Source organism: Candidatus Hydrogenedentota bacterium (assembly GCA_012730045.1).
GTDB lineage: Bacteria > Hydrogenedentota > Hydrogenedentia > Hydrogenedentales > CAITNO01 > JAAYBR01.
Genome location: JAAYBR010000062.1, coordinates 57,672 through 115,342 on the forward strand (window position 1 = coordinate 57,672; position 57,671 = coordinate 115,342).

43 protein-coding genes and 1 tRNA gene (2 of these 44 cut by a window edge) are annotated in these 57,671 nt (G+C 68.3%); 21 read left to right on the forward strand and 23 right to left on the reverse strand.

The window, feature by feature from the left end:
• Window positions 1-358 carry the 3' end of an MFS transporter gene (locus GXY15_06425; protein ID NLV40848.1) on the forward strand. The gene continues 863 nt to the left of window position 1, outside the view, so the window shows 358 of its 1,221 coding nt (coding positions 864-1,221); the start codon falls outside the window, past its left edge; the stop codon is at window positions 356-358.
• 127 nt (window positions 359-485) lie between these two features.
• Here the strand turns inward: GXY15_06425 and GXY15_06430 are convergent, their stop codons facing one another.
• From GXY15_06430 to truA, 3 genes are all read right to left on the reverse strand, one after another.
• Entirely contained in the window at window positions 486-1,400 is a 915-nt protein-coding gene (locus GXY15_06430; GenBank protein ID NLV40849.1) for a TIGR01777 family protein, read from the reverse strand.
• Between the two features lie 108 nt (window positions 1,401-1,508).
• Window positions 1,509-2,615: an RtcB family protein gene (locus tag GXY15_06435; protein ID NLV40850.1), complete on the reverse strand. Its 1,107-nt coding sequence runs from the start codon at window positions 2,613-2,615 to the stop codon at window positions 1,509-1,511.
• Between the two features lie 95 nt (window positions 2,616-2,710).
• The gene (gene truA / locus GXY15_06440) at window positions 2,711-3,502 is read right to left on the reverse strand and encodes a tRNA pseudouridine(38-40) synthase TruA (GenBank protein NLV40851.1); all 792 of its coding nucleotides are present in this window, start codon (window positions 3,500-3,502) and stop codon (window positions 2,711-2,713) included.
• Between the two features lie 72 nt (window positions 3,503-3,574).
• On the opposite strand from truA, the gene pgsA reads away from it, so the two are divergent.
• Genes pgsA through GXY15_06455 form a run of 3 tightly spaced genes read left to right on the forward strand, consistent with a single transcriptional unit; the run spans window position 3,575 to window position 5,891 of the window.
• Window positions 3,575-4,174 (forward strand): CDP-diacylglycerol--glycerol-3-phosphate 3-phosphatidyltransferase, encoded by a 600-nt coding sequence (gene pgsA, locus GXY15_06445; protein ID NLV40852.1) that lies wholly within the window; start codon window positions 3,575-3,577, stop codon window positions 4,172-4,174.
• Between the two features lie 18 nt (window positions 4,175-4,192).
• Entirely contained in the window at window positions 4,193-5,344 is a 1,152-nt protein-coding gene (gene alr / locus GXY15_06450; protein NLV40853.1) for an alanine racemase, read from the forward strand.
• Window positions 5,337-5,891 (forward strand): hypothetical protein, encoded by a 555-nt coding sequence (locus tag GXY15_06455; protein ID NLV40854.1) that lies wholly within the window; start codon window positions 5,337-5,339, stop codon window positions 5,889-5,891. The genes alr and GXY15_06455 overlap by 8 nt, the downstream gene beginning before the upstream one ends.
• 37 nt (window positions 5,892-5,928) lie before the next feature.
• On the opposite strand, the gene GXY15_06460 is transcribed toward GXY15_06455, so the two are convergent.
• Complete coding sequence (locus GXY15_06460; protein NLV40855.1) at window positions 5,929-6,687, reverse strand: glucose 1-dehydrogenase; 759 nt, start codon at window positions 6,685-6,687, stop codon at window positions 5,929-5,931.
• Between the two features lie 310 nt (window positions 6,688-6,997).
• On the opposite strand from GXY15_06460, the gene ppk1 reads away from it, so the two are divergent.
• A complete protein-coding gene (ppk1, locus tag GXY15_06465; GenBank protein ID NLV40856.1) occupies window positions 6,998-9,034 on the forward strand; it encodes a polyphosphate kinase 1 in 2,037 nt (678 codons plus the stop codon).
• Window positions 9,035-9,202: 168 nt separating this feature from the next.
• Here the strand turns inward: ppk1 and GXY15_06470 are convergent, their stop codons facing one another.
• The 4 genes from GXY15_06470 to GXY15_06485 all read right to left on the reverse strand — a co-directional run bounded on the left by GXY15_06470 (window position 9,203) and on the right by GXY15_06485 (window position 11,557).
• Window positions 9,203-9,592 carry an Hsp20/alpha crystallin family protein gene (locus tag GXY15_06470; GenBank protein ID NLV40857.1) on the reverse strand — a complete coding sequence of 130 codons (390 nt, stop codon included), beginning with the start codon at window positions 9,590-9,592 and terminating at the stop codon, window positions 9,203-9,205.
• Between the two features lie 55 nt (window positions 9,593-9,647).
• A complete protein-coding gene (locus tag GXY15_06475; GenBank protein NLV40858.1) occupies window positions 9,648-10,106 on the reverse strand; it encodes an Hsp20/alpha crystallin family protein in 459 nt (152 codons plus the stop codon).
• A 203-nt stretch (window positions 10,107-10,309) separates the two neighbouring features.
• Window positions 10,310-10,528, reverse strand: a complete 219-nt coding sequence (locus GXY15_06480; protein NLV40859.1) for a hypothetical protein — start codon at window positions 10,526-10,528, stop codon at window positions 10,310-10,312.
• A gap of 93 nt (window positions 10,529-10,621) precedes the next feature.
• The gene (locus GXY15_06485; protein NLV40860.1) at window positions 10,622-11,557 is read right to left on the reverse strand and encodes a nucleoside hydrolase; all 936 of its coding nucleotides are present in this window, start codon (window positions 11,555-11,557) and stop codon (window positions 10,622-10,624) included.
• A gap of 145 nt (window positions 11,558-11,702) precedes the next feature.
• On the opposite strand from GXY15_06485, the gene rpoN reads away from it, so the two are divergent.
• Together rpoN and GXY15_06495 are read left to right on the forward strand one after the other, a co-directional pair.
• On the forward strand, window positions 11,703-13,145 hold the full coding sequence (rpoN, locus tag GXY15_06490; protein NLV40861.1) for an RNA polymerase factor sigma-54: 1,443 nt from the start codon (window positions 11,703-11,705) through the stop codon (window positions 13,143-13,145).
• Window positions 13,146-13,174: 29 nt separating this feature from the next.
• The gene (locus GXY15_06495) at window positions 13,175-13,486 is read left to right on the forward strand and encodes a Dabb family protein (protein NLV40862.1); all 312 of its coding nucleotides are present in this window, start codon (window positions 13,175-13,177) and stop codon (window positions 13,484-13,486) included.
• Here GXY15_06495 and GXY15_06500 read toward each other — a convergent pair.
• Genes GXY15_06500 through GXY15_06515 form a run of 4 tightly spaced genes read right to left on the reverse strand, consistent with a single transcriptional unit; the run spans window position 13,453 to window position 16,262 of the window.
• On the reverse strand, window positions 13,453-14,325 hold the full coding sequence (locus GXY15_06500) for an alpha/beta hydrolase (GenBank protein NLV40863.1): 873 nt from the start codon (window positions 14,323-14,325) through the stop codon (window positions 13,453-13,455). The two genes, GXY15_06495 and GXY15_06500, sit on opposite strands and share 34 nt — an antisense overlap.
• The gene (locus GXY15_06505) at window positions 14,322-14,708 is read right to left on the reverse strand and encodes a response regulator (GenBank protein ID NLV40864.1); all 387 of its coding nucleotides are present in this window, start codon (window positions 14,706-14,708) and stop codon (window positions 14,322-14,324) included. Before GXY15_06505 ends, GXY15_06500 begins: the two co-directional genes overlap by 4 nt.
• An 18-nt stretch (window positions 14,709-14,726) precedes the next feature.
• Window positions 14,727-15,656 (reverse strand): ribosomal RNA small subunit methyltransferase A, encoded by a 930-nt coding sequence (rsmA, locus tag GXY15_06510; protein NLV40865.1) that lies wholly within the window; start codon window positions 15,654-15,656, stop codon window positions 14,727-14,729.
• A gap of 15 nt (window positions 15,657-15,671) precedes the next feature.
• The gene (locus tag GXY15_06515) at window positions 15,672-16,262 is read right to left on the reverse strand and encodes a hypothetical protein (protein ID NLV40866.1); all 591 of its coding nucleotides are present in this window, start codon (window positions 16,260-16,262) and stop codon (window positions 15,672-15,674) included.
• A gap of 157 nt (window positions 16,263-16,419) precedes the next feature.
• On the opposite strand from GXY15_06515, the gene GXY15_06520 reads away from it, so the two are divergent.
• Both GXY15_06520 and GXY15_06525 read left to right on the forward strand, forming a co-directional pair.
• Window positions 16,420-18,057, forward strand: coding sequence for an FHA domain-containing protein (locus GXY15_06520; protein NLV40867.1), 1,638 nt, complete (start codon window positions 16,420-16,422; stop codon window positions 18,055-18,057).
• A 70-nt stretch (window positions 18,058-18,127) separates the two neighbouring features.
• Window positions 18,128-21,925 (forward strand): hypothetical protein, encoded by a 3,798-nt coding sequence (locus GXY15_06525; protein NLV40868.1) that lies wholly within the window; start codon window positions 18,128-18,130, stop codon window positions 21,923-21,925.
• A gap of 172 nt (window positions 21,926-22,097) precedes the next feature.
• Here GXY15_06525 and GXY15_06530 read toward each other — a convergent pair whose 3' ends face one another.
• Entirely contained in the window at window positions 22,098-24,893 is a 2,796-nt protein-coding gene (locus GXY15_06530; GenBank protein NLV40869.1) for a pyruvate, phosphate dikinase, read from the reverse strand.
• Window positions 24,894-25,152: 259 nt separating this feature from the next.
• Here GXY15_06530 and GXY15_06535 point away from each other — a divergent pair.
• Window positions 25,153-25,229, forward strand: a tRNA-Arg gene (locus GXY15_06535).
• Window positions 25,230-25,266: 37 nt separating this feature from the next.
• Here the strand turns inward: GXY15_06535 and GXY15_06540 are convergent.
• A complete protein-coding gene (locus GXY15_06540; protein ID NLV40870.1) occupies window positions 25,267-26,589 on the reverse strand; it encodes an ArsB/NhaD family transporter in 1,323 nt (440 codons plus the stop codon).
• An 11-nt stretch (window positions 26,590-26,600) separates the two neighbouring features.
• Complete coding sequence (locus GXY15_06545) at window positions 26,601-27,515, reverse strand: PTS transporter subunit EIIA (GenBank protein ID NLV40871.1); 915 nt, start codon at window positions 27,513-27,515, stop codon at window positions 26,601-26,603.
• Between the two features lie 411 nt (window positions 27,516-27,926).
• Here GXY15_06545 and GXY15_06550 point away from each other — a divergent pair, with 411 nt between their 5' ends.
• Window positions 27,927-29,516: a hypothetical protein gene (locus GXY15_06550; protein NLV40872.1), complete on the forward strand. Its 1,590-nt coding sequence runs from the start codon at window positions 27,927-27,929 to the stop codon at window positions 29,514-29,516.
• Window positions 29,517-29,873: 357 nt separating this feature from the next.
• Here GXY15_06550 and gltA read toward each other — a convergent pair whose 3' ends face one another.
• From gltA to GXY15_06570, 4 genes are read right to left on the reverse strand one after another with little or no spacing between them, the layout of a single operon-like run.
• Window positions 29,874-31,289 carry an NADPH-dependent glutamate synthase gene (gene gltA, locus GXY15_06555; GenBank protein ID NLV40873.1) on the reverse strand — a complete coding sequence of 472 codons (1,416 nt, stop codon included), beginning with the start codon at window positions 31,287-31,289 and terminating at the stop codon, window positions 29,874-29,876.
• Between the two features lie 49 nt (window positions 31,290-31,338).
• Window positions 31,339-33,864 carry a sulfide/dihydroorotate dehydrogenase-like FAD/NAD-binding protein gene (locus GXY15_06560; protein NLV40874.1) on the reverse strand — a complete coding sequence of 842 codons (2,526 nt, stop codon included), beginning with the start codon at window positions 33,862-33,864 and terminating at the stop codon, window positions 31,339-31,341.
• Between the two features lie 12 nt (window positions 33,865-33,876).
• Window positions 33,877-35,811 carry an NADH-quinone oxidoreductase subunit NuoF gene (locus tag GXY15_06565; protein NLV40875.1) on the reverse strand — a complete coding sequence of 645 codons (1,935 nt, stop codon included), beginning with the start codon at window positions 35,809-35,811 and terminating at the stop codon, window positions 33,877-33,879.
• The gene (locus tag GXY15_06570) at window positions 35,808-36,302 is read right to left on the reverse strand and encodes an NAD(P)H-dependent oxidoreductase subunit E (protein NLV40876.1); all 495 of its coding nucleotides are present in this window, start codon (window positions 36,300-36,302) and stop codon (window positions 35,808-35,810) included. Before GXY15_06570 ends, GXY15_06565 begins: the two co-directional genes overlap by 4 nt.
• Before the next feature lie 241 nt (window positions 36,303-36,543).
• On the opposite strand from GXY15_06570, the gene GXY15_06575 reads away from it, so the two are divergent.
• From GXY15_06575 to GXY15_06600, 6 genes are all read left to right on the forward strand, one after another.
• Window positions 36,544-37,254, forward strand: coding sequence for an efflux RND transporter permease subunit (locus tag GXY15_06575; protein NLV40877.1), 711 nt, complete (start codon window positions 36,544-36,546; stop codon window positions 37,252-37,254).
• Window positions 37,251-39,410, forward strand: a complete 2,160-nt coding sequence (locus GXY15_06580) for a hypothetical protein (GenBank protein ID NLV40878.1) — start codon at window positions 37,251-37,253, stop codon at window positions 39,408-39,410. Before GXY15_06575 ends, GXY15_06580 begins: the two co-directional genes overlap by 4 nt.
• Window positions 39,411-39,917: 507 nt before the next feature.
• Complete coding sequence (locus tag GXY15_06585) at window positions 39,918-44,075, forward strand: glycosyltransferase (GenBank protein NLV40879.1); 4,158 nt, start codon at window positions 39,918-39,920, stop codon at window positions 44,073-44,075.
• Window positions 44,076-44,141: 66 nt separating this feature from the next.
• On the forward strand, window positions 44,142-45,068 hold the full coding sequence (locus GXY15_06590) for a class I SAM-dependent methyltransferase (protein ID NLV40880.1): 927 nt from the start codon (window positions 44,142-44,144) through the stop codon (window positions 45,066-45,068).
• A 30-nt stretch (window positions 45,069-45,098) separates the two neighbouring features.
• Window positions 45,099-46,091, forward strand: coding sequence for an SDR family oxidoreductase (locus tag GXY15_06595; GenBank protein ID NLV40881.1), 993 nt, complete (start codon window positions 45,099-45,101; stop codon window positions 46,089-46,091).
• Window positions 46,092-46,137: 46 nt separating this feature from the next.
• The gene (locus GXY15_06600) at window positions 46,138-47,715 is read left to right on the forward strand and encodes a hypothetical protein (GenBank protein NLV40882.1); all 1,578 of its coding nucleotides are present in this window, start codon (window positions 46,138-46,140) and stop codon (window positions 47,713-47,715) included.
• 150 nt (window positions 47,716-47,865) lie between these two features.
• On the opposite strand, the gene GXY15_06605 is transcribed toward GXY15_06600, so the two are convergent.
• Together GXY15_06605 and GXY15_06610 are read right to left on the reverse strand one after the other, a co-directional pair.
• On the reverse strand, window positions 47,866-48,597 hold the full coding sequence (locus GXY15_06605) for a 4'-phosphopantetheinyl transferase superfamily protein (GenBank protein ID NLV40883.1): 732 nt from the start codon (window positions 48,595-48,597) through the stop codon (window positions 47,866-47,868).
• On the reverse strand, window positions 48,597-49,196 hold the full coding sequence (locus GXY15_06610; protein ID NLV40884.1) for a bifunctional nuclease family protein: 600 nt from the start codon (window positions 49,194-49,196) through the stop codon (window positions 48,597-48,599). The genes GXY15_06605 and GXY15_06610 overlap by 1 nt, the downstream gene beginning before the upstream one ends.
• Before the next feature lie 242 nt (window positions 49,197-49,438).
• On the opposite strand from GXY15_06610, the gene GXY15_06615 reads away from it, so the two are divergent.
• From GXY15_06615 to hydE, 4 genes are all read left to right on the forward strand, one after another.
• Window positions 49,439-49,699, forward strand: a complete 261-nt coding sequence (locus GXY15_06615; GenBank protein ID NLV40885.1) for a hypothetical protein — start codon at window positions 49,439-49,441, stop codon at window positions 49,697-49,699.
• 13 nt (window positions 49,700-49,712) lie between these two features.
• Window positions 49,713-51,191, forward strand: a complete 1,479-nt coding sequence (locus GXY15_06620) for an aspartate ammonia-lyase (GenBank protein ID NLV40886.1) — start codon at window positions 49,713-49,715, stop codon at window positions 51,189-51,191.
• A complete protein-coding gene (gene hydF, locus GXY15_06625; GenBank protein ID NLV40887.1) occupies window positions 51,175-52,422 on the forward strand; it encodes a [FeFe] hydrogenase H-cluster maturation GTPase HydF in 1,248 nt (415 codons plus the stop codon). Before GXY15_06620 ends, hydF begins: the two co-directional genes overlap by 17 nt.
• A 179-nt stretch (window positions 52,423-52,601) precedes the next feature.
• Complete coding sequence (gene hydE / locus GXY15_06630; protein NLV40888.1) at window positions 52,602-53,687, forward strand: [FeFe] hydrogenase H-cluster radical SAM maturase HydE; 1,086 nt, start codon at window positions 52,602-52,604, stop codon at window positions 53,685-53,687.
• Window positions 53,688-53,728: 41 nt separating this feature from the next.
• On the opposite strand, the gene GXY15_06635 is transcribed toward hydE, so the two are convergent.
• Both GXY15_06635 and GXY15_06640 read right to left on the reverse strand, forming a co-directional pair.
• On the reverse strand, window positions 53,729-55,048 hold the full coding sequence (locus tag GXY15_06635) for a Gfo/Idh/MocA family oxidoreductase (protein NLV40889.1): 1,320 nt from the start codon (window positions 55,046-55,048) through the stop codon (window positions 53,729-53,731).
• A 242-nt stretch (window positions 55,049-55,290) separates the two neighbouring features.
• Window positions 55,291-57,671, reverse strand: the 3' portion of a protein-coding gene (locus tag GXY15_06640) for a hypothetical protein (protein NLV40890.1). It continues 22 nt past the right edge of the window; the window shows 2,381 of its 2,403 coding nt (coding positions 23-2,403); the start codon falls outside the window, past its right edge; it ends in the stop codon at window positions 55,291-55,293.

Consider the following 57,671-nt stretch of genomic DNA (forward strand, 5'->3'; position numbering starts at 1 on the left):
CTACCGCGCGTCGTGGCTGATTGTGCCGCAACTGGCGGCGGCGGCGGGATTCATCTGGATGGGCGTGACGCACAGTCTCGCGGCCATGCTGTTCGGGTCGCTGCTGGTGGGGATGAACCTGGGGGTCGCGTTCTTCGCCGCGGTGTACTACTGCGTGGCCGATCCGGCGCACAAGCACCGCCGTGCGGCGATCAACGAGGCGGCCGTCGGTTTTGGCGGCATGCTGGGCTCGTTCCTCTTCGGCGCGCTTTCCGGGCGTTACGGGCTGGAGTTCCCCTTTGTGTGGTTTCCGGTCTTCTACGCGCCCGCCTTCGCGCTTCAACTGTGGCTGCTGCGCCCGCGGCGGAGCATGGCATAGGCCGACGGGAGGGGGGGCCGTAGCGCCGCCGTCCCGGCGGCCTCGTCTTTGGGTCTTGCGCCGAATGGCGGCGTGGCGGGAAGACAAGGCAGGCGGGACGCCTGCGCTGCGGATTTCGGCACCCTTCTCAGCTGCTGAGGAGCTCCCGCAGGGCGGCGGTGATCTCCGGGTGTTTGAAGGGGTGGCCCGCCCGGGTGAGTTTGGCGGGCAGGCAGCGCTGGCTGGCCAGCAGCAGGGTCGTGCCCATTTCCCCGAAGAGCAGGCGCACGGCGGCGGCGGGCAGGGGGAGCACGGCGGGCCGCCGCAGCGTTGCCGCCAGGGCCCGTGCGAACTCCCGGTTGGTCACCGGTTCGGGGGCCACGGTGTTCACAGGTCCGGAGAGGCGGTCTTTCAGGAGGGCCGCCGTCAGCACCCCCACCGCGTCCTCCAGGGTGATCCAGCTCAGCCAGGCCGTCCCGTCCGCGATGGGTCCGCCCAGTCCCAGGCGGAACGGGGGGAGCAGGCGCGCGAGCATGCCGCCGCCGGGGTCGAGCACGGCGCCGAACCGGGGATGCACCACCCGCACGCCCGCCTTGGCGGCGGGGGCGGCGGCGGCCTCCCAGTCGCGGCACACGGCGGCGAGAAAGTCCGATCCGGGTGTCTCCCCCTCCTCCAGGGGCAGGTCGCCCCGGCTGCCGTAGTAGCCGACGGCGGAGGCGGACACGAAGACCGACGGCGGCCGCGCCATTTCGGCCATGCGCGCGGCGAGGAGCCGGGTTCCCGTGATGCGGCTGTCGCGGATCCGCGCCTTTTCCGCGGCGCTCCATCGGTGTCCGGCGACGGGCCGGCCGGCGAGGTTGACCACGGCGTCCAGGCCCTCCAGGGCCTTCGCGTCGAGATAACCCTTGCCGGGGTTCCACCAGGCGGCGTCGCCGCCCGGATCGCCGACCTCCTCCGCGCGCCCCGTGCGCAGCATCCTCCGCACGCGGTGCCCAGAGGCCTCCAGCCGGGCGGCGAGGGCCGCGCCGATCAGTCCCGAGGAGCCGGTGATGGCGATGCGCATGGGGTTGGCCTCCTGGGGCACCGTGGTTTTTGCGGGGACCCTTATGGACGTGATGGACTGCATGGACGATATGGACAACAAGGAGGGGCGGTGGGTACGGGTGCTCTTTCAGTCCTCCGGTTTTTCGCCCGGCGGGGCCATTTTGACCAGGCGCGGGTGGAAGACCGCGACGGTTTCCACGAGGTCCGCCTGGGCCGCCATGACGGCGTGGATGTCCTTGTACACCAGGGGGACTTCGTCGAGCCCCGCCGAGATCACCGTGACGCCGCGCTCCCGGAGCAGGGGCTCGACGTCGCGCCAGTGGAACCGCTTGACGGCCTGGCTGCGGCTGACGCTGCGGCCCGCGCCGTGGGCGGCGCTTTCCAGGCTTTCGCGGCATCCCTTTCCCCGCACGACGCAGCAGGGGGACGCCATGGAGCCGGGGATGATGCCGAGGGCGCCCCTGCCGGCCGGGGTGGCCCCTTTGCGGTGGACAACGACCCGCTCCCCGCCGTGTGTTTCGAGCCAGGCGAAGTTGTGGTGGTTCTCGATGTCCAGCAGCACCTCCGCGCCGAGACGCGCGGCGAGGCTGCGGTGGATCAGCTCGTGGTTGGCCGCGGCATAGGCGCCCATGAGCTGCATGGCGTCCCAGTATTCGCGGCCCTCCTGCGAGTCCAGGTCCAGCCACGCGAGGCGTTCCGTGTCCTCCGTCAGCCCCCGCCGCAGTTTCTTGGCCAGGGCGCTGTAGTGGGCGCACACCTGCGCCCCCGTGCCCCGGCTGCCGCTGTGGGACAGCAGGGCCAGCCGTTTTCCTGATTCCAGGCCGTTCAGGGGCGCGTCCAGCTCCAGCACGCCGAACTCCACAAAGTGGTTGCCGCTGCCGCTGGTGCCGAGCTGCGCCCAGGCCTTGTCCTTGAGCGCGCGGGTCACGGGCGATGCGGACCAGTCGCGGTCCATGACGGGGTGCTGCCGCCGCTCCTTGAACGTGGCGCCCACGCCGAAGCGCGTCTCCGCGGCGATGGCCTCCCTCAGGCGCGCCGGGTCGTCCTCCAGCAGGGAGAGCGGCAGGTCAAAGGCCGTGAGCTTCATGCGGCAGGCGATGTCCACGCCGACGGCGTAGGGAATGACGGCGTTGCGGGCGGCGAGGACGCCGCCGATGGGCAGTCCGTAGCCCACGTGGGCGTCGGGCATGAGCGCGCCCCGCACGGCCACGGGGAGGCGGCAGGCGGCTTCCATCTGGGCGACGGCGTTGGGGTCAATGTCCGTCCCCCACTGCCGCCAGGGGGCGGGCTTTCCCTCCGGGGCGGTTCGGTTCTGGCGCTTCTTCCCGCTCACGGGGCGTCCTCCCCGGCGGGGTAGTGGACCTCAGCCAGGGCGAGCCCCTGGGGCGGGGCGCAGTGCCCGAGGAAGGGCCCGCCCGCGGCGAGCTGGTCGGCGATGAAGGACACCGGGAAGCGCCCGCGCGCGATCTCGATGAGCGTGCCGCAGAGGTTGCGCACCATTTTGTAGAGGAACCCGTCGCCGTGAAAGGCGATCCGCATGAGGTTTGGGCAGTCCGCGGGGCCGCTCCATCCGCCGGGCAGCAGCTCCGCCGAATACAGGGTGCGGACGGTGCTCTTCATCTGGCTGCCCGTGCTCTGGAAGCCCGCGAAGTCCCGCATGCCGGGAAGCCCGGCGAGGCCCTCCCGGACCTTGTCCAGGTCCACCCGGTAGGGCACATGCCACGCGTAACGGGCGGAGAAGGGGTCGGGGTCGCGGCTGAAGTCGAAGGCGTATTCGTAGCGTTTGGACTTGGCCGAGAAGCGCGCGTTGAACCCCGGCGGCGCGGGCCCGACGCTTTCGATGCGGATGCGCGGGGCGAGCATGCGCGAGACGGCCCGGCGCAGCCGGACCGGCGGCGGCCCCGGCCACACGCAGGAGAAGACCTGCCCGAGGGCGTGCACCCCCGCGTCGGTGCGGCCCGCGCCCTGGATGGGCACCGGTCGGCACGCAATGGTCCCCAGGGCCTCCTCAATGGCCTGCTGGACCGAGGGGCCGTTGTCCTGGCGCTGCCAGCCGACAAAGTCCGTGCCGTCGTAGCGGACGACGCATTTCAGGGGTTGCCCATTCTCCAAAGGTTCCATGGGCCGTATTCTATCGCAGGGCGGGGCGGCGTTGCCTTCGCGCCCCGGGGCGCTTTCTGCTAGAATATCCGCATGAACCTTCCCAACCAGCTGACCCTTGCCCGCTGCTTTCTGGCGGCGGTCTTTGTGGTCCTGATGTCGTTCCCGCACACGGCCACCTATGCCGTGGCCTATGTGGTGTTCACCGTGGCGGCGATCACGGACTATTATGACGGCAAGATCGCGCGGCGCGACAACCTGATCACGAATTTCGGCAAGCTCATGGACCCCGTGGCCGACAAGATTCTGATGGTCTCGGCGTTTGTGATGCTGATGAACGTGCATGAGCTGAACGTGCCCGGGTGGACTGTGGTGGCGATTCTGGCGCGGGAGTTTCTGGTGACGGGCGCGCGGTCGCTGGCGGCGGCGGACGGGGTGGTGCTGTCGGCGAACAACTACGGGAAGGCGAAGACGGTCACGCAGATGGTGTATGTCTTCGTGTTTCTCGCCCTGGCCATCCTGGTTCGTCTTTTCCTGCCGCTGTTCTCGGAGGCCACGGCGCTCGGTTTGGTGGTGAGCCTGCGGATACTGTCCCATACGGGCATGGTGCTGGTGGCCGTGCTGACGATCTACTCGGGGGTTCAGTTTGGCTGGGTCAACTGGAAGGCCCTGAAACTCCACGACCTCGCCTAACGAAAGGAACGCGCCGCGATGCCGCCGTTCACCGGCCCCTCCCGGGCCCTCATAGACCTGGACGCCTACACCCACAACCTGGAGGTGGTGCGCCGTTTCGCCGGGCGGAAGCCCCGGCTGGTTGCCGTGGTCAAGGCGGACGCCTACGGCCACGGGGCGGTGCCCGTTGCCCGGGCGGCGCTGGCCGCGGGCGCGTTCATGCTGGGCGTGGCCACGGTGGCGGAGGGCGCGCGCCTGCGGGCCGCGGGGATCACCGCGCCGGTGCTGCTGATGATCAACCCAACCGTGGACGGGCTGGACGAGGTGGTGGAGCACGGGCTCACGCTGGCGGTGTCCGACATGACGGCCGCGTTCCGCCTGGGCGAGCTGGCCCGGGAGCGGGAACAGGTTGTGCGGGTGCATGTGAAGGTGGACACGGGCATGGGCCGGCAGGGCTTCCTGCCGGACGAGCTCCCCGCGGCGCTGGACCAGATCTCCCGGATCACGCATGTGGACATTGAGGGCATCTCCACGCATTTCCCGTGCGCGGACATCGTGGACGACCCCGGAACGGTGTCCCAGATCAAACTGTTCCGCCAGCTGGTGAAGCAGGCGGAGCGGGCCGGTGTGCCCTTCGAGATGGCCCACGCGGCCAACAGCGCCGCCGTGGTGAACTATCCCGACAGCCTTTTCGACGCCGTGCGCCCGGGGCTCATGACCTACGGGGTGTGGCCCGCCGAGAAGGCGCCCTTCGGATCGCCGCTGCGCCGCGCGCTGCGCTGGGAGACCCGCGTGGTGCAGGTGCGCGACCTGCCCCGCGGCGCCACCGTCGGCTATGGGCGCACCCACACCGCCGAGGGCCCGATCCGGACGGCCGTGCTGCCCGTCGGCTACGCCGATGGCTACCGGACCGCCTTCTCCAACAATGCCGACGTGCTGATCCGGGGCCGCCGCTGCCCCGTGCTGGGCCGCGTGTCCATGGACCAGGTGGTCGTGGACGTGTCCGCGGTGCCCAACGCGGCCTACGGCGACCCGGCGGTGCTGATCGGCGCGGACGGCGCGGAGGAGATCACGGTGGAGGAGCTGGCCCGCCGCGCGGGGACCATTCCCTATGACATTCTCACAGGGATCGGCCCGCGGGTGGTCCGGGAGTACCGCGGCGCCGCCGCCGAAGAGGCGGAACATGGCTGAGCACTACCTGGTGGACGGGTACAACGTGCTGCACTCCTCCTCGGTGCTGCGCCCCCTGGCGCTGCGGGACTTCGAGGCGGCCCGCGAAAGCCTCATCGAAAAGCTGGTGCGCTTCTGTTCGGCGGCAAACCGCGCCGTCACCGTCGTCTTTGACGGGCGCAACGCGGACGGCACCCGGCGGGCGCAGGGGGAGACGCGCAGTGTGCCGGGGCTGGTCATCCAGTACGCGCCTTCGCAGTTGTCGGCGGACACGATGATCGAGCGGATCGTCTACACGACGCGCCAGCGGCTGGACTGCGTGGTGGTGAGCAGCGACCGCGGCCTGCGGGACCTCTGCCGGGGCATGGGCGCGCTGACCATGGACGCGGACAGCTTTATCAGGACGGTGCGCGAGTTTCAGGGGGGCGTGAAGGAGGAGATCGGCCGGACCGCCCGCGCGGCGTCCAAGCCCGCGCTGCTGGAGGACCGCCTGAGCGGGGACTCGGTCCGGCTGCTGGAGGAGATGCGCGCGCGCCTGGACCAGAAGAAGCGCGGCCCCTCGTCCTGAGAGGCCGCGCCCAAAGCCGTTCCGCGCGCCGGAGGCGTCACATCGCGTAGAAGCCGCCGTCCACCACCAGCTCCGACCCGTTGCAGAAGGTGGACTCGTCCGAGGCGAGATAGAGCGCCGCGTAGGCGATGTCCGAGGCCACGCCCAGCCGCTGCATGGGGATGCAGCCCGCGATGGACTTCTTCTTCTCGTCGTTCAGGTAGGGCGCCTGGAGGGGCGTGTCAATCATGCCGGGGTGGATGATGTTCGTGCGGATGACCTTCGGGCCGAACTGCACCGCCAGCGACTTGGTCAGCGAGATGAGCGCGCCCTTGGCGCAGGTGTAGGAGTCCTGCGCCAGCTCGAAGCCCGCCAGCGCCGAGATGGACCCCACCAGGATCACCGATCCGCCGCCGTTCTCGATCAGCTTCGGGATGCCGTGCTTCGTCAGGAAGAACGGCCCCTTCAGGTTGATCGCCTGCACGATGTCCCAGTTCTCCTCGGTGGTCTCGATGACCGAGCGGTCGCGGTCCTTCCAGAGGACGCCCGCGTTTGCGTAGAGGATGTCGAGTTTGCCGAAGCGCGCGGCCGCCTCGTCCACCGCCCGCTTCACGTCGGCCTCCTTGCTGACGTTGCCGACCACCAGCGCGGCCTCGCCGCCCGCGGCTTTGATCATCTCAACGGTCTCGCTGCCCGCGGCCTCGTTGAGGTCGAAGACCAGCACCTTCGCCCCCTCCTTTGCGAAAAGCGCCGCGGCCTCGCGTCCCATGCCCATTCCGGCCCCGGTGATGACGGCCACTTTGTCCTTCAATCGCATGTCTGAAACCTCCGACAGGTTGTGTGGGTTGCTGACTCTTCAAAAAACGGAAAGACAATTATAGCAGGAAGAGCGGGAGAGGTGCGCACCCGACTCGGGGTGCGCGCGCAAATGGACGGCATGGACGGCATGGACAGGGTGGGCGGAAAGCCGGAGCGCCGGCTCTTTGTCTTGTCCATGACGTTCGTGCCAGCCCCGGCGGCGTTCCCGTTCCATGCAAGGTGCGCATATTGTAAAACTCGTTCGGAATTGGATACCATGCCCCGGTGTTTTCCGTGTGCCGGACCCCGCCGGCGGAACCCGAGAATCCATGAAGAACATCGCCCAAATCCGAGAAATCTCCACGCTGTCCTTCAACGAGCGCGTGCTTCAGGAGGCGGAGGACCCGCGCAACCCGCTCATGGAGCGCCTGAAGTTTCTGGGGATTTTCTCGTCCAACATGGACGAGTTCTTCAAGGTGCGGGGGGCGAGCGTGAAGCGTCGCATCGAGCTGGGCAAGAAGGGGATGGAGGTGCTGCTGAAGAAGGTGACGGAGAAGGCGCGCGAGATGGACGACCGGTTTCTGGGGGCCTACGATGAGATCATGGGCGCGCTGGCGGCGGAGGGCATCCGGATTGTGGACGAGTTCGACCTGCGCTCCGAGCCGCCGGAGGTCCAGTCATGGGTCGCAGAATACTTCGACGAGGAGGTGCTGCCGGGCCTGGTGCCCATCATCCTGCGGGACGGGCACCCGATCCCCCCGCTGACGGACGGGGCGCTCTACTTCGGCATCAAAATGTGGGGGGCTTCTGTGATGTACGCCCTGCTGGAGATCCCGCCGGTGCTGCCGCGCTTTGTGGCCCTGCCGAACGGCCGGATCATGTACCTGGACGACATCATCCGCCACTCGCTGCACAAGGTGTTCTACATTTTCCGGGCGGAGCGCATCGAGGCCTTTGAGTTCAAGATTTCCCGCGATGCCGAGCTGGACATGGACAACGACTTCTCGGAGGGGTATGTGCGCAAGATGCAGAAGGTGCTCCGCCAGCGCAGGGGCGGCACGCCGACGCGCTTCGTCTATGATGCGGACATGCCTCCGGGGCTCCTCCAGCGGCTGAAGCGCGAGCTGCGCCTGGGCGACGCGGACACGACGATCGCCGGGGGGCGCTACCACAACATGCGCGACCTGATGCGTTTTCCCGCCAGGCGGCCCGACCTCCGCTTCGAGCCCCTCGACCCGAGCCCGCACCCGGTGCTGGACGCCGTGGAGGGGCCGCTGATGGACATCATCCGGACGCGCGACACGCTGGTCACCTATCCGTACCAGTCTTTCGACCACCTGGTGCGCCTGCTGCGGGAGGCGGCGATAGACCCGGAGGTCAGGGATATCCGGATGACCCTGTACCGGGTGGCCAGCCACTCGCAGGTGGTGAACTCCCTCATCAACGCGGCGCGCAACGGGAAGAAGGTGTTTGTCTCCGTGGAGCTGCAGGCGCGCTTCGACGAGCAGCACAACATCAGCGTGTCGGAGAAGCTCGCCGAGGTCGGGGCGAAGGTCGTCTACGGCGTGCCGCCGATGAAGGTGCACGCGAAACTGCTGATGATCCGGCGGAAAGACGAGACCGTCTGCGCGCTGTCCACGGGGAACTTCAACGAGGCGACCGGGCGGCTGTATGTGGACAGCCTCCTGCTCACGGCGGACAAGCGGATCACGCGCGAGGTGGAGCGGGTGTTCGACTACCTGGCCGAGGCGGCCAACAGCCGGGCCGTTTTGCCGCCGTCGTTCAAGCATTTGGCGGTGTCCCCGTTCAACGCGCGCAAGGTGCTGTACCGGAACATCACGGCGGAGAAGGCGAAGGGGAAGAAGGGGCGCATCCTGATCAAGGTGAACCACCTGACGGACCCGATGATGATCCGGCGGCTGCGGGCGGCGGCGGACGCGGGCGTGCGGGTGGACCTGATCGTGCGGACCACCTATGCGATGCTGCCGCACAAGAACATCCGCGCCATCTCAATCCTCGACCGCTACCTGGAGCACCAGCGGGTGTTCGTTTTCGGCGAGGGGGACGACGCCCGCGTGTTCATGAGCTCGTCGGACCTCATGGAGCGCAACCTGGACTGGCGGATCGAGGCGGCCTTTCCCGTCTATGACCCGGAACTGCGGGCGCAGGTGTGCGAGATGATGGCGATCCAGACGCGCGACGACGTGAAGGCGCGGCTGCTGGACCGAAAGCAGTGCAACGCCTACGCCGGCGACGGCGCGGGGACCCGCCGCGCGCAGTATGAGACGCACGCGTACTTCGCCGCGTTGGCTTCCTCCACGAAAGATGCCGGGGCGGCCCGGGGGGGCGCCGAATCCGCGTCATAGGTCTTCCATCCGCCCGGTGATCGCCAGGGGGCGCCAAACCGGGGACTGTCCCACACGCGGGCACCGGGAGAACCGGCCCGTCTGCCTCTGCTTGGCAATGAGGGAGGCCCCGGTCGGATCCGGGGCCTCGTGGGGAGAGGGTCAGGGAGGGTGTTTGTCTGCGCGGGCCTATTCGGCCACGCTTACCGTGATCTTGCGCGGCTGCTTCGCCTTCACCTTGGGAAGATGGATGGTGAGCACGCCGTACTTCATCTCGGCCTGAATGTTCTCCTGGTCCACTTCCTCGCTGAGCTGGAACTGGCGGAAGTAGGGAACGAGGCGGAACTCGCTGAGAAGGGTTCCCTCGCGGGACTCGCCGGCCGGGGCGCCCTTCAGGGTGAGAACGTTCTTGTCCACCCCGATCTCCACGTTGTCGCGGCCGACGCCGGGAAGGTCCGCCACCACCACGAGCCCGTTTTCCGTCTCAAAGATGTCCACGGGCGGGACGATCGTCCGGGATTCCTCCCGGGTGTCCGGGGCCTTCTGCTCAACCTTGGCGGGAATCGTCGTCTCTTTCATGGTTCTATCCTCCTTTTCAGGGGTTGCTGTTGCTTTTGTCGCCTGCGGTCTGCCGTCACTTCACGCTCACGGCGATCTTTTTCGGCTTGGCCGCCTCGTGCTTCGGGAGCGTGAGGCGCACAATGCCGTTGACGTACTCCGCCGTGACCTTGTCGCCGTCCACCTCCACGGGAAGCGTCAGGGCGCGCGTGAAACGGCCCGCGCCGCGCTCGTTGCGGTGGTAGGCCTCCGGTTTGACGTCCGGGTTGACGGCGCTCTTCACGCCGCTGATCCGTAGCTGGTCGCGGAGCACCGACACCTCGATGCTCTCCGGGTCGAGCCCGGGGGTAAGCATCTCGACGCGCACACTCTCCGCATCCTCAGACACGTTCATGAGGGGGAGTCGCCCCGGTCCGGCCGGTCCGGTCTGCCGCCCGAAGACGCGGCCGCCCGGATCGCCCTGCGCGAAAATGCGCTCCACTTCCCTGCGGACGGCGTCCAGTCCTGTGAAGGGGTCCCAGTAGTAGGTTGCCATGGTCTGTTCCTCCTGTTGTTTCGACCTGTCGGCCGGTGTTTTCCGTTTTCTGCCGCTTTTTCCGGCGCACACCACCAGGGGCAAGAGCTGTGCCAGTGTCTTCTTCCGTCGCGGGGATGTGCCATAAGCCCAAGATGCGCGGGGAGTTGTGATGGAGAAGGGCGGAAGGAGGGGCGGGTGCGGGAAGGGGCGGGGTGTTTCGATCAGAAACAGGCTGTTTTGAAATCGCACAGCGGGATGTTCAGCGCCGCGACGGCCTCGGCGGCCTGGCCCATGTTGAAGCGTTCGGCCATGGCGTCCACCAGGGCGGCGGCGAGAAAGCCCACCCCCAGCGGCGGGAGAATCCCGTTCCGGGCGCGCCGGTAGGGGCTGCCGATGGACCAGGCGTAGTCGAAGGGTGGTATGACGAAGACGACCTTCATGGGCGACCGTTCACGGTTGCGAATAATGCGTATGAACAAAAGTTCACCACGGTGAACGCCGGGGGTCAAGGCGCGAAAATGTCCGGCCGCGCCTCACGGTTTGGTGAGGAACCCTATGAGGGCCTGCTTGAACGCCTTCTCGTCCTTCCACCCCATGGCGCAGCGGACGGGCCGTCCCTTTGCGTCGTCCACAACGGTCACGCCCTTGTCGTCCACGACGAGGTTGAGCGTTTCCACGGCCATGAGGCTGTCCGCAACAAGCAGCTCAACGGCTGTCGTGTCAAACAGGATGCTTGACGAGTCCTCGGCGTACTGTCCCCGGTTCTTCCAGGCGTCGTAGTTCTCGATGACGGCCCGGGCGCGGGAGGCGTCGCTGTTCTTGACCTTCAAGTAGTCCTCCCCCTCCAGGCGCAGGGTGCCGCAGACGTCCAGGGGGGCGATGGTGATCTTCCATGGCGCGGCGAAGACGGCCTTCGCGGCGGGGATGTTGCAGACGACGTTCCACTCGGGGTCGGGGGTGGGCTTTCCATTGTAGCCGATCCGCACGCTGCCCGCCATGAGGGTCACGTCGGTCTTGTCGGCAATGTCCGGGGCGCGCTTGAGGGCCTCCTCCAGATTGGGCAGGGGACCGATGGCGCAGAGTTTGAAATGTCCGGCGGGCTGGCTGCGGATCAGGTCAATCATGGCGCCGACCCCGTCCTCATGGACCTTTCCGGGGTACTTGTCGAGGGTGTAGTCCCCGAGCCAGGCGGCCTGGTTGATGGAGGCCTCCTCGGTCTTCTTTCCGATGCCGAGGGGGATGTCGGTGCGCCCGATTTTCTCCAGAATCTTTCCCACGAGCCGCGCCTTGAGCGGCGTGTTGTGCGACGCGGTGACGATGAGTTTGACGTCCATGCGCGGGTCGCCCAGGGCCTGGCACAGCGCCCAGGTGTCGTCAATGTCGTCGCCGAGGTCCGTGTCGAGGATCACCGGCACCGGGGCCGCGTGAACGGCCACGCAGCACAGGCCGAGCATGCCCACAGAAAGCATCCATTTCATGTCGGGGTCTCCTTGGTTGACGTGCCGCGCCAGTGTCCCATGTTTGCCGCCGGCGGTGCAACCGGGCCGCGGACCTTGTCCCCCCCGCGGCCCGCCGCGTATACTTCGCATCAACCTCTTGGACGGTGTTTTCACAATGCGGATGGAACAACAGAACCTGCAACGGCAGGAACAGCGGCAGATTCTCACGCACCAGCAGATCATGGGGCTGGGGCTGCTGCAGTTGAACGTGCAGGACCTCCAGCAGCAGCTGGAGGAGATCGTGGAGCTGAACCCCTTTCTGGAGCTGGTGCCGGTGGAGCCGCCGTCCGCGCCGGCCCCCGCCCCGGCGTCTCCGGCCGCCGCGACGGAGGACCCGGACGGGGAGGAATACGCGGAGCGGTGGGCCGACGAGGCCCTGTGGCGGCACCACGAGGGCCGCGATTTCAGCGTGAACCGCGACCTGGACCAGCTCTGGCAGTACCGGATAGACAACATCCGCAGCGAGCAGTCCCTCTACGAGCACCTCATTGGGCAGCTTCGCGCGTCGGTGCGCGGGCCGGTAGACGAGGCGCTGGGCACTTTCCTGATCCAGCAGATTGACGCGAACGGCTATTTCCAGGGTTCCGCCGTGGAGGTGGCGGGGGAGCTGGGCATTCCCCCGGCGGAGGTGGAGCGCCTGCTGGCACTGATCAAGACCTTCGAGCCCACGGGGGTGGGGGCGGAGAATCTCCGGGAGTGCCTGCTGCTCCAGATTGCGGTGGAGCATGCGGACGACGCCCCCCTCCTGGAACTGGTCCGCGACCATTTTGACCTGCTGAAGGACCGGCGTGTGCCCGCCATCGCGCGGGCGATGCGGATCACCGAGGCGGAGGTGGAGGAGGTGATGGCCCGTCTGCGCACACTGGAGCCCCGGCCGGGCCGGGTGTTTGCCTCCGGGGGGGCGCAGGTGGTGGTGCCCGAGGTCATCATCCGAGAGGTGCCCGAGGAGCGCCTCCTGCGGGACGGGCCGCGCTACGAGGCGGTGCTGGCGGACCGTCTGTTCCAAGTGCGTTTCGATGAGGAGGCGCTGGCACAATACCGGGAAAACGTCCGGGAGAAAGAGGGGGCGGCCTGGGTGCAGGAGCGGGTCCGCGACGCGAACGACCTGCTGAGCAACCTGAGCCGGCGCGAGCAGACGCTGCTGTCCGTGGCGCAGTGCATCGCCGAGACGCAGGAGGACTTCCTGCGGGAGGGGGAGGAGGGCCTGAAGCCCCTGCGCATGGCGGACGTGGCGGCCCGGGTGGGCATCCACGAGTCCACCGTGTCGCGGACGGTGAACGGGAAGTACGTGCAGACCCCCCAGGGGGTGATGGAACTGAAGCGCTTCTTCTCCGTGGGGCTCGCCACGGACGACGGGGAGGACCTGTCGGCGCGGGCCGTGCGCGCGCAGATCCGCGCGCTCATCGAGAAGGAGGACAAGTCCGCGCCCCTGAGCGACGAGGCCCTGTCGGAGATTCTTCAGAAGGAGCAGGGCATCCGCGTGGCGCGGCGGACGGTGGCGAAATACCGCGAGGGGATGGGCATCCCCACCAAGCGGGAGCGCAAACGCTTTTCCTGAAGACGAACCCGGCGCGAAGGAGGCCCCCCATGATGGTGCATTCGGTGTATTTCTGGCTCAAGCCCGAACTCGACGATGACGCGCGCGCCGCGTTTCTGGGGGGGCTGCTTTCCCTGAGGGCCATTCCCGGCGTGCGCGCCCTGTATGCCGGCCCGCCGTCGGCCACGCCGCCGCGCCCCGTGGTGGTGGGGGACTACACCTTCGGTTTGACCGCGATTCTGGACGACGGGGCGGCGCACGACGCCTACCAGGCGTCGCCGGAGCATCAGGCGTTCCTGACACGCTTCTCCCCCTGCTGGGACCGTGTTCAGGTGCTCGATTTCGACCCCGTCTCGGACTGACCGGCAAAGAAGCGGTTTAGCGCGCGCGCTGTCTCCTCGGGCTTTTCCTGGGGGAAGAAATGGGTGCCGCCGGGGATCACCTCCAGCGCGCCGCACGGCAGGCGGCGGTGCTGCTCCCGGACATGTTCGAGCATGTAGCTTTCGCCGCCCGCCACGCACAGGACGGGCGCGCGCACGCCCTCCAGCGCATGAAGCGTCTCCTCCGAAGACCCGCACTCGTAGAAAAAGGCTTCCAGATGGCCGGGGCACTTGAGCCGCGCCCGGCCGTCGGCCAGGGATTCCAGCCCGTGGCGCAGGAAAGCGTCCCACGCTTCGGGGTGCCAGTGGGCGTAGGGCCGCTTGGCCCCCAGCCGTCCGGCGGCCTCCTCCGGCGAGGAAAAGACAACCTTGCGGCGGCGCGCCCCGTGCGCCAGCGGCATCTCATCCGGAAAAAACCAGGCGGGGGCGAGAATGGCGTCCAGCAGGGCGGCCCGGGCGAAGAGTTCCGGGTGATGGATCAGGTTCAGGGCCACGGCCACGCCGCCGCCCGAGTGCCCGATGGCGGCGGCGCCCGGGCCAAACGCCAACTGGCGCGCCGCGTCCTCCACGTCCCCCGCGAAGGAGGCCCACTGGTAGGCGGCACGCCCCTCCGGCTTCAGCGAGTCGCCGTGCCCGCGAAAATCGAGGGAGTAGGCGTGCCATCCCGGTTCCAGCCGCCGGATGACGGGGTCCCAGACACGCGCCAAGGTACCCGCGCAGTGGCAGAAGAGCATCGGCGGCCCCGAGCCGCCGTGGTCCCAGACGCGCAGCGGCCCGCCGTCGCGCGAGCGCAGGTCCAGGGCGGCGGGCGTCGGTGTCATGCCGGGGCGGCCCCAAAGGCCCGGCGGACCGTTTCCAGGAGGGTTTCCGGCGCCACCGGCTTCTGGAGCAGGCCGTCCAGTCCGTAGTCGCCCGGACGGATGTTGTGCTTCACCGTGTCCGCCGCGGAGCTGAGGAGAAAGACCGGGCAGGCGCAGCCGCGTTCCCGGAGGGTCCGCACCATGTCCACGCCGGAGTTGACCTCCTCCATCATGAGGTCCGCGAGGATCAGGGAGGGGCAGGCGCGCGCTGCGGCCTCCAGGCCCTCCCCGGCGGTGGCGGCCTCGTCCACGCCGCAGCCTGCGGCCTCCAGCACGATCCGGAGGGCGGCCCGCATGTCCGGGTCGTCGTCCACGATCAGCACGCGCTTTCCGTGAAGGTCCATCGGGGAATCCTCCTTGGCTCAGGCCGGGGGTTCATCGTCCGGAACCGCGTCTTCGGCGGGGGCCTTGGCGGGCAGGCGCAGGCGGAGTTCCGCCGCCAGCCGCGCATATTCGTCCAGGGCGAGGGTCTGCGGCCTGCGGCCGCCGTCAATGCCCGCCGCGGCCATGGCGGCGAGCACGTCCTCCTTGGGCATGCCAAAACTGCCGGAGCCGGTGAGGGCGTTCCGCAGGGTCTTTCGGCGGTGGCAGAAAGCGGCCCGGACAACCTTCATGATGAAGCGTGCCTCCTCCCGGGGAAAGCGCGGGGTCTCATGGCAGCGGAACCGCACGACGCAACTGTCCACCTTGGGCTGGGGGATGAAGCAGGACGCGGGCACGCGGTGGACGAGGTCCACATCGGCGTGGAGCGAGGCGGAGATGGTGAGCACGCCGTACTCGGGGGTGTTCACCGCCGCGACGAGGCGCTGGCCCACCTCCAACTGGAGCATGACGACCATGCGGGAGAAGAAGAGCGGCGCCTCCAGGAAATGGAAGAGGACCGGCGTGGTGATGTAATAGGGGAGGTTCGAGACCATTTTCAGGCTCGCGCTTCCGGGCAGGAACTCGTCCACGAGGTCGGTCAGGCTGTGGTTGAGGATGTCGCCCCGGAAAAGGCGCACGTTCGGGGTCTCGCCGAACTGCTCCTCCAGGCAGGGCATGAACGACGGGTCAATCTCGACCGACAGCAGCCGCCCGGCTTTGGCGCAGAGCCTGCGGGTGAGGGCGCCCAGCCCCGCGCCCACCTCGATGACGTTGTCCTCGGGCCCGAGGCGCGCCGCCTCGACGAGAATGGCGTTGATGTTGTCGTCCACGAGCAGGTTTTGCCCGAGGCGTTTCTTGAAGCGGATGTTGTGGCGCGCGCACAGGTCTCTGAGGCGCGGCGCCTCTTTTTTCTCTTGGCCTTCGCTCATAATCCTTCCGGGCGGCTATTGCGGCATGTTGGTGAAAAAGACATTGAAGACGGCGTCCCCGGGCGCGGTGATTTCGGCCTCCACCGGCACCCGGCGCAGAGGGGTGTCCGCCGGTGCGGGGGCGGCGGGGGGGGAGACCGGCAGGTCCACCATGATCATTTGCTGGTTCTGGGTGACCGAGACTCCGCCGGCGCCCGGGCCCACCTCATTGAGTATGGAGACCACTGGGACGCCCGCGGCGAAGTCCGCCTCGGCCACCCGGTACTCCGCCTTGAGGAGCCATTTTCCGGGCTCGGCGGGGGTCAGGGTTCCGGAGAGGTTGAAGGTGCCCCTGATGGCGTATCCCTTCCCGTCCGGGAGGGGGCTCACCTCAATGCTGGCGTTCGGGCGGGCGTCTGGGTTCACCGTCAGTTCCGAGTGAACCTTGCCCTCCTCCTCGACCGTGCGGGTGGCGACGACGGGCGGAATGTCCGCCGCGGGTGTTGCGGCGGCCGGCAGGCCGGGGGCGGGTGTTGCCGCCTCGGGCGCTGTGGGGACGCATCCGGCGCCACCCACCGCCAGTGCGGCCAGCGCCAGGCACACCGTGAAATGCCAAAGATGTTTCATGGCAGGCACTTTCCTGAGTTCTCCTCCGCGCCGGGATTCCGTGCGGAAGGTCCGGCGGCCCATGGTACACAATGGGGGGGGCGGCTTCCAAATGAAACGGGGCGTGACTTTTGCGTTCCGGCGCTCCGGGGGGTAGAATCGCGCCAGGAGAACCGCAATGCCGCAGGTTATCGTGGAGCAGCCGGGCGTGCCGCCCATGTCGGTGCCCCTCACGGGGAGTGAGGTCACGTTCGGGCGGTCCGAGGACAACCATGTCGTGCTGGTGGCCGAGGAGGTGTCCCGCCACCATGTCCGGCTGTACTTCCGGGAGAACATGTGGGTTCTCCGGGACATGAAAAGCCTGAACGGAACCTATGTGAACCGCCAGCGCATTGTGGAGCGGGCGCTGAAGCACCTGGACGAGATATTCCTCGGGGGGAAGTGCCGGCTCATTTTCCGCGACGACACCGCAATGGGCACCCGCACGCCCGGCACGAAGGAGACGGAGCGGGACAGCAAGCTGCTGGAGAGCCTCAACACCATCCGCGACCAGATGGCGCAGGTGGACAGCAGCATGACGATGATCGCAAAGACGGGGAAGACCTCGGCGCGCGTCAAGACGCCGGTGCCCAACGAGGAGGAGATGGTCCGGATCGGCCGGGCCTACCGCCGCCTGGCCGCGCTGAACAAAGTCAACCAGGTCATGGCGTCGAATTTCGACCTGGAGCGCCGCCTGGCGGCCATGCTGGACACGGTGCTGGAGGTGCTGGAGGCGCAGCGGGGCTTCGTGCTGCTGCGGGCGGCGGACGGGCGCACGCTGGAGGTGAAGGTGGCGCGCGAGATGGGGCGCGAGCTGGAGGCCTCCTCCCCCAGCATGGGCATCGCCGGGCGCGCCGCCATAGACGGCGAGGCCGTGCTCATGGCGGACCGGGAGAGCAACCGCGAGTTCGGCACGCGCGAGAGCGTCATCCGCACGGGCATCGTGAGCGCCATGTGCGTGCCCCTGCGCATCGAGGACCGCATTCTCGGGTCCGTCTATCTGGACACAAACGTCCCGAACCACCGGTTCAGCGAGGAGGACCTTGAGCTGTTCTCCTCCCTGGCGTCGCAGGCGGCGCTGGCCATAGACAACGCCCGGCTGCACTCGGAGATTCTGGAGGCGGAGCACCGGCGCGAGAGTCTGGCGCGCTTCCTGCCCAACGCCCTGGTGAACAAGATCATCAACGATTCGCAGAGCCTGGAACTGGGCGGGCAGAAGGCCCTGGTGACGACCATGTTCTGCGACATCCGGGGCTCGTCCAAGCTGGCCGAGCAGCTGGAACCGCAGGACCTCGTGGGGCTGCTCAACGAGCATTTCACGGCGATGACGGAGATTGTCTTCAAGTACCAGGGAACGCTGGACAAATACATCGGCGACGAGATTATGGCGCTGTTCGGCGCGCCCTTCCGCACGGGCGACGAGCCCTTCCGCTCCGTGTGCTGCGCCCTGGAGATGCAGACCCGCAACCGTGAGCTCAATTTGGTCCGCTCCGAGGAGCACAGGCCCCGCTTCCATCTCGGCATGGGGATTGACACGGGCGAGGTCATCGCCGGGTACATCGGGTCGCCGAAGCGCATGGACTTCACCGTAGTCGGCGACCGGGTGAACACGGCCAAGCGTTTCTGCGACACCGCGGAGGCCGGAAAAATCGTCGTGGGCGCGGAGGTCTGGAACGCCGTCCAGGACCGGGTGACGGGCAAACCGCTGGGAACCCTCATGCTCAAGGGAAAGGAGCAGGCGGTGCACGCCTTTGAGATTACCGGCCTGAAGCGCTAGGGCGGGGACTGGAACCGACGGTTCCGCCTCCGGGGGCAGGGATTCTGAACAAGGGAGAAAGGTTTTTTTCATGGGCATCTCTGCGGTTCTGCTGGCGGGATTGTGCGCGCTGCCGGTGTCGGCGGCTCCTCTGGAGTTCAGCGACCCGGAGAACCTGCCGCCGCCCCCGGCGGACGCGCCCGGTTTCCCGGTGAACACCCCCGGCGCGGGTGTTCGCGCCGGATTCGCCTCGCCCCCGCCGGGATACGGCGAGGTGCCGTTCTGGTGGTGGACGGGCGACCCGCTGGACCGGGACCGCCTGCTCTGGCAGCTGGACAGGCTGCACGCGGCGGGCATTCCGGGCGTCCAGGTGAACTACGCCCATGACCCCTCCATGACCACCTATCCCATGGAGCCTCCGATTTTCTCGGAGGAGTGGTGGGACACCTGGCGCTGGATCGCCGGGGAGTGCCGCAAACGGGACATGGGCATCGGTGTCAGCGGCTACACCATTGACTGGCCGGGCCGCGACAACCTCTTCCGGCAGATCGGCGTGAACGACGGGTCGCTGCGCGGCGCGCACCTCCGCGCCAAACTGGAGAAGGCGGAGGGCGGGAAGCCCCTCTCCCTGGAGCTGCCCGCCGGCGTGGTGCGCGTCACCGCGCGGCGGCTGGACGGCGGGAAGGGCCTGGAGGACCTGACCCCGCTCGCGCGGGACGGGCGTCTGGAGTGGACCCCGCCCGGGGGGCGCTGGGAGGTGGCTGTGGTCCATGCGGAGTCGCCGGAGTTCTCCGTGGACCCCATGAATCCGGCCTCGGGAAAGAAGGTCATTGAGCGGTTCTTCCAGCCCTTCGCCGACCACTGCCCGGGCGACCTCTCGAAGGCGCTCAACTACTTCTTCCACGACGAGCTGACCTTCGGCGTGGACGGCTTTCTCTGGTCGGAGACCTTTGCGGGGGAGTTTAAAAAGCGCAAGGGCTACGATGTGGTCCCGCTGCTGGCCGCCCTGTTCACCGACCTCGGCCCCGAGACGCCGAAGGTGCGCCTGGACTACTCGGACGTCATGGTGTCGCTTGAGGAGGAGAACTTCTTCCGCCCCATTTTTGAGTGGCACTGGAGCCGGGGCATCATGTACGCCTGCGACCCGGGAAGCCGCGGCAGGAACCCCGTGGAGTTCGGCGACTACTTCCGTTGCGTGCGCTGGTACGCCGCGCCGGGCCATGACACGCCGGGAGGGAAGGCGGACCTGATCAAAGACAAGGTGTCGAGCTCCATGGCGCACCTGTACCGGCGGCCCCGGGTCTGGCTGGAGGGCTACCACAGCCTCGGCTGGGGCGCCACGCCCGCCACCATCTTCGACTCGTCCTGCAAGAACTTCCTGTACGGCGCCAGTCTGCTCAACCTGCACGGCCTGTACTACACGACCCACGGCGGCTTCTGGGAGTGGGCCCCGCCGTGCTTCCATTTCCGCATGCCCTACTGGGACCACATGGGCTCCTTCTTCAAATACTTCGAGCGGCTCAGCTACCTGCTCAGCCAGGGGGCGCACCGCTGCGATGTGGCAGTCATGTACCCCGTCGCCCCGCTGGAGGCCGGCATGGCCGGGGACCGCGCGGTGAAGACCGCCTTTGACGCGGGCGAGCGCCTGTACATGGACCACGGAATGGACTTCGACTTCATGGACTTCGAGTCCCTGGAGCGGGCGGAAATCCGCGACCGGCAGCTGCTGGTGTCCGGCGAGGCCTACCGGGTGCTGGTGCTGCCCGTCATGAAGGCGGCGCGCTGGTCCACCATCGAGAAGGCGCTGGCCTTTTTCCGCGAGGGCGGCGTGGTCGTCGCCCTGGGCGCCCTGCCGGAGGCGTCGGACCGCGCCGGCCGCGACGACCGGCAACTGGACCGGGCCATCCGGGAGATTTTCGGCGTGACCGCCGAGGAGGCCCGCGCGGGAAAGGGTGCCGAACCGCGCCGCAGCCGTTCGGGCGGGGTCGGCGCGGTCTTGGACGGTCCCGACGCGGCGGCGGCGCTGATCTCGGCCTCCATCCCCCGCGACTTCGTGCCGGGAGACGGCGGACAGGTGCTGCACCGGGTCATTGACGACAGGGACGTGTACATGGTCATGGGCGCGGCGCGGAACTCGGAGTGCTTCTTCCGCGCGGAGGGCGTCGTGGAGCTGTGGGATCCGTGGTCCGGCACGTCGCACCCCCTGCACACCCACGCCCCGGCGGAGGGCGGCACGCGGGTGCGCATGCCGCTGGGGCCGGACACGGCGCAGCTCATCGTCTTCTCCCCGGGCGCCGCGCCGTCTGTCGTCGGCACAGATCTCGACGAGATTGCGGACCTGTCGCTGACGGACGGCAAGCCCGTTGTCACCGGGTACGCCGCCGTGCCGGGCGAAAAGGCCGCGACAGTGCGCGCCGCCGACGGCGCCGAGACGGTGCTGCGCGGCGTCGCGGAGGCCGCGCCTTCCCCCGTGTCCCTGGACGGCGACTGGGAGGTGGAGCCGGCCCCGACGCTGGACAACCGCTGGGGCGATTTCCGCCTGCCCGCCACGGACACCGTCATCGGCGCGGAGGCCCGCCGCTTCGCCCACGCCGTCGAGACGGGACCCGGCTCCGGATGGGAGCGGGCAGACGTGGACACGTCGGGCTGGAAGACCGTCACTCACTCCTACGGCCAGCGGTTCTGGAAACTGGGGCCCTTGCCGGAGACGGCGGAGGCGGACGCCGCCCTCGCGGCCATGACAGTGGTGGATTCGTCCGCGCCGGTTGCCGTCGGCGGACAGGAATACCGCTGGCAGCCCTATGACTACTCCACCCGCTGGGGCGTGGAGGGCGACCCGGGCCCGCAGGGCCACCATGGGCTAAAGAAGATGGTGTCCGACGACTTCATCGTTCTCGGCAGGCCGGATTACACCGGCATCCTCATCGAGTACCAGAAGGAGGAGGCGGGAACGCACTATTACCTTTGGACCACTGTGGGCGCGCCGGAGGCGCTGGAGGCGCTGGCGCGCACGGGGGACATGAAACCCGCCGCGCTGTGGGTGAACGGCGTCCGGGTGGACGACCTCGCCGCGCCGGTTCCGCTCCAGGCGGGCGTGAACACGGTGCTCCTGCGTTACGATGCGCCGGGGCGCACGCACTTCGTGCTGGAGCGCGCCGGGGTGCCCTCCGTGGCGTCCGAGGTTCCCCTGTCCATGCGCTGGCATGACAATCCCGCCGTGCTGCCGTTTGACCCGGCTCCGGAGACGGCGCGCGCCGCGGGCTGGTACCGCTTCACATCGCCCCCGGGCCTGCGGTCCATGCGGGTGACGGTCCGCGGCGCCCTGCAGGCGTGGGCCGACGGGGAGCCCATGACGGTGGAGACGGGTCCCGTGCGCGCGGACGGGACGGTGGAATGCACGGCGGCGGTCCGGACCTCCAAGGCGGCGGCGGTCGCGGTGGCGATGCGTGTGGACCGTGAACCCGGCTGTCCCGGCGGCGCGGCCCTGCCGGAGCCTGTGAAACTCGACTGCGGCCCCGGCGTGATGCCCCTGGGCGACTGGTCGCAGCGGGGCGCGCTGGCGGAGTACTCCGGCGGCATGTGGTACCGCAAGACCTTCACCCTTTCAGACGAACAGACCCGGGGCCGTGTCACGCTGGACCTGGGCGCCGTGGCCGCCTCGGCCGAGGTGATCGTCAACGGCAAGCCCGCGGGCATCCGCGTCACCCCGCCCTGGCGGGTGGACGCCTCCGGGCTGGTCACGCCGGGGGAAAACCGGGTTGAGGTGCTCGTCTGCAACACCCTCGCCAACCACTACGGGACGATTCCGACGCACTACCGCGGCGACCCGCTGTCCGGCCTGCTGGGCCCGGTGACCCTGCGCACGGAGCGGGAAGTGGCGCTGAAGTGATCCGGCTGCGAACGGCAGTCGGACCCGTCGGACAGGTCCGACAAGTCCGACCCGTCTGACCGATCGGCCGGATCAGTCCGATCCGACCGATCGGTCTGATTCCCTCCCTTGTCCTCCCAAAAGAGAAGCGCGCGGCCGGTTTGCACCGGCCGCGCGCGTTTCGTCGCGGGGGTTACTTCTTCGAGGTCTTCTTCACGGCCTTCTTGTCAGCCTTCTTGTCGGCCTTTTTGCAGCACTTCTTGCCGGTGCAGCACTTGCGCGGGGTTTCCAGCGCCGCCTGCGCCGCCGCGAAGCGGGCGATCGGGACGCGGAAGGGGCTGCACGACACGTAGTTGAGGCCGACGCGGTGGCAGAACTTCACCGAGGCCGGCTCGCCGCCGTGCTCGCCGCAGATGCCGCACTTGAGGTCGGGGCGGGTGGAGCGGCCGCGCTCGACGGCCATGGCCACGAGCTGGCCGATGCCCTCCTGGTCCAGCACCTCGAACGGGTCCTCGGGGAGGATCTTCTTGTCGAGGTAGTAGGGCAGGAAGCCGCCGACGTCGTCGCGGCTGTAGCCGAAGCCCATCTGGGTGAGGTCGTTGGTGCCGAAGCTGAAGAACTCGGCGGTAACGGCGATCTTGTCGGCCGTGAGGGCGGCGCGCGGGATCTCGATCATCGTGCCGACCATGTAGGCGAACTTGACCTTCTGCTCCTTCTGGACCTCCTCCGCGATCGTGCGGATGAGGGCGGCCTGGTTGTCCATCTCGGCCTTGGTGCCGATGAGCGGGACCATGACCTCGGGGCTGACCTTGACCTTCTCCTTGACCAGCTTCGCGGCGGCCTCGAAGATGGCGCGCGCCTGCATCTCGGTGATCTCGGGGTAGGCGATGCCGAGGCGGCAGCCGCGGTGGCCGAGCATCGGGTTCAGCTCGTGGAGCTGCTTGATGCGGGCGTTGATGGCGTCCTCCTTGATGCCGGTCTTCTTCGCCAGCTCGGCGACCTGGTCGGCCGTAAGGCCGCCGACGAACTCGTGCAGCGGCGGGTCAAGCAGGCGGATGGTGACCGGGCGGCCGTTCATGGCCTTGAACAGGCCGTAGAAGTCGTCGCGCTGGAAGGGCAGCAGGGCCATGACGGCCTTGCGGCGCGCGGCCTCGTCCTCGGCCAGGATCATCTCGCGCATGTGGATGATGCGCTTGGGGTCGAAGAACATGTGCTCGGTGCGGCAGAGGCCGATGCCCTCGGCGCCGAAGGCCACCGCCTGCGCGGCGTCCGCCGGGGAGTCCGCGTTTGTGCGCACGTTGATCTGGCGGACGGCGTCGGCCCACGCCATGATCTTCTTGTAGTAGGGGTTCAGCTCGGGCTGCGCGGGCAGCACGGGCACCTGGCCCGCGAAGACCTTGCCCTGGCTGCCGTTCATGGAGATCCAGTCGCCCTCCTTCACCACCATGCCGCCGACGGTCATCTGCTTCCTGGCCACCTCGATGTTCAGGCTGCCGCAGCCGACGATGCAGCACTTGCCCCAGCCCCGGGCGACGAGCGCCGCGTGGGAGGTCATGCCGCCCTTCGCCGTGAGGATGGCCTCTGCGACGTGCATGCCGTGCACGTCCTCGGGGGAGGTCTCATTGCGGACAAGGATGACCTTCTTGCCCTTGCCGGCCCACAGGGCCGCGTCGTCCGCCGTGAAGACGACCTGGCCGACGCTGCCGCCGGGGCCCGCGGGCAGGCCCTTGGCCAGGACCTTCGCGACCTTCTCGGCCTTCGGGTCAAGCATCGGGAGCAGGAGCTCCGTGAGCTGGATCGGGGCCACGCGCATGACCGCCGTGTCCTTGGAGATCAGCTTGGCCTCGGCCATCTCGACGGCCATGCGGACGGCCGCCATGCCGGTGCGCTTGCCGACGCGGCACTGGAGCATCCAGAGGACGCTCTCCTCGATGGTGAACTCAATGTCCATCATGTCCTTGTAGTGCTTCTCCAGCTTGGTGCGGATGCCGTCAAGCTGCTTGTAGATCTTCGGGCTGGCCTCCTCCAGCGAGAGCAGGTGCGCGCTCTGCTCGCCCTTCGTGGCCTTGTTGATCGGGCTGGGGGTGCGGATGCCCGCCACCACGTCCTCGCCCTGCGCGTTCACCAGCCACTCGCCGTAGAACAGGTTCTCGCCCGTCGCCGCGTTGCGGGTGAAGGCCACGCCCGTCGCGCTGGTCTCACCCGTGTTGCCGAACACCATGGCCTGCACGTTGACCGCCGTGCCCCAGTCGTCCGGGATGCGCTCGATGCGGCGGTAGGCGATGGCGCGCTTGCCGTTCCAGGACTGGAACACGGCCTTGACGCCGCCCCAGAGCTGCGCCTGCGCGTCGTCCGGGAACTCCTTGCCCAGGCACTTCTTCACGATCTTCTTGAAGTCCTCCGCCAGGGCCTTCAGGTCCGCGGCGGTGAGCTGCGTGTCGTCGGTGTAGCCCTTGGCCTTCTTCATGGCCTCCATGGCGTGCTCCATCTGGAGACGGACGCCCTTGCCCTCGGCCGGCTCGATGCCCGCCGCCTTCTCCATCACCACGTCCGCGTACATCATGATGAGGCGGCGGTAGGAGTCGTACACAAAGCGCTCGTTGCCCGTCTTCGCGATGAGGCCGGGGACCGTGGCCGACGTCAGGCCGACGTTGAGGACCGTGTCCATCATGCCCGGCATCGAGCGGCGCGCGCCCGAGCGCACCGAGACCAGCAGCGGGTTCTTCGGGTCGCCGAACTTCTTCTTCATCACCTTCTCGACCTTCGCCAGCGCCTTCGCCACCTCCTCCTCCAGCGACTTCGGCAGCCTGCCCTTGTTCTCGTAGTAGGCGGTGCACATCTCGGTCGTGATCGTGAAACCCGCCGGGACCGGGATCCCCAGGCTGCACATTTCGGCCAGATTGGCCCCCTTGCCGCCGAGCAGATCCTTCATTGACTCGTTGCCGTCGGCCTTGCCGCCGCCAAAGAAATACACACTCCGCTTTGCCATGACGCTGTTTTCTCCTTCAGTCAGGTCCTCGTTGCCCAGTCTGGAACACACCCGCCTCGCCACACGTTTGGAAAGGGGGGCTTCGCACGACACCCGTGCGGAAAACCGGACGGAACCAGCCCAATCCGGCATTTATGGAATTATACTCCCGTCCGCCCCCCCGTTCAAGAAACGTCCGCCCTCCGGATGTTCCCGATTCCGCTCCGAACCGGACTTGGAAAGCCCCCGGCGCGTGTGGGATAATCGCGTCCCCCTCCGCGCGCCCGTAGCTCAGGTGGATAGAGCGTCAGCCTTCTAAGCTGAGGGCCGCTGGTTCGAGTCCAGCCGGGCGCGCCATTTCCTTCTTTCCCCCCCTTTTTCCGGTTCATGCCTGTCAGGGGAACTGGGTGAAGGCGATGTAGCGGACGTAGATGTAGGCGCTGCTGATGACCATGCTGGCCAGGGTGACGGGAACGCTGTAGCGCAGGAAGGTGGCGAAGGAGAAGGGGGCGCCGTTTTTCTTGGCGATTTGGGCCACGACAACGTTGGCGGCCGCGCCGAAAAGGGTGCCGTTGCCGCCGAGGCAGGCACCCAGGGCCAGGGACCACCACAGGGGGTCGGCGACCAGCCGGACGGCCTCGGGGGTGAAGCTGTCCATGCCGCCCTGGGGCTCGAAGTAGAGGGAGACCATGGTGTTCACCAGGGGGATGAAGGCCATGACGATGGGGATGTTGCCGAAAAGGGCGGACAGGAGGCCGGCGACCCACAGCACGGCGAGGCACAGCAGGAAGAGGTTGTGCCCGATGGCGCGGGAAATGGCGCCGCCGATGCTGTCGAAGAGCCCCGCGTGCTCCAGGGCGCCGACGAGCATGAACAGGCCGATGAGGAAGAAGATGGTTTCCCACTCGACCTTTTCCATGGCCTCGCGGATGCCGACGCCGCAGACAATCAGCATGACGAAGCCGCCGGCGAGGGCGACGACGCCGGGGGGGACGTGGAGCGCGTGCCCCATGATGAACCCGATGATAATGACGCCGAAAACGACCAGGCCCCTGCGGAGGCGGCCGGGCTGGACGATGGCGAGCTCGGGGTGGGCCTGCATGATGCGCACACGGGCCTCGGGGGGCGTGGCCAGGGGTTTCCGGGAAAACCAGGCGATGGGCGCGAGCACCGCCGCCCCGACCAGGATGACGGCGGGGGAGAGGTGGAGGAGAAACTGGTTGAAGTTCAGCCCGGACTTCGCGCCGATGAGGATGTTGGGCGGGTCGCCGATGAGGGTGGCGGTGCCGCCGATGTTGGAGAAGAGGGCCAGCAGCACCAGATAGGGGACCGACGGGACCTCGAGGATCTGGGTCACCAGGATGGTGATGGGGGCGACGAGGACCACGGTGGTGACGTTGTCGAGGAAGGCGGACAGCACTGCAGTGGCCGTGAGCAGGCCCACCAGAATGGCCACGGCGTTGCCCCGGGCGCGCTGGGCGATGAAGATGGCGACCCATTCGAAGAGGCCGGTCTCGGAGAGGATGCCGACGACGATCATCATGCCGGTGAGGAGGAAGACCACGTCGAGGTCCACGCACGCGAAGGCCGCCTCGTGGGGCATGAACCGGAAGAGGATCATGGCCGCGGCGCCGATGACGGCGGCGGCGGTGCGGTCCACCTTCTCGCTGATGATGAGGAGGTAGGTGACACCGAATATGAGCAGGGGGCCGAGCATTGCCGCGTCCCTTATATGTTGATCACGCGGTCGAGAACCAGGCTGCGGTCAATGACCCCGACCCGTTTCCCTTCGCGGACGACGTAGATTTTGGGGTGGCGCCTCACGGCCAGCTCAAAGACAACCTCGAGAAGCGTGGCCTCCTCGGGGAGCGTGGCGATGTCGGACGTCATGACGTCCCTGGCGAGGGCGCCGGCCTCCTTCTGGAAGTACTTTTCAAAGGGGTCAAACTCGCGGATGAAGGAGATGCTTTTCAGCTGGGTGAAGAAGTCGGGCATGCCCAGTTTGAAAAGCTGGTCGCAGGTGATCTGCCCCAGCAGGGTGCCCTCGGCGTCCGTCACGGAGACCGACTCGAGCATGTGCTGGTTCATCACCCGGGTCACCTCCTTGAGCGGGGTTTCGGGCGCCACGGAGACGATCGGGGGGCGCATGATGTCGCGCGCCGTGACCGGGCGGCTGTCGCTCAGCACGCGCTCCTGGATGAGGGCCGCGAACAGGCCCTCATCGTCGAGGTCGAAGAGCAGCTCGCGCTTGGACGGGTCCGAAAAGAGCCGGGCGAAGGACGCCATGACCTTCAGGGCGACGTGGCTCTGCTCCTCCGGGGCGAGCATGAGGGCGACAACGCGCACCCCCTCGGACCCGGGCGCGCCGAAGGCCACCGGCCGCGCGAGCCGCGCCACGCACAGCCCCGTGCGGGGAAGTCCGGGAATGCGGCCGTGGGGGAAGGCGAACCCGTGGCCCAGGTCGGTGACGCACTGGGACTCCCGCTCGCGGACCGCCGCAAGCAGGGCCTCGCGCCCGTGCCCGGCGTCGTCCGCGCAGAAGCCGCGCGCCGTCAGCGCGTCCAGCATGCGTCCGATGACCTCCCACTTCTCGCGGGCGTCCAGATCGAAGAGCACCGTCTGTTTGCTGAAAAACACGTCCATGTCTGGCCCTTTTCGGGGATGGACCCCTCTGGGGGATGTTTCCCTGGCCTCTGGGCAGGGCCTTCCGCCGGGCCCCGGGGAAACGTTTCCCGGGCGGGGCCGGTGAAGGTGTCCGGCGTTCCGCCGGGTCAGCCCGACCGGGGACACCGACACGTCCCCCGGGAACACCGATCCCGAACGCCGCAAGGCGCGCAACGGCATCTTACCATAGCGGAGGATGCGGGCGAATGTCCAGACCAACCCCGGGGGGTGGCAGCTCGGAGGTGTTGGATATCCTTGACCCCTCGCGAGTCGAGATGGCTGAGAGAGTGGGGGCGAGGTGCCGTATTTGCTCGGTGCCGAGGCTGCCGGATACACTCGGACACTCACTTCGCTCTGGAAAGCGCATGTCGTGAAACAGGAGGAATGGGATTGGCTGAGATGAACAAATACCTCTGGAGGCTTTACACGGAGTCTTCGGAGGGGCGGCGGGCCGTGAAGGCGTTCTCTGAGCTTCAGCCAGAAGAAACGTATGGACTGCTTCAGGAGGCGGGGCTGTGCGGGAGTGTCTCCCCGTGGTATGTCACGCTTGATAGTGACAGCATCAACTCGGCGCGGGGGGATGGTTACGGGAAATTCCTGGTCGAGGAGAACATTCTCGATTCCTCCTTGGAATGGCAGGCCGCGTTTGAGCCCCTTGCAGCTCTGCCGCCGGGCAAGGCGGTTCGGCGGCTGGAATCCATGATTGAGAAAGGGGTGAAGGGCGCTGCGGCGGATTCGGGAATACCGCCAGCTGCTTACGATAGTTGGATCACCGAAGTGACCGCGCTGAGTCTTGGCCTTTTTCGGGCGAACCGGGATGCGTTTGTCCCATGGTTGTTCCAGTTTCAATTCGACCTGTTTGGGGAGATTGCGCAAACCTTCGAGATTCCCGTTCCGCCCATCCCCAAGAAAAGCGACCTGCGCGGGCGCGCCTTGTATTATCTGCGCCTTTGCGAATCATTGTCTCGTTTTCGGCTGGAGAACAGCCTCAGCCCGGAGGAGCTTTGCTGCCTGCTTTACGACTACGGACCCCGGGTTGTCGGAGGTCCCGAGGCAAAGAAGAGGGTGGATGATCTTCCGCGACCGCTCAAGGCCTGGTTCACGGGCGGCGGCAAGGACGACAACGGCGACTTCGAATGGCTCGACAACGCCGGACCTGACAGCACAAGCTTCTGGCAGGGAAACCCGGATGCGAGGGAAGGGGACATCGTGGTCATGTATTGCCTCGCGCCGAGAAGCTGCGTTCATTCGGTATGGCGGGTTGTCAAGGACGCCTATGTGGACCCATTCTTCTTCTATTACCACACGATCCATGTCGGACATCCGGTTGGGGTGCCTCCGGTCACGCTGAACGAACTGAAAGCTCACCCCGTGCTTTCCAACATGTCCATTGTCCGAAAGAACATGCAGGGAGTGAACGGAACCCCCATTTCCCAGGGCGATTATGCGGAATTGCTGCGCTGCTTCGGGAAGAAGGGCGCGAATATCAGGGCGCTGCCAAAGATTCGCAGAACCCTTCCCGACAGCAATCTCATCCTTTCCAACGAGCGCGACGTCGAGGTCCAACTTGTCGAGCCGCTGCTTGCCCGTCTGGGGTACACGCAGAGCGACTGGATACGGCAGCTTCCCGTGAAGATGGGCAGAGGGTACCGCGTATACCCCGACTATGCGCTTTTGGCGCGGGCGGTTCGGGGGGAAGAGAGCGCGGTGCTCTTGGTGGAGGCCAAGCATCGGATACCAAACGCAACCGAACTGCGCAAAGCCTACTACCAAGCGCTTTCCTATGCCTACCGTCTTCGGTCCGAAGGTTTCCTCCTTGCGGCGGAAGAGGGCGTGTGGGCGTTCCGGGTGAAGGATGGAGAATGCGCCCCTAAGGATGGCGTCCACTACTCCTGGCACGATCTAAGCAATGCGGACACCTTCCATGAGCTGTTGGTTGTATTTGGAAAGGACGTCATAATAAGAGGAAGGCGCAGATAGAAGACGAATCGCCACTGCGACGCTGAAGAAGCATGGAGCTTCCAGCGGATTTTCGTAAGGTTCCTGGTCTTTCCAATTGTCTTCTTAGTGTCCTTTGTGCCTTTGTGGTTAAAACTCCGGGAAGGGTCACCACAAAGACACAAAGGACACAAAGAAGAGGGCGGGAACCGTAGCTGCGGCGGGAACAAGATGGCGCGGGTTGCGCGCGCCATGACGTGTGTTGCCGAAGGCATGCAAAAGGAAGGATGCCTGATCCGTAATTGCAGAAGCGCGGAGCGCCTGAAGCAATTCTGTGCTCGCCGCACTTTAGACAATCGCCCGTCTGGCGTCTTCACGGAGTGCCAGAAGATTCGGTGCTCAGGAGGCGCCGGGGGCGTTCTCCCCGGTGAGGAAGCGGTGGATGTTTGCGGCGGCGATGCGGCCCTGGCCCATGGCGCTGATGACGGTGGCGGCGCCGGACACGATGTCGCCTGCGGCGAAGACGCCGCGGACGGAGGTCTCCATGGTGTCGGGGTTCACGACGATGGTCCCCCACTTGGAGGTCTCGAGGCCCTCCATGGTCTGGGGGATGAGGGGGTTGGGCTTGTTGCCGATGGCGATGATGACGGTGTCGGCGGGGATGCGGAACTCGGTCCCGGGCATCTCGACGGGCCTGCGGCGTCCGGAGGCGTCGGGCTCGCCGAGCTCCATGCGCAGGCACTCGATCTCGGTGACGCGGTGGCGGGCGTCGCCGTGGACGCGGATCGGGGCGGTGAGCATCTGGAACTTGACGCCCTCCTCGCCGGCGTGGTGGACCTCCTCGCCGCGGGCGGGCATCTGCTCCTTGGCGCGGCGGTAGACGATGGTGACGTCGGCGCCGAGACGCAGGGCGGTGCGGGCGGAGTCCATGGCGACGTTGCCGCCGCCGACGACGACGACGCGCTCGCGCTTGATGGGCGGCGTGTCGTAGCGGGGGAAGAGGTAGGCCTTCATGAGGTTGGACCGGGTGAGGTACTCGTTGGCGCTGTAGACGCCGACGAGGTTCTCGCCGGGGATGTTCATGAACGACGGCAGGCCGGCGCCGCTGCCCACGAAGACGGCGTCGTAGCCCTCGTCCTCCATGAGCTCCGGCACGGTGCTGTTGCGCCCGACGACGAAGTCCATGACGAAGGTGACGCCGAGCTTCTTTAGGAAGTCCACCTCGGACTTGACGATGGCCTTGGGCAGGCGGAACTCGGGGATGCCGTAGGTGAGCACGCCGCCGGGCTCGTGGAGGGCCTCGAAGATGGTGACGGCGTGCCCGAGCTTGATGAGGTCGCCCGCGACGGTGAGCCCGGCGGGTCCGGCGCCGACGATGGCGACCTTCTTCCCGGTGGGGGGCGGCAGTTCGGGGACTTCCATCTCGCTGTTGAGGCGCTCATAGTCCGCCACGAAGCGCTCAAGACGGCCGATGGCGACGGGCTCGCCCTTGACGCCGAGGATGCAGACCTTCTCGCACTGCTCCTCCTGGGGGCACACGCGGCCGCACACGGCGGGCAGCGAGTTCGTCTCCTTCAGCCTGTGCGCCGCCTCGATGAACTTCCCCTCCCTGATCAGGCCGACGAACCCGGGGATGTCGTTCTGGACGGGGCAGCCCTCCACGCAGCGGGGCTTCTTGCACTGGAGGCAGCGGCCGGCCTCCAGCATCGCCGTCTCGATGCTGTACCCGTGGGGCACCTCCTCGAAATTGTGCGCGCGGTCCTCCGGCGCCTGCTCCGGCATCGCCTGCCGCGGAACCTTCTTGCTTTCAGCCATGACTTTCGACCTCGTCCCTTGACCCGCGCGGGCGCGGGGTGTTGCGCTTTCAGGCGTGGCAGCCGCACCCGCCGGGGTGGCGGGGGTGCGCGCCGACCGACGCGGTGCGCCCCACGCTCTGGATTTCCGCCGCAGAATACGCGGACCGGCGGTCCTTCACCTCGGCCCAGTCGATCTGGTGGGCGTCGAAGAAGGGGCCGTCCACGCAGGCGAACTTGATCTGGTCGCCCACGGTGATGCGGCACGCGCCGCACATGCCGGTGCCGTCCACCATGATGGGGTTCAGCGAGGCCAGCGTGGGGATGCCGTAGGGCGCCGTCTCCTGCGCCGTGATCATCATCATGAAAGGGCATCCGACGGCGACCACCAGGTCCACCTTCTCGCCCGCGGCGAGGCGGTCCTTGAGCACGTCCGCCGCGTGGCCCTTGACGCCGTTCGACCCGTCCATGGTGGACTGGATGAACTCATCGGAGACCCGCTCCAGCTTGTCGCGGTGGTATTCCAGGTACCACGAGCGCGCCTCGGCGATGGAGACGACCCGGTTGCCCGCCTCCCGGAAGGCGCGGGCCGCGGGGTACATGGCCCCGATGCCGTAGCATCCGCCCAGCAGGACCACGGTGCCGTACTTGCGGATGTCGAGGGGGATGCCCAGCGGGCCGGTGACGTGGGCCAGGCACTCGCCCGGCTCCATGAGGCAGAGCTTGCGGCTGCTCTGGCCCTTTTCAAGCACCACGAAGGTGATGGTGCCCGCCTCGGCGTCCCAGTCGCACAGGGTGTAGGGCACGCGCTCCGAGAGGGCGTCGGCCATGACGATGGCAAACTGCCCGGCCAGGGCCTTGCGGGCCACCTCGGGCGCATGCACCACGATCTCGTGCGTGTTGGGGATCAGCTCGCGTTTCTCGACGATGCGGAAGCGGCCGTCGGCGGGGGCCTCGGGGGCCATGAAGGGCGCGCCGGGGGCCTTGACCGCCTCCGCGCGGACCACGCGGCAGGCCGGGTTGGCGGGCACTTCCTGAAGCCCCTCCACCAGGTCCTCGAGCAGGTGGTTGCGGAAGTAGCGGCGGCGCTTGGTGATGTCCAGCGCGGCGGGGGGTGCGGCCTCGCGGTTCATGTGGAAGAGCACGGGGCCGCAGTCCATCTCCTTGCGGATGGATTCGACACTTTCGTAGCCGAGGGCCTCGCCGCCCAGCGCCTGCGCAAGGTCGCGGATGATCCGCCACTCGGGCAGGGCCAGGCCGGGGGCGGCGCATCCCGCTCTCATCGGGCGGGGCGTGCCGTCCGCATCGGGCAGGCTGCCCTCGACCTCCGCGAGGACGGCGGCGGGGAACACGAAGTTCGCCTTCTCCTGAAGCGGGGAGGGGTAACAGTCCATGAGCACGAGGACTTCAAGGTCCGCGGCGGCCTCCGGCGGGAAGAACGAGCCGGTGGTGATGACGGCGCGCACGTCCCCGGGCAGGGTGACCTCGGCGCGGCCCCAGGCGTCCGGGACGGCGGTGATGAAATGGGGGGAACCCATCAGCTCGCGGGTGAAGCGCTCGAAGACCCGCCGGTCCTCCAGGGTGCTCGACGGGTCGCAGACGAAGGCAAACGTTTCGCCGCGGAAGTGGTCAAGGCGGGTGGCGGCCTGCTCCAGGGCCAGCTTCCAGTCCGACTGGCGGAGCACCGCGCCCACGCGCACATAGGGGAAGTGGAGGCGGTCCGGTCCCGCGAGGAACTCCGCCATGGCGAAGCGGCCCAGGACGCACAGCGGCACGCCGGGGTCCACGGCGCGCGCGCCGACCATCCGCCCGTTCACGGAGGACACGCTCATGGCGCAGCCCTGGTCGCAGAGGCCGCAGGTGGTGGCGGTGGAGGCGTCGGGGCGGCCGTACCACTTGGCGAAGCGGTCGGAGAGGGTGCCCGTCGGGCAGACGTCCACGCAGGCGCCGCAGAAATTGCAGCCCGCCTCCACGAGGGTCTGGTCGAAGGCCTGGCCGATGCGGGCGTTGCTGCCGCGGCCGACGAAGTCAATGACGGCGCGGCCCTGCTGCTCCTTGCAGACCCGCACGCAGCGGCCGCAGAGGATGCACAGGTTCAGGTCGCGGTCCATGAAGGGGTTGTCGCGCTCCAGGGGCCGCTGGTGGTAGATCGGCGGCACGGGCAGCTCGGCGAGCTCCAGCTCCTCCGCGAGGCCGCGCACCTCGCAGACGGGCTTGTTGTTGCAGGTGTGGCAGCCCGTGGTGCGTCCGGCCTTCTCCGGCTCGGGCCGGTAGGCCTCGCACTCCGCGCGCCGCCCGCAGAGCAGGCAGGCGTTCGGGTGCTCGAGCATCATGAGCCCGAGGACGTTGCGCCGCAGCTTTTTCAGCTCTGGGCCCTGCGTTCGGACGACCATGCCCTCCGCCGCCGGGGTGGTGCAGGAGGGCGGGTAGCCGCGCATGCCCTCGATCTCGACGACGCACATGCGGCAGCCGCCGTAGGGGGCCAGCCCCTCGTTGGCGCAGAGGTGCGGAATCTCGATCCCGTTGCGCAGGGCGCAGTCCAGCAGGGTTTCCCCGTCCCGCGCCTCGATGTCTCTTCCGTCAATGCTCAGTTTCACGGCTGGTGATCCTCAACCTTTCCCCGGCTGCGCCGGCACGCCCGGGTCCTTCCGCTCCGTACGCGGCTCCACGCGCCGCCGTTCCCCGCTGGTGCGGTAGATGGCCGCGTTGGCGGGGGCGCAGGCGGCCAGGCAGGAGCTGCAGTGGATGCACGCGTTCTGGTCAATGAAATGCGGCGACTTGGTCTCGCCGTGGATGGCGTCGGCGGGGCAGGCCCGCACGCACAGGCCACAGCCGATGCACCGCGCCGGGTCAATCTGGTACCAGACCAGGGGCGGGCAGGTGAAGGCGCGGCATTCTTTCGCGTGGATGTGCTCCTCGTACTCGTGGCGGAAATAACGCAGCGTGGTCTGGACGGGGTTCGGCGCGGTCTGGCCGAGGCCGCAGAGGGAGCCCTGCTTCACCGTCGCGGCGATCTCCTCCAGCGTCTCCAGATCCTTCGGCGTGCCGTTGCCCGCCACGATGCGCTCGAGGATGCCGAGCATGGCGCGGGTGCCCACGCGGCAGGGCACGCACTTGCCGCACGACTCCGCCTGGGTGAACCCGAGGAAGAAGCGGGCGATGTCCACCATGCAGCTGTCCTCGTCGAGCACGATCATTCCGCCGGAGCCCATGATGGTGCCCGCGGCGGTGAGGGACTCGTAGTCCACCGGCAGGTCCACCTTTTCGGCGGGGATGCAGCCGCCCGAGGGGCCGCCGGTCTGGACCGCCTTGAAGGTGCCGCCGTCGGCGATCCCGCCGCCGATGTCGAAGACGATCTGGCGCAGCGTGGTGCCCAGGGGCACCTCGACGAGGCCGGTGCGCGCGATCTTGCCCGCGAGGGCGAAGGTCTTGGTGCCCTTGCTCGACTCGCTGCCCACGCCCGCGTACCATTCGGCGCCGTTGCGCAGGATCAGCGGCAGGTTGCCGAGGGTCTCCACGTTCTGGATGACCGTGGGCTTGCCCCAGAGGCCGCTGATGGCGGGGAAGGGGGGCTTGGGCTGCGGCATGCCGCGGCGCCCCTCGACGGAGGCGATGAGCGCGGTCTCCTCGCCGCAGACAAAGGCGCCCGCGCCCTTCTTGATGTGGATGTCGAAGGCGAAGCCCGAGCCGAAAATGTCCGCGCCGAGCAGGCCGGCGCCCTTCATCTGGCCGATGGCGATCTCGAGGCGCTGGATGGCCAGGGGGTACTCCGCGCGGCAGTAGACGATGCCCTCGGACGCGCCGATGGCCAGCCCCGCGATGAGCATGCCCTCCAGCACGGCATGGGGATCGCCCTCCAGCAGGGAGCGGTTCATGAACGCGCCGGGGTCGCCCTCGTCGGCGTTGCAGATCAGGTATTTCGGCGCGCCGGGGGCGGTGCGGGCAAAGGTCCACTTGCGCCAGGTGGGGAAGCCCGCGCCGCCGCGCCCGCGCAGCCCGGCGTCTTTCACCTCCCCGATGACCTTTTCCGGGCCCATTTCCAAGGCGCGGAGGAACCCCTCGTAGCCGCCGCCCGCGAGGTAGTGGGCGAAATTCTCGGGGTCAATGCGGCCGCAGTTGGCGAGCACACGCCGCACCTGGCCGCGCATCATGGGGTGCTCCGTGAGGGGCGCGATGCCGTGGGCCGCGGTGTCCGACAGAACGCCCAGGGCCCACTCCGCGCAGGGCGCGCCCCCCGTGATGTGCCGGGCGAATATCTCGGAGGCCTCCTTCGGGCCCACGCCGCCGTAGCACACGTCCGGCCCTCCGGGCGCGTGGACGATGACCAGGGGCTCGAAGCAGCAGGGACCCAGGCACCCCACCTCGATGACCCGCGCGTCCAGACCCGCCTTGGCGGTCTCCTCCCGGAACCGGGCGATGACCTCTTCCGCCCCCGCGGCCCGGCCGCAGGTTGCCGCGCCGACATACACCACCGGCGTGGGGCTTTCCTCCAGCGCGCGCCATTCGGCCTTTGCGCCCGCGTATGCCTCCGCAAGATGACTCATGACTTCCCGGCCTTTCTTTCGAACCCGTATTCCTTGAGAATCCGCTGCATTTTCTTGGGGGTCACCCCGGCGTAGACCTTGCCGTCCACCGTGAGCACGGGGGAAAGGGCGCAGCAGCCCAGACAGGCCACCCGTTCCAGGCTGAACTCCCCCTCGGGCGTGGTGCCGCCCACGGCGACGCCCAGATAGCGGCACAACTCCTCGGTGATCCTCGCCGCGGCCCGCACATGGCACGCCGTGCCGTTGCACACCTGGATGCGGTGCTTTCCGGGGGCGGTGAAGCGGAACTGGGTGTAGAAGGTCGCCACCCCGTAGGACTCGTTTGCCGAGATGCCCGTCTCCCGCTCCAGGGCGCGCAGCGCCTGCGGCGAGATAAACCCCACCGCGGCCTGGATGTCCTGAAGGATGGGGATCAGCCCCGCCCGCGCGTCCGCGTACCGCGCGACCACGTCCCTGACCAGTGTTTCCGTGTCCACAGCTGCTGCCGTCATCGGCCCACTCCCCGGGTGCGGGCAAAACACCGCCCCACCCGTTATCCTTGGTCAACGTGTTTTTGGAACCCGAAACCTTCCCGTGCCGCAGGACTCAAGCCGGTTCAGGTTGCTTGTCCTCATCAGCATACCACCGACCCCCGGCCAATGCAAACGGTGCAAAATGTTGCAGTAGAACAGGTTGCATTTCCAGCATATCGAGAAAAAAATCCTAATTGCGAAAATCTCGTAACCATGGAAAATGACGCAATTCTTGGCGGGGGAAGTGCGATGGTGGACGGGGTGGACGAAGTGGACGAAGTGGACAGGGTGCACAGAGGGCGGAGTCATGTCCACCCTGTCCACTTCGTCCACCCTGTCCATCCTCCTCTGGATTGGCTCTTTGCGCTGTTTTGCGGGGCTGTGCCATAATTCCGCCTGTGGCCGCCCGCATTGTCCGAGGGCGGCAGGGTGGTGTCGGGAACATGTTTGCGGGCCGCCCGCTGTGGCCTCATGCAGTCCGGGAAAGGCCCGGTGTTCCGGGGAGGTTCGGTCAGGGCCGTTTCCACGTTTTCACCTCTATAAACAGGCATTGCCGGAAATGCCATTGTCAAGCTGCGGGGCAACGCGGGGCGCGCCTGGGGCGCGCGCCGTTCCCCCGCCGGAAAGGCCAGTCATGCGGTCCATCACGCGGTTCCGCCCCGTCATGCTCACCGCCGTCACCACGGTGCTCGGCCTGCTGCCCATGGCCCTGGGCGTCAGCTACGACTTCTTTGCCGGCAAGTGGATTGTCGGCGGCGAGTCCGCCGCGTGGTGGGGGCCCATGGCCGTCGCCGTCATCTTCGGCCTGAGCTTCGCCACCGTCCTCACGCTGGTCGTCGTCCCCGCGCTCTACAGCCTCACCGCCAACCTGCACAACGCCTGGACCCGGACCGTCCGGTCCGCCACCGCCCCCGAAAGGAGCCCCGAATGAACCCCTTCCGGACGCAGTTCCTTCTTATGGCTGCCCTGCTGGCCGCCCCGTTGTGCGCCGTCGCCCAGAATCCCGGCCCCGACCTCACCTGCTTCCAGCAGGCGGGGAGCCACACGCCCCAGATTGACATCGCGTCGGACATGGCGGTGGTCTACGGCTGCGGGCCGGACTTCGCCGCGCGGGCGGAGGAGTGGCGGAAGCGCGGCTACTCCATCGGCATGATGACCGGCATCGCGTGGGGCGGCTACGACGCCTACTACCAGACCCCGGACGGCATCAAGAAGGAGGAGATCCAGACCTCCAAGAGCGGGCGCCTGTACATGCACGGCAACAGCGACACGGTGGGGTACAACGTGCCCACGCCGGAATACGTCGAGTACATCAAGAAGATGGTGGAGCCCGCCGTGGACGCCGGGGCCCAGGCCATCTTCATGGAGGAGCCCGAGTACTGGGCGGAGACCGGCTGGAGCGAAGGCTTCAAGCGGGCCTGGGAAACGCGCTACGGGAAGCCCTGGGAGGCCCCCGACTCCAGCGTGGACGCGCAGTACAAGGCGAGCCGTCTCAAGTACGAGCTGTACTTCAACGCCCTGCGCGGGGTGTTCCGCCACGCCAAGGCCCGCGCCGCCGCGCAGGGGCGGACCATCGAGTGCCATGTGCCCACGCACAGCCTCGTGAACTATGCCCAGTGGCGCATTGTCAGCCCCGAGGCCAGCCTGATGGGGCTGGAGGAGATGGACGGCTACATCGCCCAGGTGTGGACGGGCACCGCCCGCACGGCCAACGTGTACCGGGGCGTCCGCCGCTCCGAGCGCACCTTCGAGGCGGGCTATCTGGAGTACGCCTCGGCCTACGGCATGGTGCGGCCCACGGGCCGAAAAGTCTGGTTCCTCGCCGACCCGGTGGAGGACAACCCGGACCGGAGCTGGAACGACTACAAGTGGAACTACGAGTGCACCATCATCTCGTCCCTGATGTTCCCCGGGGTGTCCCGGTTCGAGGTGATGCCGTGGCCGTCCCGCATTTTCCAGGGCACCTATCCCAAGGTGGACCTCGACGGCAAGGCGGAGCGCGAGGGCATCCCCGCCGAGTACGCGACCCAGCTCCTCACGGTGATCAACGCCCTGAACGACATGGACCAGAAGGACGTGGCGTGGGACACGGGCACGCGCGGCATCGGCGTCATGGTGTCCGACACGCTCATGTTCCAGCGGGCGGACCCCACGCCCAGCGATGCCCACTTCAGCCACTTCTTCGGCCTCGCGATGCCGATGGTCAAGCACGGGTTCCCGCTGGACATCGTGCAGATGGAAAACCTGCTCCAGCCGGGCGTGCTCGCGGAGTGCCGCGTGCTCCTGCTGACCTACGAGGGGCAGAAGCCCCTGAAGCCGGAATACCACGACGCCCTCGCCGCCTGGGTGCGGGACGGCGGCGCACTGCTGTTTGTGGACGACGGAAAAGACCCCTACAACCGCGTCCAGGAGTGGTGGAACGCCCAGGGCGCCACGGACGCCCTGCCGCAGGACGACCTGTTCGCCCGGCTGGGCGTGGACGCCTCCGCTAAAGCCGCCCCGCAGGCGGTCGGAAAGGGATGGGTGCGCTGGATGGACCTTTCCCCCAGCGCCCTCGCGCGGGACAAGAACGGCCCCGAGACGCTGCTGGCGGCGGTCGGCGGGCTGTGTGAAAAGGTGTCGCTGCCCCTCACCACGCAAAACTACCTCAAGCTGCGGCGCGGGCCCTATGTCATTGCGTCGGTCATGAACGAGTCGGTCTCCGACGCGCCGCTGCGGATGGAGGGGCGGTTCATAGACCTGTTCGACGCGAAACTGCCGGTCCTCTCCGAGAAGACGCTGAATCCCGACCAGCGGACGCTGCTCTATGACCTGGACTGGGCCAAGGCGAACCTGGGCGCCGCCAAGGTGGCCGCCGCCGCCACCCGCGTGCGGGAGGAGCGGTTTGCGGATGGGAAGCTGTCCTTCACCACCCGCGGCCCCGAAGGGGTGCACGCCCGCGTGCGGATGCTCCTGCCGTCCGCGCCCGCCGAAGTCCGCATGACGCCCGAGACCGCCTTCACCCACGCCTGGGACGCCGACAGCGGCACCCTGCTCCTGGAATTCGACAACCGCGCCGAGACCCTCTCCGTCGAGGTGGCCCTCTGACGGGACGCGTTTCACCGCGTGAAGGAAGAGAAGACAAGGCCGGCGGGACGCCGGCGCTACGGAGGCGGGCCGTCTTCCGTGCCGCCGGCGTCCCGCCGGCCTTGTCTTTGAGTTAACGTTGCGTCGGCGGTCCGCGCGTCATGGCGAGCGCAGCGCGGCCACCTCGTGCCCGCCACGGCTTCGTCTTCCCATTTCCCCAAACCACGCGCCCCCTGGGATCGCCAAGCTCCAGCTTGGCTGTCGGGAAAACATGCCACGGACAGGCCCGCGCGCGAAAAACCAAGAGGCCAGGCTGGAGCCCGGCGATCCCAGGGGGGCGCGCCCCCGTCCGCCCGCTCTCTTTCCTCTCTCCCCCCGTCCTCATTTCTCTGCGCCCTTTGCGCTCTCCGCGCCTCTGCGTTGAGCTCCCCCCCCTCCCGCCGCGGCCGCAATTGACCCCGGCGCGCCAAAGCGGTAGAGTACCCCCGTGCGGGGCGCGGCGGGCGCGCGCCGCAGGAGGCAGGACTTATGGAATTCTCGGGCGAACGCTGCATCCCCGGCCGCAAGGGGCTGGAACTGCTCGAACTGGAGCACCGGGCGCGCTATGCGGCCGTGGCGGCCCGGTGCGCGGGGGGGCGCGTGCTGGACCTGGGCGCCGGCGCGGGCTACGGCACGGACATGCTGGCCGCCTCCGCCGCCCACGTGCTCGGGGTGGACATTTCCGAAGAGGCGGTTTCCTTTGCCACGGAGGCCTACGGCCGGGGGAACGCGCGGTTTGTCCAGGCGGACCTCTGCGCCGACGACTTCGCGGACATTGTCCGCGCGGCGCATCCCGAACCCTTCGACGCCGTGACCTGCTTCGAGGTCATCGAGCATGTCGCCCAGCCGCAGAAACTCCTGCGCGCCGTGCGGTCCCTCCTCGCGCCGGACGGGCTCTTTTTCGTCTCGACGCCGAACATTGACTACGCCTTCGACATGGAGGCGGTGAACCCGCACCATGTGATCGAGTACAACCTGCCCGAATTCGAGCGCTGCCTGGGCGCGGAGTTCCGCCACGTCGCCGTCACGGGCCAGAAGGTCCACCTCATCTCCACCGTGGGCTGCGCCGACGGCGACGCGGTGACCTTCACCGACTGGCGCGACTACGGCGATGAGAACCACGTCAAGTATTACGCGGCGGTCTGCACCAACGCCGCCACCGCCCCGCCCCCCCTCCGGATCGCCCTGCGCACCAGCGACGCGCACCTGAAAATCCTCCAGTCCAAACTGCGCGAGGTGCGGAAGGACCAGGAGGTGAAAGGCCAGCGCATCCGGCTGCTGGAGGCCCACCTGGCGGAAAGGAAGGACGCGGGGGAGGCGGCGCGGCAGGACGAGGTGCGCCTGTTGCGGGAGGACCTGGCGCGGACACAGGGGGACCTGGCGCGGACACAGGAGCAACTGGCACGGATGGAGGAGGAACTGCGGGAAGTCCACGAGGACAGGAAACAGTTTCACGAGTCCCTGCGCCAGGCCCGCGACATGCACCTGCGCATCCAGGAGGACCTGCGCCGCGTGGAGGAGGAGGGGACCATGGGCGCGGTGAAGCGGATCAACCAGCTCCGTCGAGATTTCGAGGCCTTCAAGAACCACCCGGCGGTCCGCCGCCTGCTCCGCCTGCGCACGCCGGGGCTGAAGCTGCTGGGCCTGCTCGGTTTGGGGCCGGGGCGCATCGCGCCCCTGGCTGCGGGGCCGTCCCGTCCCGCACCGCAGCCCGAGGTTCCGGAAAAGCGGGAAGACCCCCGCCCTTTTGACCAACTCCTCCAGGACCGGACCCTCTGCCGCAACGGCAAGGACATGCCGATCCTGGGGGAGAAGACGGTGGAGCGCCTGCGCGGGGAGCTGATGCGGCGGCCGCAGGACACGCTGGTCAGCGTGATCATGCCCGCGTGGAACCGCGCCGAGACCATCGGCCGCGCCGTTGAGAGCGTGCTGGCCCAGTCCTACGCGAACTGGGAGTTGATCGTGGTGGATGACGGCAGCGACGACGGGACGCCGGAGGCCGTGCAGGCGTTCCGCGCGGCCAACCCGAAAATCCGGCTGCTGCGCATCGCCCACGAGGGGGTGTCCGCCGCCCGCGACGCCGGGTTGCGCGAGGCAAAGGGGGGAATCATCGCCTACCTCGACTCCGACAACCGGTGGCTCCCCGACTACCTGCTGTTCTCCGTGCATGCGCTGCTGGAGACAGGGGCCAAGTGCGGGTATTCGGTCCTGGAGATCGTGGACGAGGACCAGCGGAACGCGGTCAGCCACCGCGCGCGCCGCTTCGACCTCGACGCGCTGCTGAAGAACAACTACATAGACATCAACATCTACGTCCACCGCCGGGAGCTGTTCGAGGAGCTGGGCGGCTTCGACCACACCCTCCGCCGCTGGGTGGACTGGGACGTCATCCTCCGCCAGACGACGCGGCATGACCCGGTCCAGATTCCCGCCGCCCTGTGCGTTTACTACCGCAAAAAGAAGCTCAACCAGATCACGCTGGAGGAGCCCCAGGCCTACAAGTTCAAGGTGCTCAACAAGCACCTCATTGACTGGGAGGAGCTGGAGCGCGACGCCCCCGACCGCGAGGCGGGCCGCGTCTCCATCATCATCCCCGTGTACAACCTGCCCGACCTCACCCGCGCCTGCGTCGAGTCCATCCACGCCCATTCCGGGGCCTTGGATTACGAGGTGGTGCTGGTGGACAACGGCAGCACGATGGACGCCTCCGCCGCCCTCCGCGCGCTGGCGGAGCATCCCCGCGTGTTCCTCCTCACCAACTACGAGAACTACATGTTCGCCCTGGGAAACAACCTCGGCGCGGCGGGCTCGTCGGGCGACATCCTCGTCTTCCTCAACAACGACACCCGTGTGACCCCCGGCTGGCTCGAGACGCTCACCGCGCCCCTGCGGGAGGACCCGTCCGTCGGCATGGCGGGGCCGAAGCTGCTCTACGAGGACGGCACGGTGCAGGCGGCGGGCATGGCCTTCTCCGACCGCTCCGTCATCCCCTACCACATCTACCAGGGCATGCCGGGCGATGCCCCCTGCGTCAACAAGCGCCGGACCTTCCAGGCCCTCACGGCGGCCTGCGTCGCCCTGCGCGCGGAGGACTTCCTCCGCCTGCGCGGCTTCGACCCGCTGTACGTCAACGGCGGCGAGGACCTGGACCTCTGCTTCCGCGTGACGCAGGAGCTGAATAAGAGAATCCTCTACGTCCCCGAGTCCACGGTCTACCACCTCGAAAGCAAGACCCCCGGACGCTCCAAGGCCATCCGCCACAACCGCACCACCTTCTTCGAGCGGTGGGGCGAGGCCGTCCGCCCGGACGACCAGACCTTCTTCGAAGCGGACGGGTTCCGCGTGCGCGAGTACGTCAAGCGCGGAAACGACCCCGACGGGCCCACGGCCTCCTACATCCCCGTGCTGGAGACGGAGGGGGGGGAGCGGGCGTGGGCGCCCCCGGCCGGGGCGTCCGCACCGCAGGCGGGGCTCAACGTCGGGTTCGTCTGCATCTGGCATGTCCGGGGGATCGCGCTGCAGACGCTGCAGATCATGCGCACGCTGGAGACGGCAGGAGGATTTGCCGCCCATGCGCTGGCCCGCTGGGAGGCGGACAAGTTCACCGAGCACCCGCCGGTGGACCACCCGCGCGTCATGAACGGCGGCGACGACCCCGGCCCCGAGGAGTGCGTGGCCTGGGCCAGGGAGCGGCGGCTGGACGCGGTCTTTTTCATGGAGGTTCACCCCCGCGACTGGAAGCGGGTGGACGCCTTGCAAGCGGCCGGGTTCCGGGTGTTTGCCTATGAGAATCTCGATGTGCTGCGGCTGGAGTTTCTGGACCGCTACGCCCGTTTCGACGGGTTTTTCCACAACACCTTCGAGACAGGGCGCGTTTTCCGGCGCACCCACCCCCAGGTTCCATCGCTGGTCGTTCCCTGGGGGATTCCCGAGGCCCTTTTTCCCCCCGCGCCGCCGCGACCGGCGGCGGGCGGCTTCCTGCGTTTTGTGCATGTCGCGGGCTGGGGCGGGATCAACAACCGGAAGAACACCGACGGCCTCCTCCGCGCGTGGGCCAAGGCGAACCCGGCGAACGCCGTGCTGCGCCTGCACACGCAGGCGCCGGCGGAGCAGTACGGGCCGGAAAGCGCGCGCATCCTGCGCGCCTGCCGGAACATCGAACTGCGCGAGGGCACGGTGGAGAACATCCACGCCGCCTACGCGGACGCGGACATGCTGCTGTGGCCGTCCAAGCGCGAGGGGCTCGGGCTCCCCATTGTCGAGGCCCTGGCCTGCGGGCTCCCTGTCCTGATTTCCGACGGCTATCTGATGAAGCAGTGGGTCCTTCCCGGCGAGCACGGGCTGGTCTGCCCGGCGTCCCCGCAGGAGGGCATGATGTACCTGCCGGAGATGCGGGTGGACGAGGATGCTTTGGCGGCGATGATCCGCGACCTGGCGGCGCACCCGGAGCGCGTGGCGGCGATGGCTGAAAACGTCCGGCGGGACCGTCATCTGTGGCTGTGGACCTGGCAGCCCGACGTGCTGGCCGGGCAGCTCCGCGCCTGGCTGGAGGATCCCGCCGCGCCGCCGGACCCGGAGCTGGGCTATCTCCCGGAAAGCATCCGCGATTTTGAGCGGAAACGCCGCGCGGCTTTTGGAGAGCAATGACATGAAGATGTGCGCGGCGGCAATCGAACCGGACGTGTTCCCTCAGGGAAAAAGAAGGGTGTCGGCATGACAAGTCAACTGCCGCCTGACGAGCAGGCGCGGCGCATCGCGGCCCACTGGGACGCGGCTGCGGTGAACAACTGTCCCGGGTGGTGGGCGCACCCCCGGATCGTTCAGCATGTCAACGCCCGCGTCTGCGGGCGTCCGGTAAAGGGGACCAGCCGGGGGCTGATGGAAAAGGTGAAAGAGCTGTTCGGGGCACAGGTCTGGGACAGGGGCGTCTCTGTGGGCTGCGGAAGCGGAGCCAAGGAGATGGCCATGATGGACGCGGGCATTGTCGGGGCCTTCACCCTGTACGAGCTCTCTCCCGTCCGTGTGGAACAGGGGCGCGCCCTTGCCGAATCCCGCGGGCTTCAGGACCGGGTGGAATTCCGCATCCAGGACGCGTTCAAGGCCGGTATTCCCGACGGAAGCGTTGATTTCGTCCATTGGAACAACTCCCTGCACCACATGATGGACACCCCGGTGGCGGTGGCCTGGAGCTATAGAATCCTCCGCAAGGGCGGCATGTTTTACATGGACGACTTCATCGGGCCGACGCGGTTTCAGTGGTCTGACAAGGCGCTTGAGCTCTGCACCGCTGTGCGGGCGTCGCTTCCGGAGAAGTATCTGGCCAACCTCAGACGTCCGGACGGCCGGGAGCCCGTTCGGGTGCGGCGTCCCGATCCCGTGGCGTTTGCGCGGCAGGATCCCAGTGAGGCGGCGGATTCCGACCGCATCATGCCCGCCCTGCGGAAGTTCTTTCCCGGGGCCTGGACCATGCGGACGGGCGGCGTGATCTACAACTGTGCCCTTGCCCACTGCATACAGAACTTCAACCCCGGAGATCCCGATGACACGGCCCTGCTGGACGGGCTGCTGGTGGTGGACGATGTCGCCCTGGAGATCCCGGGCATTGAAAGCCACTACGCTGTCGCCCTCGCATGCAAATAGGAAAAGAGCGGCGGAACGGAGAGCAATGACATGAAGATACTGGTTGCGGGCGGCGCGGGATACGTCGGGTCGGTGCTTGCGCCGATGCTCCAGGAGCGCGGGCATGAGGTGACGGTGGCGGACCAGTGCTGGTTCGGCAACCGGCTCCCCGCGTCGGTGCCCGTGGTGGAGACGGACCTTTTCGCGCTGGACGACGCGGCGCTGGCGGGGTTTGACCGGGTGGTTTTTCTGGCGGGCCTGTCCAACGACCCGATGGCGGAGTACGACCCCGCCATGAACTTCATCCAGAACGGGGCGCTGCCCGCGTATCTGGCGTTCCGGGCGAAGCAGGCGGGCGTGGGCCGCTTCATCTACGGGTCGTCCTGCTCGGTCTACGGGTACACGCTGGACAAGCTGTACAACGAGGACGCGCCGGTCACCTGCCCCTATCCCTACGGCATCTCGAAGCTCCAGGGGGAGCGCGGGGTGCTCCAGATGGGCGAGGACGGGTTTTCGGTCATCGCCCTGCGCCAGGGCACGGTCAACGGCCACAGCCCGCGCATGCGCTTTGATCTCATCGTGAACACCATGTGCAAGAGCGCCCGCACCACGGGGCGGATCACGGTGAACAACCCGGCTATCTGGCGGCCCCTGATAGACGTGCGCGACACGTCGGAGGCGTTCCTCCGCGCCGTGGAGGCCGACCCCGGCGTCAGTGGCGTGTTCAACGTGGCGAAGGACAACTACACCGTCGGCCAGGTGGCGGAGCGGGTCGCGGAGGCGCTGAAGCGGCTCACGGGCCAGTCCACGGAGATCGAGGTGCTGCACCGGCACGACCTGCGCAACTACAAGGTGGACTGCGCCCAGGCCCGCGCCGTGCTGGGGTTCTCCCCGCAGCGCGACATCGAAGAGATGGTGCTCTCCCTGCACGAGCACTGGGACGAGTACGGCGACCCGGAAGAGGAGCGCTACCACAACATCCGCGTGTTCAAGCGCCTGCACCCGGGGCTGAGCGCCCCCGTGTCCCTCCTGCCGGGGACGTGACGGGGCGCGCATTGGGCGCGGGGCCAACAAAGAAGGATTCAGGGCCATGAAGTGTTCACGACGTGCCTTTCTGGGCGGCATGGCCGCCGCAGGCCTTTCCGCAGGGATGCCGAAGGGAGGATTCGCCGCCAAGGGGGACGCCGGGGCGTCCGTCCGGCGGTACAACCTGTCGGTCTCCATTGACGCGCTCAAAGCCGACCCGGAGCTGCTGGACATTGTAAGCGGGGCGGGGGTGACGGACCTGTGGCTGGCCTGCTTCTTCAACGGGAACTTCTACCACCCCATCGGGGAGGTGATGGAGTGGAAGGGGCGCATTGAGGCGAAGGGCATGGCGGTGCACAACATCACCATCCCCCTCGGCCACCCGTCGTTCTCGGACACGCCGCCGGACTACATGCCCGGCGTGGACCTGAAGGCCTGGAAACAGGGGGTGCGCCCGGATGGCAAGCGGCACTACGGGGTGTCCCTCCATCCCCCGGCCACGGAGGCGAACGTCGAGGCCCTGCGCAAAATCAAGACCACGGACCCGAAAATCGTCTTCGTGGACGACGACTACCGGCTCGCGCCGTCCCCGGCCGACATCGGCGGCTGTTTCTGCGACGACTGCAAACGCGCCTTTCTGGAGAAGCACGGCTACGGCGCGCCGCAGTGGGACGCCCTGCTGGGCGCGGTGGCGGAGCGGCGGCTGACCGCCGAACTGCGCGCGTGGGTCACGCACCAGTGCGACATGCTGACGGCGTGCTTCCGCGCGCAGCAGGCCGCCCTCGCGCCGGAGGCGGAGATGGGCATCATGGTCATGTACCTCGGCTCCGAGAAGTCGGGCATCCGCCTGCCCGACTACACGGGGGTGCCCTTCCGCGTGGGCGAGCTCATGTTCGGCGACGCCTCCTTCGCCCCCGTCAAGGGGAAGACGGATGAGCTGTTCAGCGCCCTGTTCCACCGCCGGTTCACGCCGCCGGAGCGGGCGTACAGCGAGACGACGGCCTGGCCGCCCGACGGCCTCTCGGCGGCGAACATGGCCGCCAAGCTCTCCATCACGACCCTCGCGGACGTGCGCAACACCATGTTCATGAGCGGCGCGCGGGCCTTCCCGCGCACCCACTGGGCGACCCTCGCCCCGGAGATGAAAAAGCAGGCCGCGTTCCACCGGGAACTCGCCGGACAGGTTCCGCGCGGACCCTTCCGCCACTACTGGGGCGAGGGCGCGCGCTGGGCGGGCGATGCGAACCCCTACAGCCTCTTCCTCGCCTGCGGCGTGCCCTTTGAGGTGTCGGAGACCGTTTCGGACACGGGCTGGACCTTCCTCGCCGACGCCGACGCGCACGAGGCGGCGGGGGACCGCTGTGTCACGCGCGCGGCGGGCGGCGCGGGGCGCGCCGTGCCGGAGACACTGGATGCCCTCTTTGCCCTCAAGCGCGAGCTGCTGCCCGCGCTGGGCCGCGTGCCCGTGGTGGCCGAGGACGTTCCCGTGGTCTGCGCGTGGTACCCCACGGCGCGGGCGGCGCTCCTGTGGAATCTGGCGGAGGAGGCGAGGGAGGTCACCCTCCTCGCCGGGAAAGACCGCCGGACCGTCGCGCTGGGGCCGCTCGGGTCCGAACTCGTGTGCGACGTGGTCTGCGGATAGCGGGAGGTCTCACGAGACATCGTCCGACCCCCTCCAGTCCGTCACCCCCGCGAAGGCGGGGGCCCATGCCGTTGACGCGTGCCGTAATCCGCTGACCCAGGATGGATTCCCGCTTGCGCGGGAATGACGGCAGGAGTGTTTTCCGGCCCGCTACGGCATCTCCCGGATGAAACGGATGCATCCCGTTCCGTTGGGGCAGAGGCAGGCACCAAGGAGGCGCGGCGTGCCGGGGGCCGTTTCGGGCCACCAGAACCAGTGCAGCGCGCCGCCCGGCACCGGCAGCGCCACTGTGCCGAATGCCGTGGTTTCCGGCGCGCGCGACAGGTCGGCCTCCATCAGCGCCAGGATGCCCGGACCGTGCGGGGGCGCGTTCTCCCGGTGCGGCAGGGCCTTGACGCGGGCCTCCTTGGCCGTCCACAGGGCGTAGAACAGCAGGGTCCTCCCCGGCTCCGCGCTGGCGGCGAGGCAGGCATGCTCGGCGGGGGTGAAGAACCGCGCCGCGATCCGTTCCACCCCGGCGCGGGGACGGACGGCCTCCACATCCACGCCCAGGGGGCCGCGCGCGCCCGCGGCGAGGACCACCCACCCGCCCGCGTGGCTCAGGCTGGTGCGGAGCGCGGGGTCTTCGCGCAGTGCGCGCGCGCGCATCCAGTGTCCGGCGGTGAACTCGGCGCGCCGGTCGGGATGGGGAAGCGCGGCGGCCGCGTTGCGGTCCTCCGGGGCCAGTTCCCTCTCCATACGCTCCAGCAGGTCGGGGGTGTCAGGCCGCCTGACCGCCCGCAGAAGCATGGCGTCCTCCGCCGTTGCGGCGGGGGAGGGGGGCGTTTCCTCCGGCGCGTCCAGCGCGGAGAGGCTGCGCAGAAAAGGGCGGGCGTCCCTCACTAGAACCCTTCCTCATCGAAGTCGTCGGGCTCGTCCGGGTCCTCGTCGTCGCCGCCGTCGTCCGGTTCCTGGCCGGTCTCCTCCTCCGGGGACTCCTCCTCCCCGTAGGACGGCTCCGTCTCGGACTCCGTCTCGGACTCCGTCTCCCGGTCCGTCTGTCCCCCCGGCAGGCCCAGACTGGACAGGATGGCAACGTCCTGTCCGGCGGCGTCGAAGACCTCGTCCGCCACGAACACGGGGCACTTCGCGCGGACGGCGACGGCGATGCCGTCGCTGGGGCGCGTGTCAATGCGCAGCACCTGCTCCACCTGCCCGGCGGCGTCCACCTGCTCCACCGTCAGGTAGGCGAAGAAGGTCCCCTCCTCGAACTTGTACACCGTCACCGACTTCAGCGTTCCGCGCAGCCCCGCCAGAATGTTCAGCACCAGGTCGTGCGTCATGGGGCGCAGGGGCTTCTGCCCGCGGACGCCCAGACTGATGGCCGCCGCCTCAAAGGGGCCCACGCTGATCGGAAGCACCCGGTCCCCGGCCTGAAGCAGCACCGTGGGGGTGTTTTCCTCGTCCAGCGCGTAGGCACCCAGCACGTTCACTTCTATCATGGGCTTCTCTCCAAACGGTCAGAGACACCGGACCGCTCCTGGCCGATGGTACTCCAGGCACCCCCGCACCCGTCAACCGGGGGCGGCACGGACGGACCGGGGCGTCCTTCCATGGGGCCGGGTCCGTGCGTTCCGTGTTTGTCCGTGTTCGCCCGGTCCGGCCCCGCACTTTCCAGCAACCCGGCAAACGTGCAATAATGGGCAAAACCCGGCGGCCCCCCGCCCAACTTGGAGAGCATCCCATGAAGGAACGGCACCTCATCATCGGCGCGCACATCCACAACCGGGGCGAGAACGCGCTGAAAGTGCAGAAGCTTCTGACGGAGTACGGCTGCAACATCAAGACCCGCCTGGGCCTGCACGAGGTTGCCGAAGACTACTGCGCCCCCGGCGGCGTGCTCATCCTGGAGATGGCGGGCGACGACGCGGTGTGCCAGGAGCTGGCGCGCCTCCTCGGCGAGATCGAGGGCGTCGAGGTGCAGAAGATGGAATTCCGCCACTAACCCCGGACCCGGCATGACAGACTCCCCGACATCCCCCGGCGGGGGCGCGGTCCGCCGCGAGGGCGACCTGCTGGGCGCGCGCGACGTGCCCGCGGACGCGCTGTACGGCGTGCACACGCTGCGCGCGCGGGAAAATTTCCCCCTGGCCGGACGCCCCGCGCACCCGGAGCTGTTCCGCGCGTTCGGGGCGGTGAAGCTGGCCTGCGCGCGGGTGAACCGCGGCCTGGGCTGCTGGGCGGGGGCCCCGGAGAAGGCGGAGGCCCTGTGCCGCGCGTGCGCGGAGATGATGGAGGGGCTGCTGGACGCGTGGAACGTGACGGACGCGCTCCAGGGCGGCGCGGGCACCAGCACAAACCTGAACGTGAACGAGGTGCTGGCAAACCGGGCCCTCCAGCTTCTCGGGCGGCCGTTGGGCGACCACGCGGCCGTGTCGCCGCTGGACGACGTGAACCTGCACCAGTCCACGAACGACACCTACCCGACGGCGCTGCGGCTGGCGGCGATCCGCGGGCTGCGCGCGCTGGAGCAGGCGCTGGTGGCGCTCCAGGAGGCCTTCCAGGCGAAGGAGCAGGCCTTCGCCCATGTGGTGAAAATGGGCCGCACGGAGATGCAGGACGCCGTCCTGGTGACGCTGGGCCGCGAGATGGGCGCATATGCCGAGGCCTTCGCCCGAGACCGGTGGCGGGTCTACAAGTGCGAGGAGCGCCTGCGCGTGGTCAACCTCGGCGGCACCGCCGTCGGCACGGGCTACGCCGCGCCCCGCCGGTTCATTTTTCAGGCGGTGGAGGAGCTGCGCGCCATCACCGGCATCGGCTTCGCCCGCGCGGAGAACCTCGTCGAGGCCACGCAGAACGCCGACGTCTTCGTGGAGGTGTCGGGCATCCTGAAGGCCTGCGCCGTGAACCTGCTCAAGACCTGCGGCGACCTGCGGCTCCTGTCCTCCGGCCCCGAGGCGGGCCTCGCGGAGATCCGGCTGCCGCGCCTTCAGGCGGGGTCGTCCATCATGCCGGGCAAGGTCAACCCCGTCCTTCCCGAGGCGGTCTCGCAGGCCGCCATGAGGGTCCTCGGCAACGACCAGGTCATCGCGCTGGCGGCGTCGCAGGGAAACCTGGAGCTGAACGCCTTCCTGCCCCTTGTCGCGGACGCCCTCCTGGAGAGCCTCGACCTGCTCGCCCGCGCCTGCGCGCTCCTGCGCGCGCGGTGCGTGGAGGGCATCACCGCCGACGAGGAGCGCTGCGCCGCCCATGTGCGCACGACCTCCGCCGCGGCCACGGCGCTGGTCGCCGTGCTGGGCTACGAGGCCGCGTCCGCGCTGGCGAAGGCGTCCGCCGCCGAAAAGCGCCCGATCCGGGACCTCGCGCTGGAGCGGGGGCTCCTGACGGCGGAGGATTTCGACGCCCTGTTCACCCCGGAGGCCGTGTGCCGTCTGGGCATGCTCGACGGGTTCCGGTTTGACCGGGGTCCCGGAGAAGACCATGCAGACCACGCCTAAGTCCATGCGCCTGCACATCGGCCTGTTCGGCCGCCGCAACGCGGGGAAGTCCAGCCTGCTGAACGCCATCACGCGCCAGCGGGTGTCCATCGTGTCCGAGCACGCGGGCACCACCACGGACCCCGTGGAAAAACCGATGGAACTGCTTCCGCTGGGGCCGGTGCTCTTCATTGACACCGCCGGGGTGGACGACATCGGCGCCCTGGGCGAGCTGCGCGTGGAAAAGACCCGCGCCGTCCTCGACCGCACGGACCTCGGCGTCATCGTCGCGCAGGCGGGGGAGTGGGGCGACTTCGAGGAAGAACTGCTGAACGAGCTGGTCCGGCGGGAGGTGCCCGTCGTCGCCGTGTTCAACAAGGCCGACCTCGGAAAGCCGTCCCCGGCGCTGGCGGAGGGCCTCGCCGCGCGCGGGGCGCGCGTGGTGGAGACCGTCGCCTCCGAAGGGGGGGGCATCCTGGACTTCCGCCAGGCCCTGCTCGACAGCGCGCCCGCCGACTTCATCGAGACCCCGGCCATCGTGTCCGACCTCGTGGGGCCGGGCGAGATGGCCGTGCTCGTCGTGCCCATTGACAAGGAGGCGCCCAAGGGGCGGCTCATCCTGCCGCAGGTGCAGTCCATCCGCGACCTGCTCGACGGCGACGCCTACTGCATGGTCGTGAAGGAGCGGGAGCTGCGCGACGCCCTGGACCGTCTCACCCGCCCGCCAAAGCTGGTGGTGACGGACTCCCAGGCCTTCCTGAAGGTGGCGGCGGACACGCCCCGCGGCGTGCCCATGACCAGTTTCTCCATCCTCTTCGCGCGCTACCGCGGCGACCTGGTCACCCAGACCCTGGGCGCGGCGGCCATCGGCGGGCTGAAGCCCGGCGACAAGGTGCTTATCGCGGAGTCGTGCAGCCACCACCCCATCGCGGACGACATCGGCCGGGTCAAGATCCCCCGGTGGCTCACGCAGTACGTCGGCGGGAAACTCCAGATTGACCATGTGCAGGGCCACGACTTCCCGGCCACCCTCGCGGAGTACGCGCTGGTGGTCCACTGCGGCGCCTGCACCACCAACCGGCGCGCCATGCTCACCCGCATCCTGCGCTGCCGCCAGGCGGGCGTGCCCATCACCAACTACGGCCTCGCCATCGCGTACAGCCTCGGCATCTTCGAGCGCGCCCTGGAGCCCTTCCCCGCCGCTTTGGAGGCCTACCAGGCCGCCGTCGCGGGGAATCCCCCGGGGAGGTGACGTGTTCTTCGTGAACGGAATGGCGTGGCTGTTCGTGCCGGTACGGCTTGGAGAAACGATGAAACCCATTCTCACAGCGTCATTCCCGCGCACGCGGGAATCCAGGGTCGGCGTGACGGCCTCCCCCCGCGTCATGGACCCCCGCCTTCGCGGGGGTGACGGGGGAGGGGGGTGACTTCATGATTCCCGAACGCCCCCCCCTGGAAGAGATCGAGCGCTGGCTGCGCGAGGAGGACCCCGCGCGGCTGGAGGAACTTTGGGCGCGCGCGGACGCCGTCCGCAGGGAGCATGTCGGCGACGAGGTGCACCTGCGCGGGCTCGTCGAAATCTCCAGCCACTGCTGCCGCAAATGCGGCTACTGCGGCCTGCGCGCGGACAACCGGGACCTCACCCGCTACCGCATGGACCGGGAGGAGGTGCTGAACTGCGCGCGCGAGGCGCGTGAGTTCGGCTACGGCACCGTGGTGCTCCAGTCCGGCGAGGACTACGGCATCACGCGCGAATGGGTGACCGACATCATTCACGCCATCAAGGCGGAAACGGGGCTGGCGGTGACCCTGAGCCTCGGCGAGCGGCCCGACGGGGATCTGGTCGCCTGGCGGGAGGCCGGCGCCAACCGCTACCTCCTGCGGTTTGAGACCTCCGACCCCCGGCTTTACGCCATGATCCACCCGCCCGGACCGGGCCGCGACCTTTCCGACCGCATCGCCATGCTCCGCCGTCTGCGGGAACTCGGCTACGAGGCGGGCAGCGGCGTGATGGTCGGCATCCCCGGCCAGACCTATGCCATGCTCGCGAAGGACATCGCCACGTTTGGCGAACTGGACCTCGACATGATCGGCGTGGGGCCCTACATCCCCCATCCCGCGACCCCGCTGTCGGAGAACCGCCCCGTGGACGGCGTGGACCGCCTGGTGCCCATGCCCGCGCCCGACGGCGGGCAGGTGCCCAACACGGAGGCCATGACCTACAAGGTGGTGGCCCTCACCCGGCTGGCCTGCCCCGAGGGCAACATCCCCAGCACGACCGCCCTCGCCACGCTCAACCTCGCCCGGGGCCGCGAACTCGGCCTCCAGCGCGGGGCCAACATCGTCATGCCCAACCTCACGCCGCCGGAATACCGGAGCCTCTACGAAATCTATCCCGCCAAGGCCTGCATCTCCGAGACCGGCCGCGAGTGCCACTTGTGCATGAAAGCCCGCATCCGCGGCATTGGCCGCACCCCCGGCGCCGGCCCCGGCGGCCGGAAGAGGACGAAGTTGTAGCGGCTGCCGCGGCGCTTCGGCGGAACGGTTTGCCTCTTCGCTCAGGACTCCAGCAGGCGCGTGAGCCCGGGCTTGTAGACGGGGTAGCTGCCGTCGGGGTTCGGGAGGACGGGGGGCTCCATGGCGTCGTGGCAGTCCTCGGGCCGGGGCGGATAGGCGAAGTCGGAGTTGTTGACGCGCTCCCAGGTGATCTCCTCGCCGGTGTAGCAGGAGAGCTGCCCCATGATGCCGATCATGGTGCTGCGGGCCATGAAATCGCCGTTGTTGACCGGCTCGCCGGAGCGGATGGCCTTGAAGAGGGTGTCGTGCTCGACCTGGTAGGGGTTGCATTCGCCCTTCCAGCGCCAGGCGTTCTCGCCCCAGATCTCGCAGTTCAAAATGGAGGCGCGGCCCTTGCTGCCGAAGACGATGCTGGAGTTGTCGTTGAAGCAGTTCTCGGTGGTGCGGCAGAAGGCGTAGATGCGGACGCCGTTCTCCATCTCGTAGACCACGGAGTGGTGGTCGAAGACGTTGCCGTAGATGGGGTCGGTCATGGAGGAGCGGCCGGCGATGCCGTGGCACTTCACGGGCGCCTGGTCGCCGAGCACCCAGCTCGCGCGGTCGAGGTTGTGCACGAGGGACTGGGGCACGTCGTCGCCGGAGAGCCAGTTGAAGTGGTACTGCGTGCTGCACTGCCACTGCAGTTCGGACATCCACGGCTCGCGCGGCGTGATCTGGTAGGGGGGCCGCAGGAAGTTCTCCTCGAGGCAGACGATCTCGCCGATGGCGCCGTCGTGGATGCGCTGGATCGTCTCGGCGTAGCCGGAGTGGTGGCGGCTCTGGAGCCCGGAGGCGAGGCAGAGCCCCTTCTCCTTCGCCACCTCCGCCGCCTGCCGGAGCAGCCGGATGCCCGCAGGGTCTATGCCGTGGGGCTTCTCGACAAAGACGTGCTTCCCGGCCTGGAGCGCCGCCATGGCGTGGAAGGGGTGGAACTTGGCCGCGTTGGCGATGAGCACCACGTCGGACGCCTCGATGACGCGCTTGTACCCGTCGAAGCCCGTGAAGCAGTGGTCGTCGTCCACGGCGATGCGGTCCTTGAACTGGTCCTTGAGCCGCTCGCGCTTGGCCTGGATCCGGCCGGGGATCATGTCGCACATGGCGACGACGCGCGCGCCGGGGTCCGCCGTGAGCGCCTCCGCCGCCGCGCCGGTGCAGCGCGGGCCGCTGCCGATCATGCCGACGCGGAGGACGTCGCTCCCGGCGGCGTGGGCGTTGCGCGCGATGAAGGCCGCCGAGGACGCGGCCGTGGCCGCCGCCGCCGTCTTGAGGAAGTCGCGGCGGGTCGCGCCGCCGTTCACGCCGGATGCCGGTGTCTGCTGCATGGGGTCTCCTTTGCCGTGCCCGCGCCGGGAACGGACCGTCCGGACGCCGCGCCCTTTCTGTCCCGCCCGGAAAGCATAAGCATTTCCCTCCGGGCTGTCAAACGCGGAACAGCGGGGGCAGCCGAAATGGTGGCGAGGGCCCAAAGACACGGCAGGCGGGACGCCTGCGGTACGAAGGAGCCCCGCCCGCTGTCGTTCCGTACCGCAGGCATCCCGCCTGCCCTGCCGAATGTCCGGCCCGGTCAGGGTGTTGGGCAGCTTATGGGCAGCGTGCCCCCGGGGGTGCCGTCGCTTGCCCACAACTGGTGGCCGCGCGTTTCGTCGCCCGCAGAGAAGTACAGTTTCCCGTTCATGGCCGTGAGCTCATAGGGCGGGACGCCGCCCGCTGTTTCCGTGATGTCGCTCACCATCATGGTGCCGGGGGCGGTGCCGTCGCTCTTCCAAATCCCCACGCCGCCGTGGCTGTTTTCGGCGGTGAAGAACAGGACATCGCCCACGACCGCCTCATAGTCGCCGTAGCCGTAGAAGAGGGTCTGGTTGATCTCCGCGAGCAGGGCGCCGCCGGCGCCGGTGGTGGCGAAGAGGCCGCAGTGGACCTGGCTCTCGGCATCGGTGTAGAGGGCGACATACAGGAGCGTGCCGTTCAAATCCGTCAGGCCCCACGGGCGGTAGCTGAAGCCGTCCACCTTGTAGGTTGTGGCGCCGTCGCTGGCCCAGATGTGCGTGTTGAAGTCCTCCGTCTCCTCGGCGCCGAAGTACAGCAGCCCGCCGGACACCACGAAGTCGCCGGGGCCGAAGTCGAAGGTTCTCAGCGTCTGCGTGCCCGCCGGGGTGCCGTCGGTCACGACCAGGGAGTAGTTCAGCGCGTCGCCCGCGGCGAAAAGGGCCAGCCCGTTCAGGCCGGCGATCTCCGCCATGTTGACGCTTTGCGCCACAGCGACGGTGCCGTCCGCCGTGCCGTCGCTCCGCCACAGGGTCATCTGCTGGGGGGCCAGCTGGGTCCTGTTGTTGAAATACAGGACGCCGCCCACGTCCGCCAGTTGGCCGGGGTTGTATGCGGGATAGCCCGTGTCCGGCCCCCAGGCCTTCACGAGGCGGGTGCCCTGGGCCGTGCCGTCGGTCGCCCACAGTTCCCCGTTGTTGGTGCTGACGGCGCTGAAATAGAGGGTTCCGCCGATCCGCAGCGGGGGTAACGCCGGCGAGGATCCGACCAGACCCGTCACCCAGACCGTCCCCTCCTCCGTGCCGTCGCTGGTCCACAGCCCGTACTCGGTGCCGTTCGCGGCGAAGAAATAAAGCGCGCCGTTCAGGCTCGTGAGGAAGCGGATATCCGGGCTGCTCTGACCCGGGTAAAGGTCCCTGACCAGGCGGGTGCCCTCATAGGTGCCGTCGGTCCGCCACAGCTCCCTGCCGGAGTAGGGGCCGGTGGCGAGAAAATAGAGGGTGGACCCCACGGCGCAGAAGCTGTTCGGCGCAAAGAGGGTGTAGGTTTCAGGCATGAAGAAGGCGTCCACATAGCGGTTTTCGGTCATGGCTACGGTGACGGGCTCCGCAGTCCCGGAAAGTGCGCCGCCCCATATCTCGAAGCGGTTGCCCGCGTCGGGCACCGGGGTGAGGGTGACCACCGTCTCGTAGGGATAGGTGCCGCCGGGCGGGTCCAGGGTGACGCTGCCGCCGCCCGTGGGCAGCACGGTCAGGGTGTACTCCTCCCGCCCAAAGACGGCCGTGGCCGACTTGGGGGCGTCCATGGTCACCTGGGTCACCGTCGCGCCGCCCGACAGATCGCCCTGCCACTGGTCGAAATGCCAGCCCGTGTCGGGCGTCGCCGACAGGGTAACCTGGGTGCCCGGGGCGTAGGCGCCGCCGGGCGGGTTGAGGGCGACGGTCCCCCCGCCGGTGACGGTCACATTCAGCGCGTAGAGCGTCTCGGCAAAGACCGCCGTCAGGGTCTTGGGGGCGTCCATTACCACCGTGCCGGGATTCGCGCTGCCCGCCAGCGCGCCCTCCCAGTGGTCAAAGTGCCAGCCCGCCGCGGGCACGGGCGTCAGGGTCACGGTCGTGCCCGCGTTGTGGGGCGATCCGGCGGGGTCCGCCGTCACGGTGCCCTGGCCGATGACTTGGACGGTTAGCGCGTACTGGTCCGCCGCAAACACGGCGGTCACCGTTTTGTCGGCGTCCATCACCACGGACGTGGGGTTGGCGTTGCCCGCCAGCGCGCCCTCCCAGTGGTCGAAGTGCCAGCCCGCCGCGGGCACGGGCGTCAGGGTCACGGTCGTGCCCGCCGTATGGGAGCCCCCCGCCGGGTCTGCCGTAACGGTCCCCTGCCCCGTGACCAGGACGGTCAGCGCAAACTGGTCGGCCGTGAACACCGCCGTCACCGACTTCGCGGCGTCCATCACCACAGAACCGGGATTCACGCTGCCCGACAGGTCACCCTCCCAGCGGTCAAAGTGCCAGCCCGCCGCCGGGGCGGGCGTCAGGGTTACCGTGGTGTCTTTCTTGTAGGGGCCTGTGGCGGGGTCCACCGCCACGCTCCCCTGGCCGGCGACTTGCACGGTCAGCGCGTACTTGGGGCACCCGGCGAGGAGAAGCGGCAGCAGCGCCACCACGGCCACAAGACCGC

What these genes read in the sequence shown, in the direction of transcription:
- GXY15_06485 (NLV40860.1), bottom strand. Translation starts at nt 11,557, where the DNA reads ATGCTTTCTGTGGGCATGCTCGGCCTGTGCTGCGTGGCCGTTCACGCG.
- GXY15_06620 (NLV40886.1), top strand. Translation starts at nt 49,713, where the DNA reads ATGACAGACTCCCCGACATCCCCCGGCGGGGGCGCGGTCCGCCGCGAG.
- GXY15_06575 (NLV40877.1), top strand. Translation starts at nt 36,544, where the DNA reads ATGACGCAATTCTTGGCGGGGGAAGTGCGATGGTGGACGGGGTGGACG.
- gltA (NLV40873.1), bottom strand. Translation starts at nt 31,289, where the DNA reads ATGGCTGAAAGCAAGAAGGTTCCGCGGCAGGCGATGCCGGAGCAGGCG.
- rpoN (NLV40861.1), top strand. Translation starts at nt 11,703, where the DNA reads ATGCGGATGGAACAACAGAACCTGCAACGGCAGGAACAGCGGCAGATT.
- truA (NLV40851.1), bottom strand. Translation starts at nt 3,502, where the DNA reads ATGGAACCTTTGGAGAATGGGCAACCCCTGAAATGCGTCGTCCGCTAC.
- rsmA (NLV40865.1), bottom strand. Translation starts at nt 15,656, where the DNA reads ATGAGCGAAGGCCAAGAGAAAAAAGAGGCGCCGCGCCTCAGAGACCTG.
- GXY15_06470 (NLV40857.1), bottom strand. Translation starts at nt 9,592, where the DNA reads ATGAAAGAGACGACGATTCCCGCCAAGGTTGAGCAGAAGGCCCCGGAC.
- GXY15_06565 (NLV40875.1), bottom strand. Translation starts at nt 35,811, where the DNA reads ATGAGTCATCTTGCGGAGGCATACGCGGGCGCAAAGGCCGAATGGCGC.
- GXY15_06500 (NLV40863.1), bottom strand. Translation starts at nt 14,325, where the DNA reads ATGACACCGACGCCCGCCGCCCTGGACCTGCGCTCGCGCGACGGCGGG.
- GXY15_06580 (NLV40878.1), top strand. Translation starts at nt 37,251, where the DNA reads ATGAACCCCTTCCGGACGCAGTTCCTTCTTATGGCTGCCCTGCTGGCC.
- GXY15_06525 (NLV40868.1), top strand. Translation starts at nt 18,128, where the DNA reads ATGGGCATCTCTGCGGTTCTGCTGGCGGGATTGTGCGCGCTGCCGGTG.
- GXY15_06595 (NLV40881.1), top strand. Translation starts at nt 45,099, where the DNA reads ATGAAGATACTGGTTGCGGGCGGCGCGGGATACGTCGGGTCGGTGCTT.
- GXY15_06435 (NLV40850.1), bottom strand. Translation starts at nt 2,615, where the DNA reads ATGGAAGCCGCCTGCCGCCTCCCCGTGGCCGTGCGGGGCGCGCTCATG.
- GXY15_06430 (NLV40849.1), bottom strand. Translation starts at nt 1,400, where the DNA reads ATGCGCATCGCCATCACCGGCTCCTCGGGACTGATCGGCGCGGCCCTC.
- GXY15_06480 (NLV40859.1), bottom strand. Translation starts at nt 10,528, where the DNA reads ATGAAGGTCGTCTTCGTCATACCACCCTTCGACTACGCCTGGTCCATC.
- GXY15_06540 (NLV40870.1), bottom strand. Translation starts at nt 26,589, where the DNA reads ATGCTCGGCCCCCTGCTCATATTCGGTGTCACCTACCTCCTCATCATC.
- GXY15_06455 (NLV40854.1), top strand. Translation starts at nt 5,337, where the DNA reads ATGGCTGAGCACTACCTGGTGGACGGGTACAACGTGCTGCACTCCTCC.
- GXY15_06520 (NLV40867.1), top strand. Translation starts at nt 16,420, where the DNA reads ATGCCGCAGGTTATCGTGGAGCAGCCGGGCGTGCCGCCCATGTCGGTG.
- alr (NLV40853.1), top strand. Translation starts at nt 4,193, where the DNA reads ATGCCGCCGTTCACCGGCCCCTCCCGGGCCCTCATAGACCTGGACGCC.
- GXY15_06530 (NLV40869.1), bottom strand. Translation starts at nt 24,893, where the DNA reads ATGGCAAAGCGGAGTGTGTATTTCTTTGGCGGCGGCAAGGCCGACGGC.
- GXY15_06460 (NLV40855.1), bottom strand. Translation starts at nt 6,687, where the DNA reads ATGCGATTGAAGGACAAAGTGGCCGTCATCACCGGGGCCGGAATGGGC.
- GXY15_06585 (NLV40879.1), top strand. Translation starts at nt 39,918, where the DNA reads ATGGAATTCTCGGGCGAACGCTGCATCCCCGGCCGCAAGGGGCTGGAA.
- GXY15_06505 (NLV40864.1), bottom strand. Translation starts at nt 14,708, where the DNA reads ATGGACCTTCACGGAAAGCGCGTGCTGATCGTGGACGACGACCCGGAC.
- GXY15_06635 (NLV40889.1), bottom strand. Translation starts at nt 55,048, where the DNA reads ATGCAGCAGACACCGGCATCCGGCGTGAACGGCGGCGCGACCCGCCGC.
- GXY15_06515 (NLV40866.1), bottom strand. Translation starts at nt 16,262, where the DNA reads ATGAAACATCTTTGGCATTTCACGGTGTGCCTGGCGCTGGCCGCACTG.
- GXY15_06590 (NLV40880.1), top strand. Translation starts at nt 44,142, where the DNA reads ATGACAAGTCAACTGCCGCCTGACGAGCAGGCGCGGCGCATCGCGGCC.
- GXY15_06615 (NLV40885.1), top strand. Translation starts at nt 49,439, where the DNA reads ATGAAGGAACGGCACCTCATCATCGGCGCGCACATCCACAACCGGGGC.
- GXY15_06600 (NLV40882.1), top strand. Translation starts at nt 46,138, where the DNA reads ATGAAGTGTTCACGACGTGCCTTTCTGGGCGGCATGGCCGCCGCAGGC.
- GXY15_06475 (NLV40858.1), bottom strand. Translation starts at nt 10,106, where the DNA reads ATGGCAACCTACTACTGGGACCCCTTCACAGGACTGGACGCCGTCCGC.
- GXY15_06570 (NLV40876.1), bottom strand. Translation starts at nt 36,302, where the DNA reads ATGACGGCAGCAGCTGTGGACACGGAAACACTGGTCAGGGACGTGGTC.
- hydE (NLV40888.1), top strand. Translation starts at nt 52,602, where the DNA reads ATGATTCCCGAACGCCCCCCCCTGGAAGAGATCGAGCGCTGGCTGCGC.
- GXY15_06545 (NLV40871.1), bottom strand. Translation starts at nt 27,515, where the DNA reads ATGGACGTGTTTTTCAGCAAACAGACGGTGCTCTTCGATCTGGACGCC.
- pgsA (NLV40852.1), top strand. Translation starts at nt 3,575, where the DNA reads ATGAACCTTCCCAACCAGCTGACCCTTGCCCGCTGCTTTCTGGCGGCG.
- ppk1 (NLV40856.1), top strand. Translation starts at nt 6,998, where the DNA reads ATGAAGAACATCGCCCAAATCCGAGAAATCTCCACGCTGTCCTTCAAC.
- GXY15_06610 (NLV40884.1), bottom strand. Translation starts at nt 49,196, where the DNA reads ATGATAGAAGTGAACGTGCTGGGTGCCTACGCGCTGGACGAGGAAAAC.
- hydF (NLV40887.1), top strand. Translation starts at nt 51,175, where the DNA reads ATGCAGACCACGCCTAAGTCCATGCGCCTGCACATCGGCCTGTTCGGC.
- GXY15_06495 (NLV40862.1), top strand. Translation starts at nt 13,175, where the DNA reads ATGATGGTGCATTCGGTGTATTTCTGGCTCAAGCCCGAACTCGACGAT.